This window comes from Leptolyngbya iicbica LK (assembly GCF_004212215.1).
GTDB classification, from domain to species: domain Bacteria; phylum Cyanobacteriota; class Cyanobacteriia; order Phormidesmidales; family Phormidesmidaceae; genus Halomicronema; species Halomicronema iicbica.
Window position 1 is genome coordinate 371,387 of sequence record NZ_QVFV01000002.1, and the last position, 57,671, is coordinate 429,057.

General features: G+C 54.0%; 46 protein-coding genes and 1 tRNA gene (1 of these 47 cut by a window edge). 18 read left to right on the forward strand and 29 right to left on the reverse strand.

The window, feature by feature from the left end:
• Window positions 1–245: 245 nt before the first annotated feature.
• A complete protein-coding gene (locus DYY88_RS08745) occupies window positions 246–977 on the forward strand; it encodes a Uma2 family endonuclease (protein WP_039728434.1) in 732 nt (243 codons plus the stop codon).
• An 80-nt stretch (window positions 978–1,057) separates the two neighbouring features.
• Here DYY88_RS08745 and adhE read toward each other — a convergent pair whose 3' ends face one another.
• The 5 genes from adhE to DYY88_RS08770 form a co-directional block, all read right to left on the reverse strand.
• Entirely contained in the window at window positions 1,058–3,706 is a 2,649-nt protein-coding gene (adhE, locus tag DYY88_RS08750) for a bifunctional acetaldehyde-CoA/alcohol dehydrogenase (RefSeq protein ID WP_039728432.1), read from the reverse strand.
• A 171-nt stretch (window positions 3,707–3,877) separates the two neighbouring features.
• Complete coding sequence (gene pflA / locus DYY88_RS08755; RefSeq protein WP_039728431.1) at window positions 3,878–4,606, reverse strand: pyruvate formate-lyase-activating protein; 729 nt, start codon at window positions 4,604–4,606, stop codon at window positions 3,878–3,880.
• A gap of 119 nt (window positions 4,607–4,725) precedes the next feature.
• On the reverse strand, window positions 4,726–6,954 hold the full coding sequence (gene pflB / locus DYY88_RS08760; RefSeq protein ID WP_039728430.1) for a formate C-acetyltransferase: 2,229 nt from the start codon (window positions 6,952–6,954) through the stop codon (window positions 4,726–4,728).
• Window positions 6,955–7,671: 717 nt separating this feature from the next.
• On the reverse strand, window positions 7,672–8,904 hold the full coding sequence (locus DYY88_RS08765) for a permease (protein ID WP_039728428.1): 1,233 nt from the start codon (window positions 8,902–8,904) through the stop codon (window positions 7,672–7,674).
• 165 nt (window positions 8,905–9,069) lie between these two features.
• Window positions 9,070–9,678 carry a DUF3611 family protein gene (locus tag DYY88_RS08770; RefSeq protein ID WP_039728427.1) on the reverse strand — a complete coding sequence of 203 codons (609 nt, stop codon included), beginning with the start codon at window positions 9,676–9,678 and terminating at the stop codon, window positions 9,070–9,072.
• Window positions 9,679–10,284: 606 nt separating this feature from the next.
• Here DYY88_RS08770 and DYY88_RS08775 point away from each other — a divergent pair.
• The 3 genes from DYY88_RS08775 (at window position 10,285) to DYY88_RS08785 (ending at window position 13,554) form a co-directional block, all read left to right on the forward strand.
• Window positions 10,285–11,727 (forward strand): hypothetical protein, encoded by a 1,443-nt coding sequence (locus DYY88_RS08775; RefSeq protein ID WP_052288566.1) that lies wholly within the window; start codon window positions 10,285–10,287, stop codon window positions 11,725–11,727.
• Complete coding sequence (locus DYY88_RS08780; protein ID WP_044151350.1) at window positions 11,693–11,911, forward strand: hypothetical protein; 219 nt, start codon at window positions 11,693–11,695, stop codon at window positions 11,909–11,911. The genes DYY88_RS08775 and DYY88_RS08780 overlap by 35 nt, the downstream gene beginning before the upstream one ends.
• Before the next feature lie 428 nt (window positions 11,912–12,339).
• Complete coding sequence (locus DYY88_RS08785; RefSeq protein WP_039728426.1) at window positions 12,340–13,554, forward strand: trans-sulfuration enzyme family protein; 1,215 nt, start codon at window positions 12,340–12,342, stop codon at window positions 13,552–13,554.
• 362 nt (window positions 13,555–13,916) lie between these two features.
• Here DYY88_RS08785 and DYY88_RS08790 read toward each other — a convergent pair whose 3' ends face one another.
• Window positions 13,917–14,750 carry a metal ABC transporter permease gene (locus tag DYY88_RS08790; RefSeq protein WP_039728425.1) on the reverse strand — a complete coding sequence of 278 codons (834 nt, stop codon included), beginning with the start codon at window positions 14,748–14,750 and terminating at the stop codon, window positions 13,917–13,919.
• A gap of 84 nt (window positions 14,751–14,834) precedes the next feature.
• On the opposite strand from DYY88_RS08790, the gene DYY88_RS08795 reads away from it, so the two are divergent.
• Entirely contained in the window at window positions 14,835–15,206 is a 372-nt protein-coding gene (locus DYY88_RS08795) for a four helix bundle protein (RefSeq protein ID WP_242517591.1), read from the forward strand.
• Here DYY88_RS08795 and DYY88_RS08800 read toward each other — a convergent pair.
• The 3 genes from DYY88_RS08800 to DYY88_RS08810 form a co-directional block, all read right to left on the reverse strand.
• The gene (locus tag DYY88_RS08800) at window positions 15,200–16,003 is read right to left on the reverse strand and encodes a metal ABC transporter ATP-binding protein (protein WP_044151348.1); all 804 of its coding nucleotides are present in this window, start codon (window positions 16,001–16,003) and stop codon (window positions 15,200–15,202) included. The two genes, DYY88_RS08795 and DYY88_RS08800, sit on opposite strands and share 7 nt — an antisense overlap.
• 101 nt (window positions 16,004–16,104) lie before the next feature.
• Window positions 16,105–17,244: a metal ABC transporter solute-binding protein, Zn/Mn family gene (locus DYY88_RS08805; protein WP_039728424.1), complete on the reverse strand. Its 1,140-nt coding sequence runs from the start codon at window positions 17,242–17,244 to the stop codon at window positions 16,105–16,107.
• Window positions 17,245–17,504: 260 nt separating this feature from the next.
• Complete coding sequence (locus DYY88_RS08810) at window positions 17,505–17,984, reverse strand: hypothetical protein (RefSeq protein ID WP_130199375.1); 480 nt, start codon at window positions 17,982–17,984, stop codon at window positions 17,505–17,507.
• Between the two features lie 118 nt (window positions 17,985–18,102).
• Here DYY88_RS08810 and DYY88_RS08815 point away from each other — a divergent pair, with 118 nt between their 5' ends.
• Window positions 18,103–19,269 carry an acyltransferase family protein gene (locus DYY88_RS08815; protein WP_039728422.1) on the forward strand — a complete coding sequence of 389 codons (1,167 nt, stop codon included), beginning with the start codon at window positions 18,103–18,105 and terminating at the stop codon, window positions 19,267–19,269.
• A 346-nt stretch (window positions 19,270–19,615) separates the two neighbouring features.
• On the opposite strand, the gene DYY88_RS08820 is transcribed toward DYY88_RS08815, so the two are convergent.
• The 3 genes from DYY88_RS08820 to DYY88_RS08830 form a co-directional block, all read right to left on the reverse strand.
• Complete coding sequence (locus DYY88_RS08820) at window positions 19,616–21,253, reverse strand: acetolactate synthase large subunit (protein WP_039728421.1); 1,638 nt, start codon at window positions 21,251–21,253, stop codon at window positions 19,616–19,618.
• Between the two features lie 190 nt (window positions 21,254–21,443).
• Window positions 21,444–22,835, reverse strand: a complete 1,392-nt coding sequence (locus DYY88_RS08825) for an NAD-dependent succinate-semialdehyde dehydrogenase (protein ID WP_039730235.1) — start codon at window positions 22,833–22,835, stop codon at window positions 21,444–21,446.
• 475 nt (window positions 22,836–23,310) lie between these two features.
• Window positions 23,311–23,760, reverse strand: coding sequence for an NUDIX hydrolase (locus tag DYY88_RS08830; RefSeq protein ID WP_039728419.1), 450 nt, complete (start codon window positions 23,758–23,760; stop codon window positions 23,311–23,313).
• Window positions 23,761–24,057: 297 nt separating this feature from the next.
• Here DYY88_RS08830 and DYY88_RS08835 point away from each other — a divergent pair, with 297 nt between their 5' ends.
• On the forward strand, window positions 24,058–24,915 hold the full coding sequence (locus DYY88_RS08835) for a GGDEF domain-containing protein (protein ID WP_039728418.1): 858 nt from the start codon (window positions 24,058–24,060) through the stop codon (window positions 24,913–24,915).
• A 286-nt stretch (window positions 24,916–25,201) separates the two neighbouring features.
• Here the strand turns inward: DYY88_RS08835 and DYY88_RS08840 are convergent, their stop codons facing one another.
• The gene (locus DYY88_RS08840) at window positions 25,202–26,062 is read right to left on the reverse strand and encodes a PEP-CTERM sorting domain-containing protein (protein ID WP_130199376.1); all 861 of its coding nucleotides are present in this window, start codon (window positions 26,060–26,062) and stop codon (window positions 25,202–25,204) included.
• Window positions 26,063–26,619: 557 nt separating this feature from the next.
• Here DYY88_RS08840 and DYY88_RS08845 point away from each other — a divergent pair.
• Window positions 26,620–28,086 carry a phosphoglucomutase/phosphomannomutase family protein gene (locus tag DYY88_RS08845; protein WP_044151347.1) on the forward strand — a complete coding sequence of 489 codons (1,467 nt, stop codon included), beginning with the start codon at window positions 26,620–26,622 and terminating at the stop codon, window positions 28,084–28,086.
• Between the two features lie 254 nt (window positions 28,087–28,340).
• Here DYY88_RS08845 and DYY88_RS08850 read toward each other — a convergent pair whose 3' ends face one another.
• The 3 genes from DYY88_RS08850 to glyA form a co-directional block, all read right to left on the reverse strand.
• Complete coding sequence (locus DYY88_RS08850) at window positions 28,341–29,231, reverse strand: nucleoside monophosphate kinase (protein WP_072041353.1); 891 nt, start codon at window positions 29,229–29,231, stop codon at window positions 28,341–28,343.
• Between the two features lie 155 nt (window positions 29,232–29,386).
• The gene (locus DYY88_RS08855) at window positions 29,387–30,445 is read right to left on the reverse strand and encodes a glycosyltransferase family 4 protein (RefSeq protein WP_039728417.1); all 1,059 of its coding nucleotides are present in this window, start codon (window positions 30,443–30,445) and stop codon (window positions 29,387–29,389) included.
• 332 nt (window positions 30,446–30,777) lie between these two features.
• The gene (gene glyA, locus DYY88_RS08860) at window positions 30,778–32,061 is read right to left on the reverse strand and encodes a serine hydroxymethyltransferase (protein ID WP_039728416.1); all 1,284 of its coding nucleotides are present in this window, start codon (window positions 32,059–32,061) and stop codon (window positions 30,778–30,780) included.
• Window positions 32,062–32,371: 310 nt separating this feature from the next.
• Between glyA and pds the strand changes: the two genes are divergently transcribed.
• The 3 genes from pds to DYY88_RS08875 all read left to right on the forward strand — a co-directional run bounded on the left by pds (window position 32,372) and on the right by DYY88_RS08875 (window position 35,609).
• Window positions 32,372–33,796 carry a 15-cis-phytoene desaturase gene (pds, locus tag DYY88_RS08865; protein WP_039728412.1) on the forward strand — a complete coding sequence of 475 codons (1,425 nt, stop codon included), beginning with the start codon at window positions 32,372–32,374 and terminating at the stop codon, window positions 33,794–33,796.
• A gap of 127 nt (window positions 33,797–33,923) precedes the next feature.
• Window positions 33,924–34,853 (forward strand): 15-cis-phytoene synthase CrtB, encoded by a 930-nt coding sequence (gene crtB, locus DYY88_RS08870; protein WP_039728409.1) that lies wholly within the window; start codon window positions 33,924–33,926, stop codon window positions 34,851–34,853.
• A gap of 42 nt (window positions 34,854–34,895) precedes the next feature.
• Window positions 34,896–35,609: a M15 family metallopeptidase gene (locus DYY88_RS08875; protein WP_039728406.1), complete on the forward strand. Its 714-nt coding sequence runs from the start codon at window positions 34,896–34,898 to the stop codon at window positions 35,607–35,609.
• A gap of 15 nt (window positions 35,610–35,624) precedes the next feature.
• Here the strand turns inward: DYY88_RS08875 and DYY88_RS08880 are convergent, their stop codons facing one another.
• The 3 genes from DYY88_RS08880 to rsmH all read right to left on the reverse strand — a co-directional run bounded on the left by DYY88_RS08880 (window position 35,625) and on the right by rsmH (window position 39,046).
• A complete protein-coding gene (locus tag DYY88_RS08880; RefSeq protein WP_367889279.1) occupies window positions 35,625–36,086 on the reverse strand; it encodes an ATP-binding protein in 462 nt (153 codons plus the stop codon).
• The gene (locus DYY88_RS08885; RefSeq protein ID WP_039728405.1) at window positions 36,083–37,747 is read right to left on the reverse strand and encodes a SpoIIE family protein phosphatase; all 1,665 of its coding nucleotides are present in this window, start codon (window positions 37,745–37,747) and stop codon (window positions 36,083–36,085) included. Before DYY88_RS08885 ends, DYY88_RS08880 begins: the two co-directional genes overlap by 4 nt.
• Before the next feature lie 378 nt (window positions 37,748–38,125).
• A complete protein-coding gene (gene rsmH, locus DYY88_RS08890; protein WP_236146380.1) occupies window positions 38,126–39,046 on the reverse strand; it encodes a 16S rRNA (cytosine(1402)-N(4))-methyltransferase RsmH in 921 nt (306 codons plus the stop codon).
• A gap of 333 nt (window positions 39,047–39,379) precedes the next feature.
• Between rsmH and DYY88_RS08895 the strand changes: the two genes are divergently transcribed.
• Window positions 39,380–40,564, forward strand: a complete 1,185-nt coding sequence (locus DYY88_RS08895) for an NAD(P)H-quinone oxidoreductase subunit H (RefSeq protein ID WP_039730230.1) — start codon at window positions 39,380–39,382, stop codon at window positions 40,562–40,564.
• A gap of 99 nt (window positions 40,565–40,663) precedes the next feature.
• On the forward strand, window positions 40,664–41,137 hold the full coding sequence (locus DYY88_RS08900) for a GNAT family N-acetyltransferase (RefSeq protein ID WP_052288564.1): 474 nt from the start codon (window positions 40,664–40,666) through the stop codon (window positions 41,135–41,137).
• 25 nt (window positions 41,138–41,162) lie between these two features.
• Here the strand turns inward: DYY88_RS08900 and hypD are convergent, their stop codons facing one another.
• The 4 genes from hypD to DYY88_RS08920 all read right to left on the reverse strand — a co-directional run bounded on the left by hypD (window position 41,163) and on the right by DYY88_RS08920 (window position 45,832).
• Window positions 41,163–42,311, reverse strand: coding sequence for a hydrogenase formation protein HypD (gene hypD / locus DYY88_RS08905; protein ID WP_039728403.1), 1,149 nt, complete (start codon window positions 42,309–42,311; stop codon window positions 41,163–41,165).
• 68 nt (window positions 42,312–42,379) lie between these two features.
• On the reverse strand, window positions 42,380–42,673 hold the full coding sequence (locus DYY88_RS08910; RefSeq protein WP_044151346.1) for a HypC/HybG/HupF family hydrogenase formation chaperone: 294 nt from the start codon (window positions 42,671–42,673) through the stop codon (window positions 42,380–42,382).
• Window positions 42,674–42,869: 196 nt separating this feature from the next.
• Window positions 42,870–45,416 carry a carbamoyltransferase HypF gene (locus tag DYY88_RS08915; protein WP_044151345.1) on the reverse strand — a complete coding sequence of 849 codons (2,547 nt, stop codon included), beginning with the start codon at window positions 45,414–45,416 and terminating at the stop codon, window positions 42,870–42,872.
• 278 nt (window positions 45,417–45,694) lie between these two features.
• On the reverse strand, window positions 45,695–45,832 hold the full coding sequence (locus DYY88_RS08920) for a photosystem II reaction center protein K (RefSeq protein WP_039728401.1): 138 nt from the start codon (window positions 45,830–45,832) through the stop codon (window positions 45,695–45,697).
• A 369-nt stretch (window positions 45,833–46,201) separates the two neighbouring features.
• Between DYY88_RS08920 and DYY88_RS08925 the strand changes: the two genes are divergently transcribed.
• Complete coding sequence (locus tag DYY88_RS08925; RefSeq protein WP_039728399.1) at window positions 46,202–47,737, forward strand: class I SAM-dependent methyltransferase; 1,536 nt, start codon at window positions 46,202–46,204, stop codon at window positions 47,735–47,737.
• 127 nt (window positions 47,738–47,864) lie between these two features.
• Here the strand turns inward: DYY88_RS08925 and DYY88_RS08930 are convergent, their stop codons facing one another.
• The 3 genes from DYY88_RS08930 to DYY88_RS08940 all read right to left on the reverse strand — a co-directional run bounded on the left by DYY88_RS08930 (window position 47,865) and on the right by DYY88_RS08940 (window position 50,143).
• Window positions 47,865–48,467, reverse strand: coding sequence for a hypothetical protein (locus tag DYY88_RS08930; RefSeq protein WP_039728398.1), 603 nt, complete (start codon window positions 48,465–48,467; stop codon window positions 47,865–47,867).
• Between the two features lie 234 nt (window positions 48,468–48,701).
• Window positions 48,702–49,589 carry a peptidylprolyl isomerase gene (locus DYY88_RS08935; protein WP_063776197.1) on the reverse strand — a complete coding sequence of 296 codons (888 nt, stop codon included), beginning with the start codon at window positions 49,587–49,589 and terminating at the stop codon, window positions 48,702–48,704.
• Between the two features lie 212 nt (window positions 49,590–49,801).
• A complete protein-coding gene (locus tag DYY88_RS08940; protein ID WP_052288563.1) occupies window positions 49,802–50,143 on the reverse strand; it encodes a hypothetical protein in 342 nt (113 codons plus the stop codon).
• Between the two features lie 89 nt (window positions 50,144–50,232).
• On the opposite strand from DYY88_RS08940, the gene DYY88_RS08945 reads away from it, so the two are divergent.
• The 3 genes from DYY88_RS08945 to DYY88_RS08955 all read left to right on the forward strand — a co-directional run bounded on the left by DYY88_RS08945 (window position 50,233) and on the right by DYY88_RS08955 (window position 54,098).
• A complete protein-coding gene (locus DYY88_RS08945; RefSeq protein WP_039728396.1) occupies window positions 50,233–50,970 on the forward strand; it encodes a succinate dehydrogenase/fumarate reductase iron-sulfur subunit in 738 nt (245 codons plus the stop codon).
• Window positions 50,971–51,322: 352 nt separating this feature from the next.
• The gene (locus tag DYY88_RS08950) at window positions 51,323–53,308 is read left to right on the forward strand and encodes a PAS domain S-box protein (protein WP_063776196.1); all 1,986 of its coding nucleotides are present in this window, start codon (window positions 51,323–51,325) and stop codon (window positions 53,306–53,308) included.
• 31 nt (window positions 53,309–53,339) lie between these two features.
• A complete protein-coding gene (locus DYY88_RS08955) occupies window positions 53,340–54,098 on the forward strand; it encodes a leucyl/phenylalanyl-tRNA--protein transferase (protein ID WP_039728395.1) in 759 nt (252 codons plus the stop codon).
• Between the two features lie 47 nt (window positions 54,099–54,145).
• Here the strand turns inward: DYY88_RS08955 and DYY88_RS08960 are convergent.
• From DYY88_RS08960 to DYY88_RS08970, 3 genes are all read right to left on the reverse strand, one after another.
• Window positions 54,146–54,218: transfer RNA gene (locus tag DYY88_RS08960), tRNA-Val, on the reverse strand.
• A 312-nt stretch (window positions 54,219–54,530) separates the two neighbouring features.
• Window positions 54,531–55,052, reverse strand: coding sequence for a GUN4 domain-containing protein (locus DYY88_RS08965; protein ID WP_084607136.1), 522 nt, complete (start codon window positions 55,050–55,052; stop codon window positions 54,531–54,533).
• Window positions 55,049–56,545, reverse strand: a complete 1,497-nt coding sequence (locus tag DYY88_RS08970; RefSeq protein WP_052288561.1) for a GUN4 domain-containing protein — start codon at window positions 56,543–56,545, stop codon at window positions 55,049–55,051. The genes DYY88_RS08965 and DYY88_RS08970 overlap by 4 nt, the downstream gene beginning before the upstream one ends.
• Window positions 56,546–57,104: 559 nt before the next feature.
• Between DYY88_RS08970 and DYY88_RS08975 the strand changes: the two genes are divergently transcribed.
• Window positions 57,105–57,671: the beginning of a type I secretion system permease/ATPase gene (locus DYY88_RS08975; RefSeq protein ID WP_039728392.1), read on the forward strand. The gene runs 2,406 nt beyond the window's last position; the window shows 567 of its 2,973 coding nt (coding positions 1–567); it begins with the start codon at window positions 57,105–57,107; its stop codon lies off the right edge, out of view.

Sequence of the window (57,671 nt, forward strand, 5' to 3'; positions counted from 1 at the left end):
CGATAGAGTAAGCTTTCATCCCTGTCTCTTAGCAAATTCCAAAACATACTAAGTGTATCTCACGAGACTGGAAAAGGCTGTATGAAGCATAATCTTATCAAACAACGAATATTACAATTATTCGTGGAGTTAGCTAAAGAGAAACGATCGCCCCATTCCTGAGACGATCGCTCCTCCAAACTCAAGCCTGATCTGGAACCGCCCCAGTCGTTAAAATAGAACAACTGGTCCGACTCGCGGCAACTATGGTTTTACAGTTCGACCCCCGGCAATGCTTACCCTCCTCTGCTGAGTTACCCGACTCGGACGATACCCCAGTGGATAATGAGTTACAGAATTTGATTCCCAACTTGCTCGAAGCCATCTTGGCCATGATTTGGTCGGAGCGGGGAGATTGGTTCTTCGGAGTAGATATGGGCATCTACTTCAACCCCAGCATCCCGGCAGTCGTCCCCGATGGATTTTTGAGCCTGGGCGTGGAGCGCTTTGTGGGTGAAGGGGGACGGCTGAGCTACGTGCTGTGGGAAGAAGACAACATCCCCCCGATCTTGGCCCTGGAAGTCGTTTCTAAAACCTATGGTGGCGAGTACGAACGCAAGAAAAAGCTGTATGAGGATCTGGGGATTGAGTATTACGTGGTGTATTTGCCCGATGGCTCCCCGCGTCGCAAGCGTCAACCATTAGAGATTTATCAACTCATTGAGGGTGAGTATCAGCAGCTAGCGGGAAATCCAGTGTGGTTGCCGAAAATTGGGCTGGGTTTGGGGCGAGAGCGAGGCACGTATTTAGGCCGAGAGCGAGAGTGGCTCTACTGGTACGACGAGACCGGGCAACGGTTGACCACCCCCGAAGAGCGCATCGCCCAAGAAGCTGCACGGGCAAACCAAGCAACGGAACGGGCAGAACAAGAAAAATCACGGGCAGAACGTTTGGCAGAGAAGTTGAGAGAGTTGGGGATTGATCCGGAATCGGTTTAGAGCCATTGTGTGGACAAAAGTAAAAGTGATCGCCCCATTTCTGAGACGATCGCTCCTCAAACTTCAGACCCAATTAGCAATTAAGCGTTGACCGCTTCTTGAATGGCCTCTGAGTCATCCTGGTTGTACATCGCCGCATCAATGCGACAACCCCGGTGGGCCAGCAGGTAGAGTTCCTTCAGCTCCTTGATCATCGGATAGCGGGGGTTTGCGCCCGTGCATTGGTCGTCGAAGGCGTTTTCCGCCATTTCTTCCACCTCCGCGTAGAAGCGCTTGTCCACCTCCGGGATCACATCGTGGATGCTGTCGGGGATATTGAGGCGATGCTTCAGATCCTCGATCGCCGCAATCAGCAACTCCACCTTCTCCTCCTCAGTGTCGCCACCCAGCCCCAGGTGATCCGCGATGCGGGCATAGCGGTACTTGGCATTGGGGTACTTGTACTGCGGGAAGATCGCCTGCTTAAAGGGCGCATCCGTCGCGTTGTAGCGGATGACGTGGGAGATCAGCAGCGCATTCGCCAGACCGTGGGGCACATGGAACGTCGAACCCAGCTTGTGGGCCAGGGAGTGACAGACCCCCAGGAAAGCGTTGGCAAAGGCCATGCCCGCCATCGTCGCCGCATAGTGCACCTTCTCCCGCGCCTTGGGATCTTTCGCGCCATTCTCATACGCGCTCGGCAGGTACTTAAAGATCAGGCGAATCGCCTCCAGGGCTTGGCCGTTGGTGAACTCCGACGCCAGCACCGAGACATACGCCTCGATCGCGTGGGTCAGGGCATCCAAGCCACCGTACGCCGTCAGCGCCTTGGGCATGTGCAGCACCAGTTCCGGATCGATGATCGCAATATGAGGCGTCAGGGCATAGTCCGCCAGGGGATACTTCATCCCGGTGCGGTTGTCAGTCACCACGGCGAACGGCGTCACCTCCGAGCCTGTGCCCGATGTCGTGGGGATCGCTACCAGGATAGCCCGATCGCCCAGGGGCGGCAGCTCATACACCCGCTTGCGGATGTCCATAAACCGCATCGCCAGACTCTCGAAGTCCGTCTCCGGATGCTCATACATCAGCCACATGATCTTGGCCGCATCCATCGGCGAACCGCCGCCCACGGGAATGATCACATCCGGCTCAAACTTGTTCATCGCGTCCACGCCGCGCATCACCGTATCCAACGAGGGATCCGGCTCGACATCGTGGAACACCTCATAGCGGAGGCCCATGTCTTCGAGGACCTGGGTAACGCGATCGCACATGCCCAGGTCAAACAGCGGCTTGTCAGTCACGATGAACGCCCGCTGCCGTCCCTGAATATCCTTCAGCGCTGTCGCCAGACAGCCAAACTTGAAGTACACCTTCGGCGGAATGCGGAACCACAGCATGTTCTCCCGCCGCTCCGTCACCGTCTTGATGTTGAGCAGGTGTTGCGGCCCGACGTTGCCGGACACCGAGTTGCCGCCCCAGGAACCACAGCCCAGCGTCAGCGAGGGGTCCAGCTTGAAGTTGTACAGATCCCCGATCGCCCCCTGGGAAGACGGCGTGTTGATCAACACCCGCGCCGTGGTCATCTGCTCCTCAAAGTGCTGAATGTGGTCGTGCTGTGCCGGATTCGTGTACAGCACGGACGTGTGACCCATGCCGCCGAAGCGGATCAGGGCTGCTGCCATCTCCACTGCATGGCCAAAGTCGGGAGCGCGATACATGGCGAGAATCGGCGACAGCTTTTCATAGGCGAACGGTTCTTCGGTGTTGATGTCCGACACTTCGCCGATGAGTACGCGGGTGCCTTCGGGAACGGTGATCCCAGCGAGTTCCGCGAGTTGGGCGGTAGACTGGCCGACGATCGCCGCATTCAGCCGCCCATTCTTGAGAATGATCTGGCGCACCTTGTCCTTCTCGTCATCGTTGAGCAGGTATGCGCCCCGCTCGATGAACTCCGCCCGCACCTCGTCGTAGACTTCGTCCACCACCACCACGGACTGTTCACTGGCGCAGATCATGCCGTTGTCAAAACTCTTGGAGATCAAGACGGAGTTCACCGCCATTTTGATGTGAGCGGTGCTGTCGATGACTGCCGGGGTATTGCCCGCGCCCACGCCCAGAGAGGGATTCCCCGACGAGTACGCCGCCTTCACCATGCCGGGGCCACCCGTCGCCAGGATCAGCTTAATGTCCGGATGGCTCATCAACGCCTGGGACAGCTCCACCGTGGGTTCGTCAATCCAGCCGATGATGTCTGCCGGAGCGCCCGCCGCTACTGCCGCATCCCGCACGATCTTGGCCGCTTCCTTCGTGCAGCCCTTGGCGCGAGGATGAGGCGAAAAGATGATGCCGTTGCGGGTCTTCAGCGCCAGCAACGCTTTGAACACTGCGGTGGAAGTGGGGTTCGTGGTCGGCACAATCCCCGCCAGAATGCCTACCGGTTCGGCAATTTTCTGCAAGCCGTAGCCGGGCTCATTCTCAATCAAGCCGCAGGTTTTCTCATCTTTGTACTTGTTGTAGACCATCTCCGACGCAAAGTGATTCTTGATCACCTTGTCTTCGACGATCCCCATGCCCGTCTCTTGAACAGCCTGCTTGGCGAGGGGAATACGCTTGGTGTTCGCCGCGAGGGCCGCCTGGTGGAAGATGCGATCGACCTGTGCTTGAGTAAACGTCGCGTATTCAGCCTGGGCCGCTTTCACACGGTCCACTAAGGTTTCGAGGGTTTCGAGAGAATTAACAGTCATAAATGTCTCCAAGGGATTAGCGAGGTGAGTTTAAGGTGGGCAAGCGAGCGTTGTGATAGCAATGAACCGCACGAGGCCGGTGGGTCACGCCACTGACGGCTGGGAAAACTCAGGGCGACCGTCGCGATCGCGGCGTTAATGCGGTGAGCCAATGGGGATGGGGCGATCGGGTTAAGTACCAATGGCGGTCAATCCTCGCGCGGTGAATCGCGCTACTGTTGCGTCAACCAACTCGGAACTGGGGGGCAGGGTATCTTTGAGGGCGTAATCGTGGCCCATTTGCGCCCATTTATGAGCGCCCAGCTGATGAAAGGGCAGCACTTCGACCCGCTCGACATTGCCCAGGGTCGCCACAAACTGCGCTAGCCCTTCCACGTTGTCGGTGGGGTCGGTCAGCCCCGGCACCAACACAAACCGCACCCACGTTGGCTTGTGAATCGTCGCCAGGTACTGAGCAAAGCGTAACGTCGGTTCCAGCTTGACCTGGGTAACGTAATGATAAAGATCGGGATCATAGGATTTGATGTCGAGCAACACGAGATCGGTACAGTCAAGGACGGATTGAGCCGCCGCGATCGGCACATATCCCGATGTATCCAGCGCTGTGTGTAAGCCGATCGCCTGGCATTGCTGAAAAATGTCGGCCACAAATTCCGGCTGCATCAGCGGTTCGCCCCCGGTCACCGTGACGCCCCCCTGACGCAGATAGCTGCGATAGCGCTGGATTTCCTGCATCAGCTCATCCACCGAAACTTCGCGCCCCCCATCGGGCGGATGGCAATCGGAGTTGTGGCAGTAAAGACACCGCAGCGGACAGCCCTGGGTGAAAATGACAAACCGCAGCCCCGGCCCGTCTACCGTGCCGCAGGTTTCGATGGAATGGATACGTCCAGTGGTCATAGAGGAGTGGGTGGGTGGATGGGTGGATGGGTAGGGGCGAGGCATTCTGGCAGCAACATTTCGGGGCAAAAGCAACGATATTCACAGAATGCCTCGCCCCGACGGGGGATTGGGGGCGGTTAAATGTGCTCGTGGAAGGTGCGGCTAATCACGTCTTGCTGCTGCTCGCGGCTGAGCTTGATGAAGTTCACCGCGTAGCCAGAAACGCGAATCGTCAGTTGGGGATATTCCTCCGGGTGCTCCATGGCATCCAGCAGGGTTTCGCGGTTCAGCACGTTGATGTTGATGTGGTGGCCGGTGTTGTGGACGTAGCCATCCAGCAGGCTCACCAGGTTTTGGATGCGATCGCTCGGGGTTTTGCCCAGGGCGCGAGGCACGATGGAGAACGTGTAGGAAATGCCGTCCTGGGCGTGCTCGTAGGGTAGTTTCGCGACAGACTCCATCGCCGCGATCGCCCCTTTGGTATCGCGCCCGCTCATGGGATTCGCCCCTGGCGCGAATGGCTCGCCGCCCTTACGACCATCGGGGGTGCTGCCCGTCTTTTTGCCGTACACCACGTTAGAGGTGATGGTGAGAATGGACTGGGTAAGCACCGCCTGACGGTAGGTGGAATGCTGCCGCATTTTGTTCATAAAGGTTTCCACCAGTGCCGCCGCGATCGCATCCACGTCGTCATTGTTGTTGCCAAAGGCGGGATAGTCCGTTTGCCCGTCGTAGTCGACCGCCAGCCCCGCCTCGTTGCGAATCACCCGCACCTGGCCGAACTTGATCGCCGCTAGCGCGTCCGCCACCACGGACAGTCCCGCCACGCCGCAAGCCATCGTGCGATACACATCGCGATCGTGCAGGGCCATCTCCAGCCGCTCGTAGCAATACTTGTCATGCATATAGTGGATGACGTTCAGCGTGTTGACATACACCTGGGCCAGCCAGTCCAGCATCAGGTCATATTTCGCCATCACGTCGTCATAGTTCAGCACGTCTGTGGTCACAGGTACGTAGGCCGGGCCAATTTGTTCGCCCGACTTTTCATCTTTGCCGCCGTTGATGGCGTAAAGCAGTGCCTTCGCCAGGTTTACCCGCGCGCCAAAAAACTGCATCTGTTTGCCAATGCGCATTCCGGAGACGCAGCAGGCGATACCGTAGTCGTCGCCGTAGTAGCCGCACATCAGGTCGTCATTTTCGTACTGAATGGAGCTGGTGTCGATGGAAACCTGGGCGCAAAACTGCTTAAAGCCCATGGGTAACCGTTCCGACCACAGCACCGTCAGGTTGGGTTCTGGCGCTGGCCCCAGGTTATACAGGGTCTGCAAGAAGCGGAAACTGTTCTTCGTGACCAGGGCGCGACCATCGGCCCCCATGCCGCCGATAGATTCCGTTACCCAGGTGGGATCGCCCGAGAACAGCTCGTTGTACTGGGGCGGGCGCAAAAAGCGCACCATCCGCAGCTTCATGATGAAGTGGTCGATGAACTCCTGAATTTCGGCCTCGGTGAAGACGCCGTTCTGCAGGTCGCGATCGCAGTACACATCCAAAAAGGTCGAGACGCGCCCCAGCGACATCGCTGCCCCGTTCTGTTCTTTGACCGCCCCCAGATAGCCAAAGTACAGCCATTGAATCGCTTCCTTCGCATTCGCGGCCGGTCGACTGATGTCAAACCCATACGCCGCCGCCATTTGCTGTAGTTCCAGCAAGGCCCGAATCTGCTCCGAGATTTCCTCCCGCAGGCGAATCACGTCTTCCGTGATGGCGGCCACTTCCAGGGATTTTTGCTGGGCTTTTTTGTCGTCTACCAGGCGATCGAGGCCATACAACGCCACCCGCCGATAATCACCAATGATGCGCCCCCGCCCGTAAGAATCGGGCAATCCCGTCACAATCCCCGAGTGCCGCGCCAGTCGCATTTCCTGGGTGTAAGCGTCAAACACGCCGTCGTTATGGGTCTTGCGATACTGGGTAAAAATCTTCTCCGTTTCCGGGTCGAGCTGATAACCATAGGCTTCCAGCGACTTTTTCACAATGCGAATACCGCCCAAGGGCATAATGGCCCGCTTCAGCGGTTGGTCGGTTTGCAACCCGACAATTTGCTCTAGGGTCTGGTCGATATAACCGGGCGCATGGGCCGTAATGCTGGTGGGTTGAGCCGTATCCACCGCCAAAATGCCGCGATCGCGCTCCTCATTCATCAGCGCCAGCACCTGATGCCACAAGTCCTGAGTGCGCTGCGTCGCCCCCGTGAGAAAGGTCGCATCCCCGTCATAAGGGGTATAGTTGGCCTGGATGAAGTCACGCACATCAATCGTTTTCATCCAAGCCCCAGATTCAAACCCGATCCATTGGTCAAACATTGAGTGAATGCTCCTATGAGTTGCGGTTGAGTGCTGTAAGAGCTAACGACTAGCGGTCAGACGACAGAGAAAAACTCACCATGGTCCACAAGATTGGCGTCAATTAAGTAATCTGCCTGCGGAATGCTAGACGTAAAATCGGCATGAATATTGATAAAAAAAGGCTTTTGTGAGCAAAATCGATGCGCCATCTAGTATTCAGTACCGACCAAAAAGTGTTGCCTTAATAAAGGGTGCGGCGCGGACAAAAGCTCCCATTCAGGAAAGATTGATCAAGACTCTGACTAGACGTTGTGAGGAATTTACAGATCGCTGATGCAGTTCACTAAACTCAGTTTCCAATCGCTGATGTCGTTAAGGAAAATGAACTGCTACGTAACCGAACTAGTGACAATACCGGGAATCGTTGGTGGCATCGCGGCAACAGACTTCATTAAGCTCTGACTGCATTAGGTCAACACTAGCGTGGGTCTTTGATAAAGCGGCTCAGGCTTTAGATAAAGATCAATTTTTCTTCGCCAAAGTTTATCGTGAACCTAATTGATGACTATTGGGTGCTCTAGATTGCGGTTCTACTGACAATACAAGGGGTTAAAGGAAGCGCTCAGTTTGGGGTGGTTTGGGCGCTGTTGGCAAAGGGGAAACCGCCAGGGGAGATCGCTGGATGAGAACTTTGCTCGGTGCGGTATCCAGTTGCAGGCTAGCGATCGACGGCAACTACACCAGAAAATAGCTGGTCGCCAGCCCCCCGACCAACCAAACATAAGAGACCATCGCGAGCCAGAACAAGATTTGTTCAACGCTGCCTTTGTCGCCGTGGTGATGGTGGTGATGCCCTTTCGCGTCGCCGGTAAATTTCAACCACGCCAAACCACCAGTAACCGCCAAAAATAGAAGATTTAGAAAGAACGTATAGTCGATCGCAAATCGATTTTCATTGCTAGCGGTGCCGCCAGTGCTCTCCGGCAAGATGCCCAATAGTGAGAAGCCATAATGCAGCACTAATGAGGTGGCAATCAAAGAGCCAAATAGCAAGCCCAAAATGTACAGTGCCATCTTCCAGCCGTAATATTTGGCATTGATGCGAATCACGGGCAACACAACGAGGTCACTAAAAATGAAGGCCATGACGCCACCGAAGCTAACCCCGTTGTTATAGAGAATGGCCGCCAATGGGATGTTGCCCATGGAGCCAATAAAAGTGAAGAATGCGGCGATCGGGCCAATGATCACGTTCTGTAAAACGGCGAAAAAACTGAGGGTGCTGCTATCTTGCCCCGCCCCAATAAACAGCGTTTCAAAAAAGACGGGGGGGACAAAGGCGGCGATGATTCCGGCAATGGTGAATCCGACCGTCACATCTTTCCAGACCATGCCCCATTCCATGAAGTATTGACGGGCGACCTGTCGCCACCCGTCAAGCGTCTGGATTTTGTGTTGCCAGTCGGTCTGTTGGGCGCTGCCGTCATCCCTGCCTTCGCGATCGTTGAGGCGATGGCGAGCCTTGCGAATCATCTGTTTGGGACGGGTGAACCGATAGCCGAGCCAGGCGAACAGGATCAGCAAAATGCCACCGACATATTCCCCAACCACAAACTGCCAGCCCAAAAAGACGGCGATGATAATGCCCAGTTCGATCACCAGATTGGTGGAAGCGAGTAAAAAGGACATCGCTGGGACAAATCCGGCCCCTTTCTTAAACAGCGATTTGGTGGTGGAGAGGGCGGCAAAGCTGCAAGAGCTGGAAATAAAGCCGAAGAACGCCCCCAACGCCACACTGCCACGTCCCGCTTCACCCATGGCTTGTTGCATGCGATCGCGGGTCACAAATACCTGAATCATGCTGCTGATGCCATAGCCCAAGATGAAGGCCCACAGCGCTTTCCAAAAGTAGCTGAGGGAGGTGAGGACGGCTTCGCTGTAGAGGGTCCAGAAGGATTGATCGGGCATGGTAATTACGGGGGAGAACGGTAGGTGAGTGGGTGGGTAGGTGAGTGGGGGCGTTAAGGGCACCAGAGCATCGATTCAGGATTGAGAGAAACCCGGTTGCTTTGTCGGTGCGCCTACGAGATTTGGCCTTGCTAAGCGTAGAAACCGGGTCTCTGCGCCGACGTTCTAGGACGATTTGACTAACACTTTTTGCTGCAGCCAACCGTAGGCCGCGAGTCCGCAAAAGTGGGTCAACGCGAGGCCACCGTTGATGAGAATGACCATCACGTCTAGCACGCGCAGAGTGCTATCGGGGGAATACAGGGCTGCGCCCTGGGGATGAGTCAGCGTTTTGGCCAGTAGGGATACGGCACTGAGTTCGGTGCCAAAGAGGCCAATACCTAAACCAATAAAGCTGACCTGAAAAGTCAATGCCACACGCTGACTGATATCGTCGGGTCGAGGGGTTGGCTCCATGTAGGGCAGCGCTAGGCGCTTGGCACTGCGAATTAACTGAAACGCCAGCCAAATGGCCAGCAGCACTGTGATGAAGCTGGCGATCGCCGTCACCAGTGACAACCCAACCCACAGGGTGCGATCGCCATCATCAATAGAGCGGCTGATAATCGCTAACCCCAACAGCGCCACCATCACGGCAGCGGCCACTAGATGTCCCCAGAAGCTGGCCCGACCCACTCGACTGATGGCTTTGGCTACACGTTCGGCGGCGGGGGGCAGGTCATGAGCGCGAGTCGGTGGCAAAGAAGGTCCGGGGAGGTGGGGAGGAGAATCCATAATCGTTGGCGATTTCGGCAAGTCTCTGACCAGGAATTGAATGAGGTGGCGTCAGCGATCGTGGTTGGACATCGATTCAGGCCGACAACTCAATGACTGCAACCCTCTGCAAGCCCAGTCACAGAAATTGCCGTATTAGAACACCTCTTAGTAGTCATCAGAAAGCGCTCAACACTTCCTCGTGCCGAATTACTGGTTTGAAAAGACTTGAAGCATTTTTATCAAGATATTTACTGCTGTCGCATCTATCAATTGGTTTATCTAAAAGAGAGAGATTTGACGTCCCCAATCATGTTTAGATTTGGCCGTATACAAATTGGCCGTATACAAGTACAACTTGTCCTGAAGCCTATGAGCAGGGATTCTTTGCGAGTCTCTATCAGATGAGGGATTAAGCATGAAATGCTTTCTTGTATTATTAACTCAGTCAAAAATCTATTTTTGCTACTTCAGTTAAATATCTTTTTGAGTATCTTTTGGTTTAGGTTTTAGAGTGGCTTAGCGCTGGAATTACGAGTCGGAAAGAGCCCATTCCACAAAACCAGTTCAAAGAAACTGGAACATTTGATATTTGTTCCTATAAGAAAGATTTTCAATTATTGAAATATGGAATCAGTTGAAGAAGTCCAGTCACAAGTCATTGAAAGACCAACTGGTTTGCGCTTGGAACGTTGGGGCAGGCGCTGGTCTCAAGCGGCCACAATCGCGATCGCAGTCAATCTATGTCTAGTATTCTTCAACCTGACTTATGTACCCTTGCGGCATGTTTATCAGGTTTACTTGCCGGGTCTAGTTAAGCTCTATGACCCGCTCAAGGGCATTGAGCCGCATCCCGTCACTCAGGACTATTTACAAGATATTTCTACCCTTAGAACGACGCTAGAAAGTGAGGGTTTGAATGATCCTGCAACTCAGACCCTGTTAGCTGATCTTCGTCAGCAGAGTACCACCCTAATCGACGAGAATCCTTACTTAGCTTCGGGTCAGATCACCACATTTGCCCGACTCAAGCGCCGGATTCAGGATTTCACCGACATCAATTCAGCCGATCGCGCCTTTCAACAGTTTTGGCAAGCGGACTACTGGCAAGACATCGGGTGGCCGACCGCAGAGCAATTTATCGACATGCAACTTGTGCCGTTGTTGCAGCGCAATTACTTTCGCCAAACCTTACCCACAGGACAATTTGTGGATGAGTTTTGGCGAATCGATGTTATTTTTGTCATCTTTTTTGCAGTCGAATTACTCATCAGAACACTCATCATTAGCCGCCGCGATCCTGATATTAGCTGGGGGGTTGCCCTGGCGCGTCGTTGGTATGAATTGCCGCTGCTCTTGCCCTTTTGGCGCTGGCTCAGATTACTGCCCCTAGCGGTGCGGTGCCATCGTACACATCTACTCAATGTGGAAAATTTGATTGGCCAGGTGACCCACGAACCAGCGGCTTATTTGGCCGATCGCGTCTCTAAATTTGCCATGGTGCGGTTAATTAACCAAACCCAAACCACGGTGCGATCGGGGGCGCTGCTCAATCCCCGCCAGCCTGATGCTGCATACACCCGCATTGGCGACCCGGCCAAATTAGATCAAATTACGGATCGCCTGGTGCAGGTCATTGTTTTGCGGGTCATGCCCACCGTTAAACCGGATCTGGAACAGCTCTTGCGCCATAGTTTGCGGCAGGCTTTGTTAGGGGGCGACGTTTACACGGGGCTGCGACAATTGCCCGGCTTCGACAGCCTGCCCGGCGATGCTGTTGACGGGGTGGCTGACTACTTAGCTCAAGCTAGTGTGGATGTGCTGGCCCACTCTTACACCGACGATGAAGGGCGCGTGCTGCTCGATCAGCTTAGTCGCGAGTTTCGCCAGGCCCTCGGCCAAGAGCTCCAGACCCACGCCAATTCCGAGGAATTGCAGGCACTACTGTCGGATCTGCTAGAGGAGCTGAAGGTCAACTACATTCAGCGGTCTGAGCAAGATGATCCGCGCACAACTCTGCGAGAAGTGGACGTTCTTGACCAACAAACTCAGTCCCATCAATCGCGATGACGGCCCTGCTCTCGCGCATTTTGGTGACGGCACGTTGTTCTTGTATGACCACCCCTTTGTGCTGTCTGGGTTAGACAAATACCGCGCCAGACCCGATGGCGAACTCACTCATCAAGAAGTGGTCTTGAGTCAACAAAATGTGCTTGACAGCAAAGCCTCCACCCATATACCCGATGTGAAATAGTAGGGCGATCGCATGGCGCTACTCGCATTGACCTATGAAAATGAAGCTGACAGCATTCGCCCCGCTGCCCCGTGGCCTTACTTTTCATAAATAGAATTTGAAGACTTTGTCCTCCCTCGCTAGTGCATCGCTATAAATAAGGAGTATTAGGCAGAAGCATTCCACCTATTTACCTTGATCGGGTGATTGGGCTGACATTTTTCTACCTAATCATCTAAATCGGGTAGATAGGCAGAACTTTTTCCACCTAATCGGCGAATTTGGGGTGTTATGCAGAACGGTTCACTCTAATTAATAGTTATGCGGTACAGATTTTGGTAAGGAGGCAACGATACTTTTCCTATTAGCGTTCAGGACGAGGATGATATAAAGTGCCTATGAGCTGATGATTCAGGGCTAATGTCAAAAAGGATCGAGGGTTTTATTTGATGGCCACAAATAATAGTTATGTCTCTCAAGGAATGCAAACTACGGCGATTCATGCAGGAGCTGAGCCTGATAGCGCAACTCATGCGTCCTCACCTAGTATTGTGATGGCTTCATCTTTCGTTGTGAAAGATGCTACAACTCCTTTTTCTCCCGAAAACGTAGAAGAGCAGGAAGCTTTTTTTTACACACGTGAGGGAAATCCAACAGTTCAACGCCTTGAGAAGAAATTAGCAGCCTTAGAAAATGCTGAGGCATGTGCCGCTTTTGGCAGTGGCATGGCTGCTATATCAGCTCTTATGTTTTATCTGCTTAAGCCTGATGATCACGTAATAATGAGCGACGTTGCATACGTAGGTGCAGCAGAACTAATGAAAGGTCTGGTTCCTAGCCTTGGGATCAAGGTGACAAGGGTAGATACAACAGATCTTACGGCTGTGCAAAATGCAGTGCTTCCAGAAACAAAACTGATTCACATCGAAACACCTTGCAACCCAATTGTCAGACTAACTGACATCAAATCAATAGTGGATATTGCTTGTGCTGCTGGAGCAAAAGTATCTGTTGATTCAACATTTGCTACGCCTGTTGCAACAAGACCAATTGAATTGGGTGTTGATTTTGTTATTCACTCTCTGAGCAAATATTTGTGTGGGCACGGCGATGCTATTGGTGGTGCTGTCATCGGTTCAAGGAATGAAATTTCAAATTTGCGTGATTTAGTGATCCACTTGGGAGGTGTCATCAGCCCGTTTAATGCTTGGCTCATCATGAGAGGCATAACTACTTTGCCTATACGAATGAAAGCTCATGAGGACAATGCACTTAAAGTTGCACGCTTCCTTGAGGAGCATCCCAAAGTTAAGCGTGTGATTTATCCCGGTTTACCATCTCATCCGCAATACGAACTAGCAAAACAGCAAATGCGTAATTTTTCTGGAATGATTGCGTTTCAGACCTCTGAGCCTCTTTCAATAGCACAAGCTTTTGCTAAGCATCTAAAGACTATTCACTATGCTGTTTCTCTAGGTCATCAGTGCAGTCTTATTTACTACGTTCCAACAGATGAGATACTTCAAACATCCTTTGCACTCACTGAAGCTCAAGTCAATAGTTATCGTAGCTATGCTGGCGATGGTATATTCAGATTCTCAGTGGGACTGGAAGACGCTGAGGATATCTGCAAGGATTTAGATCTGTCAATAGCAAAGTCGTAAGTTTTGTCCCAATCCCGCACAGCATAACAAATCGCTGAAGCGGGACGACTATTAGGATGTCTGTAAAGTAGCAAGGTTCATCTGCGTCCGCTTAGCTCAATCGTTAAAAATTAGTTGAGTTGTAGTCATGTTATTTGATAGCTGTAGGTGTGATGCGCATCTTTGACTTGACCATTTACATCACACAGTTCGAAACATAGTCCGAAGGGGTGAAAGCCTTTGATTTGTAGTTGGGCCTTGAGATGCTCAACCGAAATCTTGCCGGTTTGATTGTGTTTGATTTAAGCGGTACTGATTTGGCCTTCCATCAGGGTGAAATTGATGCCAGTGAGCAGCGGGTCCGTAGGGGAACGATCGCGTGATTAAGGCGCGATCGCCCGAGCGGTGGGAATCAACGCGGCGAGTAAAAAAATGCCCAGTTGCACCGTCACAATACTGGGGCCAGAGGGCAGGTCAAACAGGGCTGACATCAGCATGCCGATAACTGCGCTGATGGCTCCTAAACCAGCGGACATCAGAATGTAGTGGGTGAACTGACGGCTCAGGAGGCGCGCCGCACTGGCGGGAATCACCACAAAGGCGCTAATCAATAACACCCCGATCGCTTTGATCGAGATGCCCACCACCAACGCCAGCAAGACGATAAAGGCAGTGCGCTGAGCACGGACGTTGACCCCCCGCGAGATGGCCATGGGTTCGTGCAGGGTGAGGAGAATTTGCGATCGCAGGGTTAAGCCGATGAATCCGGCGCAGACCCCTAGCAAAAGGGCGCTAAAAATCAGGTCGGTCGTGCGAACCGCCAAAATATCCCCAAACAGCAGGCTGTTAATGCCCCCTTGGTACTCGTCTCGAAAGCTGAGCAGGATGATGCCCAGCGCCAGAGAGGACGAACAAATAATGTTCAATAAAGCGTCCGTCCAGAGGCGGGTGCGTTCTAAACAGTAGGCCACCGCCAGAGCAAACACCACGGCAAAGGGCAACAGCACCCAAGAAGGGTCAAGGCCCAGCAACAAGCCAATGCCAATGCCCAGCAGGGCTGACTCGCCCAACGCATCGCTAAAGAAAGAGAGTTGCCGCAGGATGGTAAAACTGCCCAGTAAGCCCCCCATGAGCCCAGTCAACACGCCGCCCATCAGGGCACGCTGCATAAAGGGCAGTTGAAAGAGTTCAATGACGCGGGCGAATTCAGTTTGCATGAGGGCAATGGGGATTAGGGGATAGGGAGTCCAGGATGGGAAAAATCAGGAAAAGACAAGCGGGTTTTGAGGGGAAGTGGGATAGTGGCGGGAAAAATTCAGTCGTATCGTGATTTAGAAGTTTGGCGGCAAGGGATGGCGTTGGCCGAAGGTTGCTATCGCCTCACAAAAACGTTTCCCAAAGAAGAAGTCTATGGCATGGTTGCACAAATTCGGAGAGCTGCGGTTTCAGTTCCGGCTAACATCGCTGAAGGCTACGGACGCGAGTATCGAAATGACTATATTAGATTTCTTCGGATTGCTCAGGGTTCTTTGAAGGAGTTAGAAACCCATCTTCTACTTGCCTTGCGGGTTGAACTGATCACAACAAAGACATCACAACCGATTCTCGCCCAGTGCGAATCTACTGGTAAGTTGCTGCGTGCCCTCCTGCGAGCTCTTCAGAAGAGTCAATAATCCCATTCCCGGCTGCCCGGCTGCCCACTCCCTTGATGGTGGTGATGATAAGGCACAAAATCTGGCCCGTAGGCCAAAGACAATTGTTCGGGGGCGAGGGCATGATCTGGGGGACCTTGGCATAAGAGCCGCCGGTTGATGCAGAGCACGCGATCGCAACTGCGGCGCACCATATCCAGGTCGTGGGAAATCTGCAAAATCGCCCACCCTTGCTCCTGCTTGAGCTGATGCAGCAATTGGTAAAACTCCGACTCTCCCCGCACATCCAGGCCCGCCGGCGCTTCGTCCAAAATCAACAGCGATCGCGGTCGCACCAAGCAGTAGGCCAATAGCACCCGCTTCGTTTCTCCCCCTGACAAACCGCTGACTAATTGATCGCGCAAATGCCAGGCTTCCACCTTAGTCAGAGCCGCACGCACCGCCTGCCGCCGCGCCCGACCGCCGACCCACGGCAGTTGCAAACCGACCTGATCCCACCCCAGGCCCACCAGTTCTGACACGGTGATGGGGATGCGGCGATCGAACAATGAGTTTTGCGGCAGGTAAGCAATCTGCTGGCGCACCGCCGGAGGCAGGTAGCCCCGCTCAGAGAGCACATGACCCATGACCAAGATCTGTCCCGACTGATGCGGCAAAATGCCCAACACCGCTTGAATCAGGGTGCTTTTGCCCGCGCCGTTGGGGCCGACGATCGCGGTATCGGTACCCGCCGATATCGTGAAGGACACCTCCTGCACGGCGGGGTGGGTCTCGCGATATACCGTTAACCCCTGCACCACTAATACCGGCTCGTTCAAACGCCAACTCCTGAGTCAATTAGTCAAGTTCATCTCTGGGACCTACGGCCACAGTCTTGGCAATCAATTAACTGTAGCGAAGGTTGTATTCGGGCGATCGCTCAAAATCGCAACTCAACCCATTGCGGCTCCCTCACCATTGATGCGGCTGTCCACTGGGGCAGCCAGGATTGACTCGACGCCTCGAAGCTCACTACTAGATTGTCAGCATTTTGGCGCATGGTGGTGAGGTAATGATCGGGCTGCGTGGCGGTAGCCTCTCCCGTCGCCACTGGATCAAATACGCTGACGGTAATTCCCAAGTCGCCCGCGATCGCATCGAAGGAAGTCTGGCTCGCCTGGGGTTCGGTCATGATGGTTTTCAGGCCCTGCGCCTGCACCGTCTCCATCACTCGCTTCACATCTTCTGGGGAAGGATTTTCTTCCGGAATGCCCACCAAGAATTGCGATTCCAAGCCGTAACTTTCAGCAAAGTAACTGGCGAAATCATGGAAGACAACAAAGGTTCGCCCTGCGAAGGGGGCTAACTTTTCAGCTATATCAGCATCCAGGGCTTGTAGCTCAGCAATAAACGCCTCCGCATTGGCCGTATACTCAGCTGCCCCCTCGGGGTCAGCGGCAATCAGCCCATCGCGGATATTTTCTACCTGAGCGATCGCCCGCTTGGGGTCAAGCCAAATGTGTGGATCGAATTCACCATGATCGTGACTGTGGGCCGTTTCTTCATCATGGTCATGCCCTTCATCATCGTGGTCGTGTCCCTCTTCGCCATGGTCGTGATCGTCTGCCTTCGCGTGATCGTGACCATGCTCATCCAGACTCGCCAGAGTCGCGACCCCAACACTAGAATCAACGATCGCCAACTCTGCGTTAGCCGCATTCTCGATCATGTCAGCCAAAAAGGATTCCAGCTCTAACCCGTTTTTGACCAGCACATCGGCATTGGCGATCGCTTGGGCATCTCCGGGTTTGGCCTGGTAGTCGTGGGGACCGACATTGGTCGGCAATAACTGCACCACCTCGGCGCGATCGCCTGCCACCGCGTTAGTGAACTGGGTAATCGGCAAAATGGTCGTCACGATTTGCAAGACATCTTCGGGGGCAGCGGTCACTTCCGACTCTGGCAATTCGGCTTCGTTGGTCGTTGTGGGCGCGGCGCAACTGCCCAAACCCAGGGAGATCGCGCCTACAGTAACCCAGACCGTTCGCGATAGGCGGGCTGACCATTTCCATCCAGACATGACTGATTGTCCTTGAGGCAACATCAACAGCAAGTAGAACTTGAACGAATTGAGAATGATTATCGTTCCTGTCTAACTTACATCATATTTTGTGTTTGGTTGCCGTCGATGCTAAAGAAAATTGACAGTTTGCCCGCGCCAGGGGGTGTCCCAGCGCGATCGTCGACAGCTTTGAGAGGGCTGTCAAGCTGCTGAAGTGAGCCAGTATCGACGCAATGGCGTCATATATCCAGATGGTTGAGATGATTTGTTGTCGCGGCCTAGCGGGGTTTGAGCATTTGGGCCACGGCCAAGCCCTTGAGGCTGCCACCGATCAGGCCCGTCAGTGTCGCCATGGCCAACCATGCCCACGAGACGCGGCTATTGCCATAAATTGAGGCGTTGATGATGTCGGGCATAAACCAGAACAGACTGACAGTGAGAATCCCCGCATTGATCAACGGCCACCACGGCCACCCGCGCTGGCGATAGTAACGCAGGACTAATGTGTGAGGCACCGCAGCGATCGCCCCACACACAAACACCATGACAAACACCGGCCAGCGCGATAACAACACCAGTCCGACCAACAGAAAAATGGCGCAGTAGCCGCCAATGATGGTCGCCAAGCCCCACCAGCGATAGTGCGGCCAATACGGACGCATGGCCCACCCCTGGGCGATCGCCAACACGATCGGCCCCCCAAACAAGCCGACGATACCGAGGGGATTGCAAAGGGCGATCGCTGCTGTGGTCGCCACAGTCCAGCGCAAACAAAACCTAAACCGTTGTTGTGCCATACCTTTACTAACACTGAGAGCACTGTTTAAGATACTGTCACCATGATGGCAATGGCCAACCTCGACAGTCTTAACAATAATGACGACCCCTGCTTCTAATATCAGTGCTACTTCGCCGATATTGCCCGACCAAGATTCTGCCAAAACAATAGAACATCACATTCCTGAACTAGATGGTCTAAGGGCGATCGCTATTTTAATTGTTGTCCTCTCCCATACCGGGGTTTGGCCTTTTCCAGGGCACGGAGCTGCCGGTGTGTGGATCTTTTTTGCCCTTAGCGGTTATCTTCTCACGCGACAAGTTCTCATCAGGGGATTTTGGAGTCCACGCCTGATTTTGGCTTTCTATATCAAGCGTTTTTTCAGGATTATCCCCTCTTTCATTTTTGTAATTTTCTTCTCAATGCTCGTCTTCAAAAATGATCTAGATAGCTTCCTGATGACCATTTCCTTTCGCTATGAAGACACGGGAAACTATCTATGGGCAGTTAGGCAAGAATTACTTTTCTATATAATCTTACCCATCCTTCTTGCCCCTCTAAGCTTAAAGAGATCTAATTTGGGTAAAGTATCGGCTATTTTTCTGATCGCTTACCTCTTGGCCTCAAATTTAATTGTTACAGCTACGGCTGGTTTGCCAGTCTCACTACGGATAACGCACTATGTTTCTGTTTTCCTGTTTGGAGTTTTGACAGCTCTGCTTATGACGGAGAATTTCTATACGTTCAGAAGTCATAAAAGCTACAATACCTTGAATTTTATTTCAATCTCATTGCTAGTATTTTTCTGCTGTTTCAACCGAGATGTAGCCACCCTACTGTTAGGGGCAGACTCCCCTCTCGTAACAAACTATTCTTGGAAAAATGTAGATTTCTTTGGGGTGATGTCGTGTCTTATCATTGCTTTCTCTCATCATTTTGTGTTTGAAAACGAAAAGGAACTATTTTTATTGAGTATTTTGAGGAATAAGTTTCTCAGGCTAGTTGGAAAATATAGCTATGGCATTTATCTTATTCATATGCCGTTGATTCCCGTCTTTGTTAAATGGACTCAGAATACTTCTTTGCTCAATATGCCAGTAGAGGATAATGCATTCTTGAATGTGAGTAGATTTTTGACTCCTATGATCATTTTTCTACTCACATCGCTATTTTCAACTGTGCTTGCTGTATTGCTTCATGCCTTTATCGAACAACCCAGTGTGAGATTTGGAAGGTTGATGATTTTGAAGTTGGGTCTGAAATAAGCCTCGACAAGATAGTAGAGGGGGGAAATGAATCCCTCACAGGCTGCATTGAAGCCTTAAGGAGTTAGCCCTGCCATGAAAACTGGTGTCATGGCAGGGCTGCATCATGGCGGTAGAGCAACGACTGCGAACCCCTACGTTATTTCTCTCCTTAGGGAGATATCCAACGAGCCTTTTTTGGGATGTATCTCACTCATCCCAAAAATCACCTACTCAGTTACCCAACGGGAATACCCTCAACGACTCTCTGCAAGGGGAGCAGCAGTTTTGTGCTGTTCACACTGCTCAGTCTTGATGCCGTGTTTCCTGGTCAGTTACTTGAGGGCATGACCAAAATATGGGTGCCTTAAATGGAGCACGTTAAATCGCGGGTTTGCTGGCTGAACAAGAGGTTTTCTCGATAATCGACGGGGCAGTCGATGACGGCGGGGACATCTTGCTCCAGGGCTTCTTTGAGGGTCGGCATCAGGTCTTCGGTCGACTCCACCCGATATCCTTTGAGGCCCATGGACTCCGCGAATTTCACAAAATCGGGATTGGTGAAGTGGACGAAATTGGATTCGCCGTAATGATTGTGCTGTTTCCACTCAATCAGGCCGTAGCCACCATCGTTAAAGATGATCGTGACGAAAGCGGTGCCCAATCGCAGCGCCGTTTCTAGTTCCTGGCAATTCATCATAAAGCCGCCGTCGCCGGTGGCTGCCACCACCTTGCGGGCCGGATGCACAAGCTTTGCAGCGATGCCCCCCGGGATGGCGATGCCCATCGAAGCAAAGCCGTTGGAAATGAGGCAGGTGTTGGGGCGATCGCAGTGGTAGTTGCGGGCAATCCACATTTTGTGCGCTCCCACGTCAGAGATCAGAATGTCTTCTGGCCCGAGCACCTGCCGCAAGTCGTAAATCAGCTTTTGGGGCTTGACCGGGAAGCCGTAGTCATCGGCATAGCGCTGATAGTCGGCCCGAATTTCGTCTCGCAGTTTGACATTGATGGGGTCGGGACGCCCTTCACGGTTCACCCGCTTCAAAATTTCTTCCAGGGAGTCGGCGATATCGCCCACCACCTCTGTGCGGGGAATGTAGCTGCTGTCAATTTCCGCCGGGGTGGAATTGATATGCAAAATCGGCAGGTCGCCCTCCGGGTTCCACTTTTTCGGGGAATATTCCACCAGGTCATAGCCGACAGCAATGATCAAGTCGGCCCGCTCGATGCCGCAGGAAATGAAGTCGCGCTGCTGCAGGCCAAAGGTCCACAGTGCTAAAGGATGGGTGTAGGGCAGCACCCCCTTGCCCATGAACGTATTGACCACAGGGATATTCAGCTCGGTGGCGAACTGGATGAGGGCGTCGCTGGCCTCGGCCCGAATCGCCCCGTTGCCCACCAGAATGAGCGGGTTGGTCGCCTGGGAAATGGCCACCGAGGCCTGCTGAATACTTTGGAATGAGGCGAAGGATTTTTCGCGCCCGTCACGCCGTAGTGGTGCCCCCTCGACGGGCATGTCGGCAATATTTTCCGGCAGGTCAATGTGGACGGCTCCGGGCTTTTCGGTCTGGGCCAGTTTGAAGGCTTTGCGGACGATTTCGGGTGTGATACTGGGGCGCACAATTTGGGCGTTCCACTTGGTCACTGGGGAAAACATCGCCACCAAATCAAGGTACTGGTGCGACTCAATGTGCATGCGATCGGTGCCGACTTGTCCCGTAATTGCCACCAGAGGGGCGCGATCGAGGTTGGCATCGGCGACGCCGGTCATTAAGTTGGTGGCTCCCGGTCCCAGGGTCGATAGACATACGCCGGCTTTGCCCGTTAGCCGCCCGTACACGTCGGCCATAAAGGCGGCCCCTTGTTCATGGCGCGTGGTGATGAACTGAATGGAGGACTTTTTCAAGGCTTGCAGAACGGCGAGATTTTCCTCACCGGGGACGCCGAAAATATATTCGACGCCTTCATTTTCGAGGCATTGCACGAGTAGCTCGGCAGTATTCATTCCCTGTGACTCCTAATGCGGGTTAATCCGTTCGATGTTCTAAGTCGGTAGACCTAGTTAAGCGTCGTTCGATGTTGATGCTGGCTGCGGCCCCAAAATCGCTCTCTCCCTGGGTTTCTGCACACTAGCGAAGCCAGGTTCGCAGGGCTTTACCCAGCCTACGAGAGCGGTATTGTTTGAGCCGACCGACTTATTTGATCCAGACGGTTTTTTGATTGACGAAGGCCAAGATGCCCTCGCGGCCCAGTTCGCGGCCATAGCCCGATCGCTTGATGCCGCCAAAGGGGAGGCGTGGGTCAGACTTCACCAGGCCATTGATAAAGACGGCTCCCGCTTCGAGTTCGTCAACGAGGCGATCGCACTCATCGGCATCTTGCGTCCAGGCGCTAGCGCCCAAGCCCAGCGGCGTACTGTTTGCCAGGGCGATCGCTGCATTGATATCCGGTACCCGAAAGGTCAGCGCTACTGGACCAAAGAATTCCTCTTGATCGGCAGGGGTGCCAGGGGGAATATCGGCCAAAATCGTGGGGGGATAAAAGTAGCCAGCCTGCAATGCTGGCGGCAAGGTGGCGGTCAGGGCGGCAACGTCGCCACCCACCAGGACTTTAGCTCCTTGCTCACGACAGGTATCGACCTGGGCGGCCAATTCGTCTCGAATGCCGGGAGTCGCCAGAGGACCAACATCGGTATCAATCAGGGTCGGATCGCCCACCTTCAGCGCCTGAAATTTGGCGGTCAGTCCCTGCAAAAACTCATCGGCGATCGCCTCATGCAAAATGAATCGCTTGGCTGCAATACAGGATTGGCCGTTATTCAACATGCGCGCCGTCACCGCCGTGGCGATCGCCTCATCCAGATTTGCACTGGGCATCACCACAAAGGGGTCAGTGCCGCCCAGCTCTAATACCGTGGGTTTGATCTGTTTACCCGCCAGCGCGGCCAAGGCGGCCCCCGCCGGTTCACTGCCGGTGAGGGTCGCCGCTTTAACGCGATCGTCGGTCACGACTTCCGCCACGGCATCGGCCCCAATCAACAAGGTTTGGAAGACATCTGCTGGCAGTCCGGCTTTACGAAAAATCTCCTCAATGAGCAAGGCACTCTGAGGCACGTTGGACGCATGTTTCAGTAACGCGACATTACCGGCCATCAGAGTTGGTGCCGCAAACCGAAAGACCTGCCAGAACGGAAAATTCCACGGCATGACGGCGAGCACAATGCCCAGGGGCTGGTACCGCACAAAGCTCTGGCTGGCGTCGGTAATGGCCGGTACATCTTTCAAAAACTCCGCCCCCTGCTCGGCATAAAAGCGACAAACCCAAGCACATTTAGAAACCTCAGCGATCGCACTTTTGATTGGTTTCCCCATTTCCTGGGTCATAATCGCGCCATAGGCTTGCTTATTGTTTTCTAAAATATCGGCGACAAACTGCAACCAAGTCGCCCGCTGTTGAAACGAGGTGTGACGATACTGTGCAAATGCGGTTTGAGCTCGGTCAATGCGGTCGGCGATCGCCGCCGAACTGAGGGAGTCAAACGTTTTCAGGCATTTGCCATTGGTTGGGTTGGTAGTGGCGATCGCCATAATGACCTCCCGATCTGCGGTCAACAAACTGTATATTTCTACTCTGACAAGGGAAACGAGTGTTGATTGTCAAATCGTATTGATTGTTCATTGATAACAGTATTTTTTTTGCAAACTTAAATCTGAATCAATACTCTGCCTGGGCAAACCGAACGGTCAACATCAATTGGTCAATCTGACTACTTTTGAGGCCGCAATATAAACATTTGCAACTCACTCTCTTACGAGTCCTTAAATTGGTCTTAAATAGTCGCAAGTTTTCAATCCTTGCCTCTATCTTTGGAGTCAAGATACCTCCTAACTGCGTCTCCAGCCCTGTCAGATTCTGATGGGGCTGCTTTTTATGGTGCTGATGTGCGGGGATTTGAGCAGGCGTATCGGTATTTTCCCTGTAACGATACCTTTTCTGCCCATCGTTGCCCTTGGGGATGGTTCCCGCAAGTGAACCGGAGCTGTTCCGAGCTTTCTGACAGCACTATTCCCCTCGTAGGGCTTGTGGATGGGTTGCCAAAAACCGCAACAGTAGCATTCGGTGCGGTTGGCCGAGGGGGCGAACCTGATTGGCCACTAGCGAAAACTTTTTCCCTCGCTGAATATCAGCCTCTGTCCACAGGCCCAAATCCCAGCCTTCGTTGAGCTGTAACTGCTCGGGCGGCACTACCAGTGGCCCGTAAAACACATGGCGCACGATATTTTGATGTTCCCATCGGGTAAATCGGTTGAGGTAAGGCGGCACGTAGTCGATTTCTTCTTTGATTTCTCGCCACACGCCGGCTTCTGGGGTCTCGCCGGGTTCAATATGACCGCCAAAAAAGGCCCAGTGACCGGGATACACAATAGTGGGAATATTGTCTCGAAGCTGCAAGAGAAATTGCCCTTCGCGGATTAACAGCGCGATCGCGACTTCAGTCTTATCGGTTGCCATAGTCCTTCTCAATCAGTACGTCCAGACTATAAACGGAAATTTGATTCGCCGTTGCGCAATCAGCCTTACGGTTGAATTGCCCAAATTCTTAAGACTTGGGCCTGTATTTGGAAATATCACCACGTCCAGCCCTTGGCATCACAGTTTAATTAGGCAATTGGGCATGATAAAAATCTCGAAAAGTTGAGGGCGGCGCTGCCAAACCTTACATTGCTCAGGAATCATGAATGCCCACCATGAGCAAAGTTACTCAGTCCTCTTTGGGATGGCCCCAATTACTCCAGAGCTGTCAGCCGTATGAAATTTGTGCAACCTCAGATCAGTCAGTGGCTTTATCAACGTGCAGCCTGGCAACATGTTGTCGGCAATGCGTTGGTGATGTTCACGATTTGGTTAGTTGACTACACCATTCGGATAAATTTGGGCCTCTCGATTTTCTATACGCTGCCGATCGTGATCTTGGCTTGGTATTTCAATATCAAAGCAGGCTACTGGGCTGGGGGGGTAGCCGCCAGCTTATGGGCGATCGCCGAAGCCAGTCGCGCAACGCCCGATACGACGCTCTTGTTCTTAATCTGGAATACGGGAGTGCGCCTCGCCTTTTGGTGGCTAGTGGTGTTTCTGCTGGCGGCCCTCAAAGCCAGCTACCGTCAAGAGCAACAGCTTGCCCGCACCGACTTTTTGACGGGGCTGCTCAATCGGCGAGCGTTTACCGAGGGGCTGACTCAAGAGATTGTGCGTTCTGGCCGCTACGGTTTACCTTTTACGCTGGTGTATTTAGATGTGGATAATTTCAAGGCGGTCAACGATCGCTGTGGCCATGCGGCGGGGGATGAGCTGTTGCAAGCGATCGCCACAGTCCTGGCACAAACCCTGCGCAGTAGCGATTACGCTTCACGATTAGGGGGGGATGAGTTTGCCTGTTTCCTACCGCAAACCAATCAGGCACAGGCCAGTCACCTGCTGTCACGACTGTTTGCGGCGCTGACAAATCTTGCGCATACTCAAACCGTGTCAATCGGTTTCAGCATCGGAGCCATTACCTTTTTGCAGGCACCAGAGTCTGCTGATGCGGCCCTAGCCGCCGCTGACAAACTCATGTACGACGTTAAAAGCCACGGTAAAAACCAACTCGTGCAATCCGTCTATCTTTAGCTCACTCGGCCCAGTGACCGACTCAAGTCCACCGGAATCCCGCCTATCTCTGTCGATATTGAATTGGTGATGTTGAATTGGGGCGTCAACGGATCGTTTATCTGGCCCGGCCCGGTTATTGACCGATCGGATCTAGCCAGGCTCTTTTGAGTCAATAACGACTAATAAAATATCCACCCGGCAATCCCTTCTCAGGAATTTGTCGGGTGGATAAGTGAAAGTTAATGCGTAGAACACGGCTAGCAGCAGCTAACCGCCCCCTTTCTTAACTATTCTGCTCAGCAGGCTAGCTGTAGCGCTTATACGTCACAACTCCGGCCAAAGTCAGCAGCCCCAGCAACATACCTGGTTCCGGCACCGACTCAGTTTCCCAGTCAAAGCCTTTATTCCCTGCGATATAGGAGAAGTTATCAACTTCGAAACCACCACCAGTCGTCTGCTCGATAACAAGGGAGTCAAACAGCCCAGTCGCATCGTCAGCATAAAAGTGCAGATAGGCATTACCTTCGCCCTTACCACCATTTAAGTGACCGTTCTGGTGCTTAGCAAAAATCGGAGCGACTGGATTGATATCCGAATACTCAAAGCGACTCACTTCTTGACCATCTTTCTTAAGGATGAACCGGTTACCATTGCTCAGGGCTCCCCAGTTAATCCCAAAATAATTCATCGTCTGCCCCAGGCTCACCTCAACACTATTGCCTTTAAATACTGCAAGATAGTTAGTTTTATTTTTCTGCAAGTTGGAGTTGGATGGATCATAGTCAAAGGGATTAGCAGGTGCCCAATTATCAGCCTTGATATTGGTGCCCGAACTACCAAATCCGCCCTTTGCAGTTGCGCTAAAGGTCAAACCGTTGGAGTAATATTTACCGCTATCAAATGAAATATTAGCGTCAAAGTTAATTTCAACTAGGTCAACTAAATGGGAGAAATCAGAAAAAGCTCCGCCGGTTGAACCCTCTTTTCCCTCGGCCAAGCCAGTCGTGATTCTGGCAGAGATGCCACCTTTCGTGACCACACTACTATTCGTAAACTCGCTATAGTCGGGGGCTGAGGTGTTAGCGTGAGCACCCGTAGCAACAGTCAGGGTGCCAGCTGTCGCTACCATTGCGGCTAAACCGATTGCAGGAACTCGTAAGACCATGATTTTGTTGCTCCTCGAATTGAATAAGTTGATTTCATTTACTTGAATTCAGTTTCGCAATCTCATTGCCTTAGTCACAGGAGAAAACTTACGGATATCTGTCTGATGCTTTGACCAAGAAACATCACACATTCATGTAAATCCACGGATAATGCGATAAGCATTTCTCAAAAGATAAATGAGAGCCAATTCTTCGTCTCTTTTTGCAAGCGCAACTTCAGGATTTAAGTGATTATGCAGGCTTTACCATGGGCTTTTGAGTAATTATTTGCTTGCTGTCGGTACGTTTGCTGAGCGAGTTCTCTGGGAGCTCCGTGATTTCTGTGACGATCTGTGGAACGACATGTGTAGAAAATCCGCTAAATGCTTCAGTGAAAAGAGAACTGGTGTTGAGATGGAGTAATCGGCACCTTTGAAACAGGCCGAAGATGCTGCTGTGACTAGGACGGGGCTGAAGAAAGCGCAGTGAAGGTCTACCTTGTTCTGCGTGCATTAACGGACAGCTTGGGTAAACTCTTGGTTGGCAAGCAACTAAATTCATACATTGGGAAACTTTTATGGCGATCGCACTCTCTCCAACTACATTTATTGATAAGCCGATTAAATTTGGGACAGACGGCTGGCGGGGCATGATCGCTGCTGACTTCACCATGGGGCGAGTGGTTCATGTCGCTCAAGTTGCGGCCCAAGTTTTGCAGCAATGTTATGGCGCCCAAACCGGCAGTAATACGGTGATTGTGGGTCACGATCGCCGCTTTCTGTCGCCGCAGTTTGCCCAAGCCGCCGCCGAAGCCATTACTCAAGTTGGCTTTGATGTGCTGCTGTCAGAAGATTTTGCCCCCACGCCCGCTTTTAGTTGGGCCGCGAAAGATCAAGGAGCTCTGGGGGCGATCGTCATCACTGCGAGTCACAATCCCGCCGCTTACAACGGGTTGAAAATTAAAAGTGCCTTTGGCGGTTCGGTGCCTCCCGAAGTGACCCAGAAAGTCGAGGCGCAACTCGACACCCCAGTGTCCCCTGCGGCACAACCGGGCAAGCTAGAGCGGTTTGATCCTTGGCCGAGCTACTGCCAGGAGCTCCAGTCCAAGGTGGACTTGGCTGGCATTCAGTCGGCGATCGCCAACGGCAAGCTCACCGTATTTGCCGACGTGATGCATGGTTCTGCCGCGACCGGACTAGAGCGACTTTTGGGCAGCCCGATTCATGAATTGAATAGTGAGCCCGACCCACTCTTTGAAGGGGGCGCACCGGAACCGTTGCCGAAATATTTGCAGCGGATGTTGAAAACTGTGGCCGATTATCAACCGACGGTTGCCGGAGGCTTGATCACAGGACTGGTGTTTGATGGCGATAGCGATCGCATTGGCGCCGTGGACGGTCAAGGCAACTTTCTCAGCTCCCAAATTTTGATCCCGATTTTGATTGATCACTTGACTGAAGTCCACGGTTACGATGGCGAAGTGATCAAAACCATCAGTGGCTCTAACCTGATTCCGAAAGTGGCCAAACTGCATGAACGAGACGTTTATGAGACGCCAGTGGGCTACAAATACATCGCCGATCGCATGTTGGAATCCAACGCGCTGATTGGGGGCGAAGAGTCCGGCGGTGTCGGTTATGGTCATCATATTCCCGAGCGGGATGCACTGCTGTCGGCGCTGTATGTGCTGGAAGCGGTGGTGAAGTCGGGGATGGATTTGAGCGATCGCTACCGCAGCCTGCAAGACCAAACGGGCTACTACTCTGAATACGATCGCATCGACCTGCCCTTGGCCAGCATGGAGGTGCGCGACAAACTCCTCCAGGTCCTCCAGACAGACTGCCCCAAAACCGTGGCGGGCAAAGCCGTGACCCACTGTCTGGATATTGATGGTTACAAGCTGACGCTGGAAGATGAAAGTTGGTTACTGATCCGCTTTAGCGGTACGGAACCCGTTTTGCGTCTTTACAGCGAGGCTAAAGACCTGGAAGAAGTTCATAAGCATCTCAGTTGGGCCAAAGACTGGGCCACTGCCATCGGCTAAGCAACTTCCGCTCCCATCTACTCGCTGAGTCGGCAAGTCTAGGGGCACGTTCTAGCTGGATGGGCTATCCTAGCCAAAACAGACGACTGCACTCCTTGGTCCAGTCATCTGTTTTGGGGTCGACGGGTGAGAGCGGCAGACTGGCAGCCAACGCTCGGTATTCGGGACTTTAACCGAGCGAATCGCAGCGCTATCCTCAATGATGATCAGGGTTACTGAAGAGGAGATAAACCTGATTCCTCCGGCCTGGAAATTTACTGCAACAGTCTCGCGATCGCGTTGTTGTATTCGGCGTAAGATTTCACACCGGTCAGTGTCGTCTGTAGCTGCCCGTTTTTGAAATAGAGGACGGCAGGGATGCCCTGAAGACCGAACCGCTTGGAGATTTGGCGATTCGCGTCGAAGTTGATTTTCATCACGTTCACGCGATCGCGATATTCCTCAGCCAGTTGGTCGATAAAGGGCGACACCTGCTTGCATGACCCACACCACGGCGCCATGCAATCTACTACCAGACGCGACTCGCCATAAATGAGCGTATCGAGTTCTGCCTCGTCTTCAATCAGGGGGGCTGCACTAGACTGAGGCTGGCCAATGGCTGCCAGGTCTCTCGCCACTTCTGCAAATGACAGATTGGCATTGAGTGTGGTCAACTGCGCTTGCTGCTGGTAGTACTCAACCAATGGCGCAACTTCAGCCTGATACTGTTCTAAGCAACGTTTGAGAGCAGGTGTCGTTGCCGTTTGACCTGGCTCAGCGGCGAGACGATTCATCAAGATCCCGGCCATCGCTTTTAAATAAACCACGGTCGGCAATGGCCGTCCCATCGTTGTCCACCAAGTGTTTAAGCCCTGAGCTTGCCCCACGCTACGAGGAAAGCCTTCAATCACCCAGCCGTGCAACACGGTGTCGGGCTGCTCTAGCCGGCGTTTGATCAGTTTGAGGGCAAGTTCATCAGGCAACGGCTCGCCTGCCGCAAGATAGGGGCGCAATTCTGTCGCGATCGCGCTGCCGTCAGCGATCGCCTGCTGCAAGAGCTCTGACATTGATACCTGGGGCACCGCCCATTGCTGGGCTAGGGCCGCTGCATGTTCTGCACCCCGCGCACCTGGGGGCGCTAACAGAATCAACTGCGTGGTTTCCATGAAGCGAATACACCTCGGTCTGCATCGGAATATCCCTGAATACGAGGATACTTCCCACGCTTTTAATCAAGGCATAAGGAAACCTAAAAATCTCTTTCGCTAGCGAAACCAAGCGCGTCAGCATACGTGGGGGGCGCTGGGTTTGGCAAAACGAGCTAACGAGAGAGCTGCTTAACGCGCCAGCCAGTGTAGGTCAAAAGTCCGGTAGCTCCCGCCGCACAGAGAAAACCAGTGGGAATACCCGCAAAGGCGACGGCTAAGCTGCCAGCCCACAAAGTCAACGCATAAATAAACAACACTGCCCAACGGTGAGATAAGCCCGCTTTTAGCAATCTGTGATGCAAGTGACGCTTGTCAGCAACAAAAGGAGAATCGCCGGAGCGAATACGATCCAAAATGACTGCTGACATGTCGAGAATGGGAACGGCCAAGATGATGTAAGGCAGCAATACGGCCACCGTGGTAACGCTCTTAATCAGGCCAATGACGCCAACGCCTGCCAGGGTAAAGCCAATGAAGTAGGAGCCGCCGTCGCCCATGAAAATCTTGGCCGGATTGAAGTTGTAGCGCAAGAAGCTGAGACAGCCGCCCGCCAGGGCTGCGGCAATTAAGGCGGCGGCAGGTTGAGCCATAAATAGGCTCACGATCAGCATGATCAGAGCGGCGATACCGCAGACGCCTGCGGCTAAGCCATCTAAACCGTCAATCCAGTTGATGGCATTGGTCATGCCCACCAGCCAGACAATCGTGATGGGGAGGCTAATCCACACGGGCAAAGAAACCAAACCCACAAAGGGAATGGTCAGGAAGTCAATGCTGACGCCGACATGCCAAGCGATCGCGGCGATCGCTGCCTGCATCAACAACCGACTCGACGCCGACAACCCAAACAAATCGTCCAGCAGCCCGATCAAAAAGAAGGCAAACCCGCCGAGGGTCACGCCCCAAATTTCATACTCATCGGTAGGGCTCAAATGGGTTCCTGAGGCGTCAATAAACCCACCACTCCACCAAACAAAGAGTAGGGAAATCAACGTACCAAGAAAGATCGAAATGCCCCCCAGACGTACCATGGGCTGGGTGTGGACTTTGCGTCCGCCGGGGACATCAACCCGACCACATTGCAAGCCAATACGCCGCACGATCGGGGTCGATACCAAGACGACCGCGCCCGAAATCACAAAGGCCAAGAGGTGGTAAAGCTGAAAAGGCATAAAAATCGCTTCAACAAAGTCGAAGGGTGGCAATCAGCAAAAAAGTAGGAGATTCGCGACCAATACTAAGGCCTTTGGCGAGAGTTGAGCTTTGTTAAGAGCAGATTATTGAGTCTCTTAACATTTTGTAGAATCTTGCCACTACTATAAAGCTCCATGAAGAATATGACAGATCAAAACGATTGTCTACTGTCATACACTCCATAGAGCTGAGTTATTTGAGTCGCCTGATGTCTGAACTCTTCCCTAGGGCTGTGCGCTAACTCAATCTTTCCAGACCAACTAAAGAATAGGGGTTGGGCATTGCCAACCCCCACTTTCAAGCAACTCCCTTAGACGAGTGCTGGCTGAGCTTGCCCCAGGTAGGGATATAGAGGGAAGCGATCGCATAGTGCGGCCACCCGGCGGCGGCAATTTTCGCGCACCACTTCATCATCAGGATTTGACAAGCGATCAGCAATGATGTCGGCAATCTCTTCAAATTCTTCCGTGCCCATCCCGCGAGTCGTCATGGCCGGCGAGCCCAGACGCAAGCCGCTGGTAACGAAGGGGGATTCGGGGTCAAAGGGCACCGTATTTTTGTTGGCAGTGATGTTGACTTCGCTCACCAGTTTGTCGGCTTGCTTGCCCGTCAGCCCAACGGAACGCAGATCGACCAGAATCAAGTGATTATCAGTGCCGCCAGACACCAGCTTTAATCCGCGAGCCTGCAAGCGATCGCCCATGGCCTGAGCATTCGCAATCACCTGCTGAGAGTAAGTCTTAAACTCTGGTTGCAGCGCTTCACCAAAGGCCACCGCTTTCGCTGCAATGACGTGTTCCAGAGGGCCGCCTTGAGTGCCCGGAAAAACCGCTTTGTCAAACTTTTTGCCCAGCTCCGGATCGCGGGTCAAAATCAGGCCGCCCCGAGGACCGCGCAGGGTTTTGTGGGTGGTGGTGGTGACCACATCACAATGAGGCACCGGATTAGGATGCACACCAGCGGCAACCAGTCCGGCAATGTGGGCGATATCAGCCAGCAGGTAAGCGCCGACTTCGTCCGCGATCGCCCGAAACTTCTCAAACGGAATCGTGCGGGGATACGCCGAGTAACCGCAAATAATCATTTTGGGCTTGTGCTCTAGCGCCAGTTGACGAATCTGATCAAAGTCCAGCGTCTCAGTCTCTGGGTTCACGCCGTACTGCACCACGTTGAACCACTTACCCGACACATTCACGGGCGAACCGTGGGTCAAGTGCCCGCCATGGGACAAATCCATCCCCATAATCGTGTCACCGGGCTTTAACAAGGCCAAAAAGACGGCAAAGTTCGCCTGAGCACCAGAGTGGGGTTGCACGTTAGCATGGGCTGCACCAAACAGTTCTTTGATACGCGCGATCGCCAGACTCTCGACTTGATCGACAAATTCACAGCCGCCGTAGTAACGCTTGCCGGGCAGTCCTTCGGCATACTTATTTGTCAACACTGAGCCCTGCGCCGCCATAACTGCTGGCGAGGCGAAATTTTCACTCGCAATGAGTTCCAAATGTTCGCGCTGGCGCTGCAATTCACTCGCCACTATGCCCGCCACTTGCGGATCACTGTCTTGAAGAATGTCCAAAATTGATTGCGTCACAGCTTTCAACCCCAAATAACCGATTCGTTGCGTTGCGTATCCCAACTTTCGCGTAGTCGCCCAGTAGTCTCAGTTGCTAGCGAGGCAATCAGTCGGGCACTCAGCCTTTCCTTGCCAATGAAAACTCTGGATTCATTATTCTAAGAGGTTTATTCCAGAGAAACTACCCTTACCGAACAATCAGATCGCGCAAATTGACGAGATCGCCCATGAGATTCTGAGAGTTTTCTGGGTTTGTTACGAAATGAAACATATAATGATAAAGAGAAGATAAAGTAAGCCAAACGGTTTGCAAGGGGAATAGGCATTCATGCGAGTTGCGATCGCGGGTGGTGGGTTAGCTGGACTCGCCTGTGCAAAATACTTAGTTGATGCGGGACACACGCCAATCGTGTTAGAAAGCCGTGATGTCTTAGGCGGCCTAGTGGCGGCCTGGAAAGATGAAGACGGCGACTGGTATGAGACGGGGCTGCACGTCTTTTTTGGGGCCTATCCCAACATGTTGCAGTTGATGGAAGAGTTGGGTATTGCCGATCGCCTGCAATGGAAAGAGCACACCTTAATTTTCAATCAACCTGAGAAGCCGGGTGTGCTGTCGCGCTTTGATGTGCCCGATATCCCCGCCCCGATTAATGTCATCACGTCGATTTTGCGCAACAACGACATGTTGACCTGGGAGCAAAAAATTCGCTTTGCCATTGGTCTGCTACCGGCGATCGTGCGAGGCCAGCAATACGTTGAAAAGATGGATCAGTACAGCCTGCTGGAATGGCTGCGGCGTCAGGGCGTCGATGATCGCGTCAATTCCGACATCTTTATCGCTGCTTCCAAAGCTTTAACCTTTATCAATCCCGAAGATGTGTCGGCCACTGTGCCCCTGACGGCTTTGAATCGATTTTTGCAAGAGCGCTATGGCTCCAAAGTCGCCTTTCTGGACGGTGCTCCTCCCGAGCGGCTCTGTCAGCCCATGGTGGATTATGTGACTGAACATGGCGGCGAAGTATTGCTCAATAAGCCCTTGCGGCAGATTTTGCTGAACGAAGATAACACCGTTAAGGGGTATCTTGTACGGGGTTTGGAAGGGGCCGAGGATGAAGTGATCACGGCCGACGCCTATGTGTGTGCCACTTCAGTAGATGTCATCAAGGCGCTGATGCCCGAGCCCTGGAAAGAAATTGATGTGTTCCAGAAAATGCAGAATTTGGTCGGCGTCCCCGTTATCAACATTCACCTCTGGTTCGATCGCAAAATGACTGACGTGGACCAGCTGTTGTTTTCGCGCTCGGATTTGCTGAGTGTCTACGCCGACATGAGCAATACCTGCAACGAATACTCCGACCCCGACAAATCGATGTTGGAGTTGGTGCTAGCCCCGGCGAAAGAATGGATCGATCGCTCCGAAGAGGACATTCTCGCTGCGACCATGGCGGAACTCGAAAAGCTCTATCCGCAGCAGCTAACCGGGGAAAATCCCGCCAAGTTGCTGAAGCATCGCATCGTCAAAACGCCGCGATCGGTCTATACGGCAGCTCCCGGCACCCAGGCTTGTCGCCCTGATCAGGCGACGCCAATCGCGAACTTCTTTTTGGCAGGCAGCTACACCATGCAGCGCTACCTCGGCAGCATGGAAGGCGCGGTACTTTCTGGTAAGCTAGCGGCGCAGGCTGTTAGCCAGGGGGCATCCTCAGCGGCGCTGGATGCGGGGCGCGATCGCCAACCCGCTTCCGTGGCTTAGCCAAATCCCACGATTACCAGTCAAATCGGGCTGAATTTCCCGTATTCTGTGAAAGGAAGTCAGTCCGTAATCAGCGGATTTAAGCGCTGTAGTCTGAAAAGTTCCGAGTTTCCAGCTAACAAGATTAATGCTGCAATTGTCTCACTCGCTGCGGTCTAAAGATTTGGTTCCTAAGGAGGATGCCTACGAGGTTTGCCGTCAGATTACAGCGGAATATTCCAAAACCTTTTATCTAGGCACACTATTGATGACTCCCGCCAAACGGCGGGCCATCTGGGCCATTTATGTCTGGTGTCGTCGCACTGACGAATTAGTCGACGGTCCTCAAGCCGCGCTCACGACCAAAGAGACGCTTGATCGCTGGGAAAAACAACTCCACTCGATCTTTCAAGGGCATCCGGTAGAAGATACTGATGTCGCGCTGGTGGATACGCTTAAACATTTCCCCTTGGATATTCAGCCCTTTATCGACATGATTGATGGGCAGCGGATGGATCTCGACAAGGATCGTTATCGCACTTTTGAGGAGTTAGAGCTGTACTGCTATCGCGTGGCGGGCACAGTCGGGCTCATGTCTACGACGGTGATGGGGGTTGACCCGAGTCAGGCGACGGCTCCTTGGCGGCGTTATGCGGCCCAACCTAACCCAACTCAAGAAGCCGTGGCTCTGGGGATTGCCAATCAGCTCACCAATATTTTGCGCGATGTGGGCGAGGATGCTCGCCGCGGCCGCATTTATTTGCCCTTGGATGATCTCGCCCTGTTTGATTACACCGAAGCGGATTTAATGAATGGGGTGATTGATGATCGCTGGCGCGCGCTCATGCAGTTTGAAATTCAACGCGCCCGTAAGTTTTATCAACAAGCAGAAGCGGGAATTAGCCAACTGAGCGCTGATGCTCGCTGGCCGGTGTGGGCAGCTCAAGTGCTCTACAGCAAGATTTTGGACGTAATTGAGCAAAACGATTACGACGTGTTCAACCGTCGCGCTTTTGTGCCGACGCTGAAGAAACTGACTTGCCTGCCGGGCACTCTGGTGCGATCGCGCATCTTGTAAATACACTTAGCCACTGTTCTCCATCGTGTCTGCTGGGATGTGATGAAACCATATCAGCATGTTCTGATTGAAGAATGCGATGAGCCGTTGGTGCCGTTGCCATTAGGCGAATTTGCTGTAGTGACGCCACATCCTTATGTGGCCTTGGGGGCACCCTATGGCGATCTCTCTCCTTACTGGGTGCGTCAGTCCGTCGCGATCGCCCTGCACCAAGCGCAGCAAACCCTGCAAACCCAGCATCCTGGCTGGCAGCTTCAGATTTTTGACGCTTATCGTCCGTTAGCGGTACAGCAGTTTATGGTGGACTACACCGCTCAAGAACTGGCCCAGCAGCAGGGGCTCAACTTAGCACAGATCTCGGATGCGGAACGGCAAGCGCTGATGGCGCAGGTGTATCAATTTTGGGCGCTGCCGAGTCCCAATCCGAAAACGCCGCCGCCCCACAGCACGGGCGCAGCGATCGACCTTAGCCTCGTAGATGAAACGGGACAGCCCATCGATATGGGCTCACCGATTGATGAAGTGTCGGCGCGATCGCACCCCGACCACTTTCAACATCAGATGGATGCTTATAGTCAGCAAGTCCATCGGCATCGCGTTTTACTGCGACAGGCCATGAAGGCGGCGGGCTTTGAGCAACACCCTAACGAATGGTGGCATTTCTCCTTGGGGGACCAAATGTGGGGATGGCTCAAAGCAAAATCGACCGGGCAAGCCGCGATCGCTCGCTACGGCAGCATGGTTCCAGAAGACTGATGGAGGCGTTGGACGCTAAGGCGTACGCGGTAAGGACAGAGACGGTGACCGTTGATCTACCGGCAGATGGGCCTCTAGTCGCAAACAGTTGCCCTGTCCTTGCACCTTGACCTGATACTCCACCTTATCCATCAACCGATTGAGAATCATCCAGCCATAACCGCCCTCCTGACGCAGATCGGGAGTGGGGAGCAAATACGTGCTCAAATCGAAGCCCTGGCCCTGGTCCCACACTTCGATATGGAGTCGCTCAGGAGTGAGTTCTAGTCGCAGACACACGGGGGTTTGAGGTCGATCTTGGTGGGCGTGACGCACCACATTGGAATAGGCTTCTACGATGACCAGGCGCAACCGACTTTCCCACTTCGGCCATTCTCCCCAGTCCCCCAGTTCTAGCCGCAGGGCTCCGAGTAGCCAGTCTTCAATTACCGCTAAGAATTTCAGGTCGCTGGGAATTCGAAGTTCTGTCCGCATCATGCCTTTACCTCCAGCAATAATGCGGTTTGATCGTCTTCCTGTTCTGCACTACCCGCCTGAATGCTACTGAGGAGCTTATCTAAATCGAGCGATCGCGGATGTTGTTGCAGCAGCGCCCATAATCCCGTCTGGCGTAGCATCGCCGCACCGCCGGTTTGGGTGCCATCGGCGATCGTTGCTTCGGTCAAGCCATCGCTGGTGAGCAACAAGGTTTGGCCTGGCAACAGCGCCATCTCACCCGCATCGGCCTTCCACTCTGGCAAGATGCCCAACGGCACGCCACGGGTTTTGAGGTAGATCGGCTCGCCATCTGGCGCATTAATTTGGGTCTCTGACCACACCATCGGGTAAATATGGCCAGCATTGGCGTAGCTGAGTTGGTGAGTCGCCGGGTTATAGCAAATCAGCGCCAGGGTAATAAAACAGTTGCTATTGACCAAATCGTCCCACAGGCTGCGGTTGAGGTTTTGCATGACCTTATCAGGGGCGGGCGATCGGTCTTGCGACAGTTCTCGCCGGAGCACCGAAATCGCACTCGCCATGAATAGCGCGGCAGGCACCCCTTTGCCTGACACATCCCCCACGGCGAGCCAAATGTCTCCTTGGGGATGAGGAAAGATTTCGTAAAAATCGCCGCCCACTTCCCGCGCGGGCAGGCAACGCGCTTGAATGCGCACACTCTCAATCACGGGTACGCTTTGCCGCAGCAGATTGGTCTGAATCTGTCGCGCCACTTCGAGCTCTGAGCGCATCTGCTGGGTCTGCCGTTGGATGCGCTGGTAGAGCTTGGCCTGGGAAATGGCTAACGCGATTTGTTCTGCAACGCTATTCAGCAATTGAGCGGTGTCTTCGGCCCAGGTGGGGTCATCGCCGTGATACAGGGTGACGATCGCGAGGGTGGCTTGCTGATACCGCAGCGGGACTGTCAGCGACACCTGTTTTGACGATAGCTCTAAGGCATCGATTTTGACCTCGCCCGTGTGCAGCACGTGCTCGCTCACTTGGCGGCTATGACTTTCTAGATCAGGCAGAGGCTCAGACGTCGCCTCTGGCGAGTTGAAGCTGAGAACTTGATCCAGTTCCGTCCGTTGCTCGTGAACTTCGACCGCATAGAGCACCGCATGGGCCGCGTTAAACGTTTTGCCCAAGGTGGTCACAATCGTCTGGAGCATACTGTGGTAGTCCAGTGATTCGCGAATGACGCTCATCACGTCGTTGAAAAACGACTCTCGGGCCAGGGCTTGGGTCAGGGCTTGGGTGCGCTGCTTGACCACGCGAAAGGTCTCCGCTGCCTGCATCACTACTGATTTGAGTTCTTGGGGATTCCAGGGCTTGGTGATGTATTTGAACACCTTGCCGGAGTTGATTGCTTCGACTAGATCTTGCACGTCGGTGTAGCCGGTCAGCACGATGCGAATCGTGTCGGGAAACTGCTCAACCGTGCGGCTCAAAAATTCGGTGCCATTCATGCGGGGCATGCGTTGGTCAGAAATAATGACCGCCATCTCGCCTGCGGTGTTTAGCAATTCCAGCGCTTTGAAGCCATCTTCGGCCCGGTACACTTCAAAGTCACGGCGAAAGGCACGGTACAACAAGTCCAGGTTGTCTGGCTCGTCGTCCACCACCATGAGTTTGAGACGGTCATCGTCTTCCCATGTCATCGGGAAAGTCCAAATAAAAGAGCAAGGGGGATGATAGAACGCCCATGGCGCTGAGAGCTAACGCGGCCACAGTTGATAAGGCAGGCGATCGCGAGTCGCTGTGAAGACAATCAAGTCTCGCTTTTCGACTCTCTGTTCATCATGCCTAAGGCCTAAAACTCAGCGATCGCTGTTAGCAGCGTTAGGCCCACTAACGTAATCAAGTTTGCCCATTTTTAGGACAAAGCCATCGCTATGGGTACTTTACAGCCGATGGGGTCGATTGGTCAGGGGTGAGCACGTTAGCCTCGCCATCAAGTACCCCTCTGCGTCAGGGTTGATAAATCCGGAAAGTTCGGTCGCTAAGGATTTAGATGAGGGTCGATGGTTATATCGTTACTAAGCATTGGCAAGGTCTACCTTTTCAGCGACGCGGAGTTTGGCCGATCGCGCGCGAGGATTGGCTTGCAATTCGGCATCGGTGGCGACCAGGGGCTTTTTCGTAATGATTTTGAGGCGATCGTCCTGGCGAAAGGCGTGCTTAACGATGCGGTCTTCCAAACTATGAAAGCTGATGATCACTAAGCGACCGCCGGGCACTAACCAGTCAGGAGCATTGGTGAGAAAGGTTTTGAGCACATCAAGTTCAGCGTTCACGGCGATGCGCAGGGCTTGAAAAGTGCGTGTAGCGGGATGGATACGGCCATAGCGATATTTTTTGGGTACGCATTGAGCGATCGCTTCTGCGAGTTCCGTCGTGGTTTGAAAGGGGCGTTGTTCCAAGATCTTGCGGGCAATCCGCCGCGACAGCCGCTCTTCGCCGTACTCATAAATCAGGTTGGCGAGATCCGTCTCATCCCAGTGGTTCACAATGTCGGCGGCACTGAGTTCCTGCTGCTGATTCATCCGCATGTCGAGGGGGGCCGTTTGGCGAAAGCTAAAGCCCCGCTCGGGCATATCCAACTGTGCCGAGCTAACACCAATATCGGCCAAAATGCCTGCAAATCGTTGTTCACCAGGCTTGAATTCGCCAAAGTTGGTGTGATGAAACGTGACGCGATCGCCAAATTCTGCCAATCGGGCCTGCGCGGCCTGGAGGGCGATCGCATCTTGATCCAGCGCCACCAGTTGACTCTGGGCATCTCGCTGCAAAATCAGCGCACTATGGCCGCCACCGCCCACCGTCGCATCCAAAAACCGTCGCCCCGGTGATGTTTCATCAACCTGCAGCCCGGTCAACACCGCCTCTGGCATCACTGGCACATGCTGAAACCCTTCAGCGCGATCGCTCATCCCGGCATCATTCACCGCTACCCTCATTTCACTCAATTTTGCTTTTTCTGCCTTCTTGATATCCCGTACGGGTGAGGCATGGTCGGAATCATATTGCTGTTTTCACCAACTCAGTTTCTGGCGACCATGCCTTACCCCTACCTAGCTATCCTCACACCCTCACACCCCTTATAGGTAATGCCAATCCCATCTCAAAGCTTATGGTATGGAAATGCGTAGAAAATCTGGGGTCAGACCTTTTATATTAAGTAGAGGCAACATTTTTCCAAACTGAGGCGAATTTGCGGAAGTGGAATGATGGTTGCCATCGTGCCCAACCGGGCGATCGCCCTCATTGTTGATACCCTTCCAGGCGGATTCATGACACGCATTGAAACCAAAACCGAACCCATGGTGATTAACATGGGGCCGCATCATCCCTCTATGCATGGGGTGTTGCGCCTCATTGTGACGCTGGATGGCGAAGATGTCGTCGATTGTGAGCCGGTGATTGGCTACCTGCATCGCGGCATGGAAAAAATTGCGGAGAGTCGCACCAACGTGCAGTTTGTGCCCTATGTGAGCCGCTGGGACTACGCTGCCGGCATGTTCAACGAGGCGATTACCGTTAATGCGCCTGAAAAATTGGCCGACATTGACGTACCGAAGCGGGCCAGCTACATTCGCGTCATCATGCTGGAGCTCAACCGTATTGCGAACCACTTGCTATGGTTGGGACCGTTTTTGGCCGACGTGGGTGCCCAGACCCCCTTCTTCTACATCTTCCGCGAACGGGAATTGATTTATGACCTGTGGGAAGCCGCTACGGGTCAGCGCATGGTCAACAACAACTACTTCCGCATTGGGGGCGTGGCAGCTGATTTGCCCTACGGCTGGATTGATAAGTGTCTCGATTTTTGCGATTACTTTGTCCCCAAGGTTGACGAGTACGAAAAGCTGATCACTAACAACCCCATCTTCCGGCGACGGATTGAGGGAATTGGCGTCATTTCGCGGGAGGATGCGATCTCTTGGGGGCTATCTGGCCCCATGCTACGCGGCTCTGGGGTGAAGTGGGATCTGCGCAAAGTAGATCACTACGAGTGCTACGACGAACTGGATTGGGAAGTGCAGTACGCCACCGAAGGGGACTGCATGGCCCGCTACGTTGTGCGCATGGCGGAAATGCGCGAGTCTGTAAAAATCATTCAACAGGCTTGTAAGCAGTTGCCGGGTGGCCCTTACGAAAACCTGGAAGCCAAGCGCATGTCTGAAGGGCCGAAGTCGGAGTGGAACGACTTTGACTATCAGTTTGCGGGCAAGAAAATCCCCCCCACGTTCAAAATTCCTGAGGGTGAACATTATGTGCGCCTGGAAAGTGGCAAGGGTGAGCTGGGCGTCTTCATCATGGGTGATGACAACGTGTTCCCCTGGCGTTTTAAGATTCGCGCGGCGGACTTCAACAATCTGCAAATCTTGCCGCACTTGCTGCGGGGCATGAAGGTCGCTGACATTATGGCGATTCTCGGCAGTATCGACATCATCATGGGGTCGGTCGATCGCTAATCAGGCCGCCATGACAGGGTAATTTGAGGGGGACGTGAGCGATCGCGTCCCTTTTGTTTTGAATGTCCCCAAGTCACAATAAAGTCAGCAGTGACAACCATGACAGCGGTTTGCCAAATTCGACCCGGTGATTTTGCCAGTGAGGAGGCGCAAGCCCTGGTGAGCGAACTGGATCAGCATCTCGCCGAACTTTATGCTGATTACATCCCCGACCTCTACGGCATGAAGCAGGCCGATGTGGCGCAGCCGCGCAGTGGCTTTTGGCTGGCCTGTGTGGTGGATCAGGTAGCGGGCTGTGTCGCAGTGCGACCTTTTACTCACACGAAAGCGGAGTTGAAGCGGATGTATGTGCGGCCTGCTTTTCGCAATCGGGGTATTGGTAAACAGTTACTGGCGACTGCCGAGACCGCTGCGATCGCTTGGGGCTACACCCACCTCTGCCTCGAAACCGGGGAAGCCCAACCCGCCTCACTACACCTCTACACCCAAGCCGGATTCCAGACGATTTCCTGCTTTGGCCATTACGACGACCCCGAGAGCCGCTGCTACGAAAAGGTACTGACCCGACGATAGGGGATGCTATTTGCCAGCAATTCCCTTAACGCGATTTTGCCAACGCTTCAGACGGCTGAGGAGCTTGAGCTGCACCATATTTGTAATAGGCGGCGCAGGCTCCTTCTGAAGACACCATGCAAGCGCCGATGGGGTGTTCGGGGGTGCAGGCGGTGCCAAAAACCTTGCATTCCCAGGGCTTTTTGACGCCTTGCAGGATTTCGCCACAGGCACAGGCTTTATGGTCGGCAACGCGCTGGTGGGGCAGCGTGAACTTGGCCTCGGCGTCGAACTGCGAATAGTTGGGGTGCATCTTGAAACCGGAGGCGGGAATGTCGCCCAATCCGCGCCACTCAAACTGTTCTCGCACGGTGAAGACTTTGGCTAATGCATCTAGCGCCACCGCATTGCCGTCGTGGTTCACCAGGCGGGTGTATTGGTTCTCCACTTCGCAGCGGCCCTCGGCTAGTTGGCGCAGCACCATCCACAGCGATTGCAGAATATCCAGCGGCTCGAAGCCCGCGATCGCGACGGGCTTGCCATAGCGTTCGGCAATCACCTGATAGGGCCGTGCCCCGATGACCATGCTGACGTGCCCCGGCCCGATGAAGCCGTCAAGCTGTAAATCCGGATTGCTGAGCAGCGCTTCTAACGCCGGGACGACAAGGACGTGGTTGCAGAACAGGCTGAAGTTGGTGATGCCTTCGCGCTGGGCTTGCAGCACCGTGAGGGCGGTGCTGGGGGCGGTGGTTTCAAAGCCGATCGCAAAAAATGCCACTTCCCGATCCGGGTTTTCCCGCGCCAATTTCAGCGCATCCAGTGGGGAGTAGACCATGCGAATGTCGGCTCCCTCGGCTTTGGCTTGCAGCAAACTTTGCTGGGAGCCGGGCACCCGCATCACGTCGCCAAAGGTGGTGAGGATGACGTGGGGCTGCTGAGCGATCGCGATCGCGTCATCCAATCGGCCCTTGGGCATGATGCACACCGGACAGCCGGGGCCATGCACTAACTCAATGCTGGAGGGCAGCAGCGATTCCAGCCCGTATTTAAAGATGGAGTGGGTGTGGCCGCCACAGACTTCCATGATTTTGATGGGGCCGGGGTGGTCTTGAGTGAGTTGTTCACCCAACCCTTTAATTTCATGAAGCAGCCCTTGAGCTTTTTGAGGATCGCGAAATTCTTGAACGTATTTCATGGCGATTGGGTCGTGGGGATTTCAGTGTGGGGGATGGGCGTTGAGGCCAGGCGGAATGGTCGATCTGGTCAGGGGCGGGCGGTTGCGGCCAAGTTGGCGTCTGTGCTTGCGATCGTGGCGTGGACTGCGGCCATTTCTTCGAGCAGGTCGAGAGTCTGTTGGGCTTCATCGGGGTCAATGCGGTTCATGGCAAAGCCGACGTGGACGAGTACCCACTCGCCGATGCAGTCTTGGAGGGGATGGTCGTCATCGACGATGCAGGCAATATTGACGGGCCGCCGCACGCCGCCGATATCGACGATCGCCAACTGTTGCTCGCGATCGCTGATGTCAAGAATTTGTCCGGGGATGCCTAAACACATGATGTCATTTGTCCGTTTGCGAAAGGGGTTGGAGATTGTAGAGGGGGGAAAGAAACCTCACCGCCTGCGGCACCTCTCCTTCGTAAGGAGAGGTTGAGGGAAATTTCGGTTCGGCAGTCCGGTTCCTCTCCTTAGCAAGGAGAGGCTAGGTGAGGTCGGACACATTGGGGCTTTGGTCAGAAGCATTTGATCAAAATCACTTTGACGAAAAAGATAGGTGGCGGGCGATCACGATCGCGCCCTGCCCCAGGGCAAGGCCGCCGTCGTTGGCGGGTACCTCATGGGGGATGAGGACGGTCAGACCCTGCTGCTGCAGCTGTTCTTGTACTGCAATCAGCAACACCTGGTTTTGAAAGACGCCGCCGGAGAGAACGACTTGGGTCAAGTGTTGATGGTGGGCAAGTTCGGTGGCGAGTTGGGCGATCGCGGCGGCGAGGCCCAAATGGAATCGCGCTGCAATGGTGGCAACAGGCACTCCTACTTGCAGATCTCGCAACAGCTCTGACCACATCGGCACTGCTGAGAGGATGGGGCGATCGCCCTCGCGCTTGATCGCAAAGGGATAAGGCGCGGCCTGCAAATCATCAGGGGTAATGAGCGCTTCGAGTTCGATCGCGCCCTGACCTTCATAACTGGTAGAGTCGCGGCAAATGCCCACCGCAGCAGCAACGGCGTCGAATAAACGTCCGGCTGAGGAGGCGAGGGGCGATCGCGTGCCGGTAGTCAACATGTGGTCGAGAATGCCGCGCGGCTGATTGGCCAAAAACTGCACCAGTTCCAGGTCACCGAACTGCTGCGTCAGCGCTTCCCAGCCGAGGGCATTCATCAACTGGGCGTAGGTGTTGCGCCAGGGTTGTCGGGTGGCCTGAGCCCCGCCGAGCATGGCAATGGGTTCAAAGTGAGCGACGCGCTGACAAGTCTGATAATCCGCAATCAGGAATTCGCCGCCCCACAGAGTATCGTCGTCGCCGTAACCCAGGCCATCTAAGGCAAGGCCGAGGACGGGAGCCGTGTCGATGGGCAAGCCGTGCTCGACCATTGCTGCGGCGATGTGGGCGTGGTGATGCTGAATGCCGTAAAGGGGCAAGTTGCGGTCAGTTGCGAGGGTGTGGCCCAGTTTGGTGGAAAGGTAATCGGGGTGGAGGTCGGCAGCGATCACAGCGGGTTGGTGCTCAAATAAATCCTGATATAACCGGAGCGTGTCTTGATACGCCTCGAACGCGATCGCATTTTCCAAATCGCCCAAATGCTGCGACAAAATTGCCTCCCCCTCTCGCATCAGGCAAAAAGTGCTTTTGAGTTCGCCGCCCATGGCGAGAATGGGGGGCGCTTGCTCAAAACCGGGGGGCAGCGGCAGCGGCGCGGGGGCGTATCCTCGTGCCCGGCGCAGCGTTTGGCGTTGGCCCCGCACCACCCGCACCACAGAGTCATCGACCCGATTCACAATGTCGCGATCGTGCAGGAGGAAATAGGTGGCGATGTCGCCTAGCTTTTCCCGCGCGTTGTCGTTGTCAATGCACTGAGGTTCATCGGAGCGATTGCCGCTGGTGAGCACGATGGGCCGATCCAGCCGCTGGAGGATCAGGTGATGCAGCGGGGTGTAGGGCAGCATTACGCCGAGGGTGGGCAGGTGCGGGGCGAGAGACGTCGCAAGGGGGCGAACAGTGCTGGGGAGAGTGTGAGGGTGGTTGGGTGGCTGGGTGGTTGGGTGAGTCGATGAGTGGGGGAGTGGGGCAGGGAGGGTAGTTGAGGAAACACTGCCGTCTAAGGTACGCACGCGGTCACCCTCATACCCTGCTACCCTGCTACCGAATAAATCGGCTTTCTGTTTCAGCAGGACAATGGGCGCTGCCGGACTCTCCAACAGGCTCCGCTCGGCGTCGCTAATCTCGCAGTAGGGTTTGATGACGTTGAGGTCGCGCACCATGAGGGCAAAGGGTTTGTGATCGCGGTGTTTGCGATCGCGCAATCGCTGCACGACGGCTTCGTTCGTGGCGTCGCAAGCGAGGTGAATGCCCCCGAGCCCTTTGATGGCGACAATTTCGCCCCGGTGGAGCAGAGCGGTCACAGCGTCTACCACCTGCAGCGAGGCCAACTCAAAGGTGAGGGGTTGGCCGTCAGCGCGTTCGAGCCAGGCTTGGGGGCCGCAGCGATCGCAGGCCACGGGCTGCGCATGAAAGCGACGGTTTAGCGGGTCGGTATACTCGGCCTGACAGACTGGACACAGGGCAAAGGTCGCCATGCTGGTGTGGGCGCGATCGTAGGGAATGCGGCGAATGATGCTGAGGCGGGGGCCGCAGTGGGTACAGTTCGTGAAGGGATAACGGTAAAAGCGACTGGCGGGATCGAGGGTTTCGGACAAGCAGTGGGGACAAGTGGCTGCATCGGGCGAAATTTGGGTGCGACGATGGCCGCTACGGCTGGGGGTGATTTCAAAACTGGTTTGGACAATGGTGGCGCAGTCAATGTCGCGCCGCTGAATGGTCGTAATGCGTGACAGGGGCGGGGCCTCCGCGAGCAGGCGAGCGACTAACCGATCAATCTGGGGGAGGGGGCCAGCTACGCGAATCATGACTCCGGCAGCATCGTTATACACTTCGCCTCGCAACTGACAGACTCGCGCTAAGCGATACACCGTAGGGCGAAAGCCGACGCCTTGTACGGTGCCTTTGACGCGAATTTCGGCGGCGGTTTCTACCCTCACCGCAGAAGCTTGAGTCGGTCTTACAAGATTTGCAACCATGGGCGCGAACGATGAGTCCTCCAATTGCCACAATTAGGATGCGGTGTTGCTAGTGCCCGCGATCGCCCTCATGCTGCCACAGGTTTTCTGTCCCCCGCGCCAACCAAATGTTCCTATAAGAATTCGGTTTCAGTTTGTTGCAGTCGGTGGTGGCCAGCAGTTCTCGCTGGTTGATACGCCGCCCACACACTCATTAAAAAACAGCGCCCCAAAAATGCGGGACGCTGTTGTGCATAGTGAATGAAATGGGGTCTTTCTCTGAAGAGAATTGCTAGACCTTAGCGAAAACCCACGGCTGCCTGCCAGACAAACGCCAGCAATAAAAAGAACACAGGGATTACGGGCAACACATCTACCAAAGGATCGAACAAAGAATAAGCTTCAGGCAGTTTGGCTAACAGCAGAGCAGCTTCCATTGGCGCAATAACCTCTTCAACACAGTTCTCATAATTGCTACAGATTTTAACATGCAACCTCCCCCTTCACGCAGAAATATCTGGATGTCTGTATTGCCTGTGGGGTAACCGTTACAGCTCTTTTTGGTGAATCTGGACGGCAGGATTCAGCGGTCGTTTGGCGGCGCGGCGATGGTGCCGAATGAAAATTTTTAGGGATGAAGCGCGATCGCCCTATCCCCCCTGCTCCCCTTGCCCCCTCGTCCCCCAGGCAAAGTGCGCCCTGACTTCCGCCACTTGCGCCAACTTTGAACCTGTGTTGCAAGGGGTTGCAGCTTTTAAATTCGTGCCTATAACTATGAGTGACCTAAATCATGGAATCGAGCATTAATGTCTACTTGGTCTTCTGGCTACAACACCGATCTTGGCTACACCTTTGGTTACTATCGCGAAATCAGTCCAGAATGGCTCGACTTTGTGGCATTGAGCAAGTTAGTGACGCCCCCCGCTGGGGACTGGCGCTACCTGGAATTGGGCTGTGGTCAAGGCTATGGGCTGCTCTTATTGGCGGCGCTCAATCCGGAGCATGACTTTTTCGGGATTGATTTCAACCCGGTACACATTAGCCACGCGCGGAATTTAGCGACGGCGGCGGGGCTGACCAACGTGCGGTTTGAAGAGGCTGATTTCACTGCTTTGGCAACGGACTGGCCCGCCGACTGGGGACAGTTTGACTACATTACCGCTCACGGCATTTATTCCTGGCTGCAGCCAGAGGTGTGCGCCGCGATCGTGCAATTGATGAACCATGCATCGCGGGCCGGAGCGCTGGTGTATCTCAGCTATAACGCTCTGCCCGCCTGGTTTTCGTCGCATCCGATTCAGCATTTGATGCGGCTTTGGCAAACGACTGAAAGCTTGGAGTCGGTGAAGGCGATCGAAACGGGCATTCGGCGCTTAGAAAAACTCACCGAGGCCCAAACGGGGATGACGCGGATGTTGCCCGGCATGAAAGCCATGCTGGACAAGGTGGCTAAACACGATCGCGCCTATCTGGTGCAGGAATATTTGCACGACAACTGGCATCCCCGCTGGTTTGACCAGGTGGTGGAAGAAGTGAAGCCCGCTAAACTCACCTACGTGGGCACGGCCAGCATGGGCGATCTCTTTTTGCGCAGCTTTATGCCGCAAAAGTTCAAAGACATTGTGCAGGACTACACCGACCCCATCGTGCAAGAGGTGATGATCGATACCCTGGTTAACCAAAGCTTTCGGCGCGATGTCTTTAGTCGCGGGGCGACGCCGATGTGGACGGCCCAGCGGCAGCAGGCGATGTTGCAGCAGTCCTTTGTGTTGCTTAATCGCCCCCCTGCCGATGACGAACTCAAATTCAAAACTTCTATTGGCGAGCTGAAGGGCAAAGCCGAAATTTACAATTTGTTCTACGACCAACTCGCGACTGGCCCCAAAACGGCTCAGGAGCTGATGCAGGTGCCCGCCAGTCAGCCCTTGGGATTGGGGGATATGATGCAGGCGTTGTCGTTCATGCTGAATGAAGGACACATTGGTTTCTACCGGCCGCCCAGCGATCGCGGTCCCGCTCTGGCGCTGAATCGAGCGATCGCGATCGCCACCGCTAATGGAGCGCCCTATCGGTTTGCGATCGCCAGCAAACTCGGTCATGTCGTCACCGTCAGCGATGTCGATTTAATGCTGCTCACCGCCACCTTTGACCAGCCACAAGGTTCTGCAACGGAACTGGGAACCGCTCTGGTTGAACGGCTACTGGCTTTGGGCAAAGGACTCAGCCAACAGGGCAAACCCCTCACCAAGCGCGAAGATCTCTTGCCCTACGCCACCCAGCTGGCCGAAACCTTTTTGCAAAAAACGTTGCCTCAATGGCGTGAATACGGCGTTTGTGAATAATGCTTTAGAAGGCAAAGACAGCGGCGCACGGTTTCCCGACAGCGATCGGCCCTGCGGTTCCAGGTCATCGACTCGTAGCGCATTGGAGCAGAGCTAGAGCCTCATGACCGGCATCAATGCGGCTGGATTAGTTGACCGATGGCTTAACCGTAGAATCCACAGCGGTGGTTGTCGCCCGCGAGCGGCGAAACTGCTCACCCGATTGGTCAAAAAAGTGGACGAAATGCCGAACAATGAGCGGATCGGACCATTTCAGCCGGGCCCGCTGTTCGAGAATAACGCGGGCCTCACGTTCGGTCATGGGGTGTCGCCAACCGCGTTCTTGTTGACAAGCCACCCAGGTATTTAAGACTTGAAAAATCCGCGCCAGTTGGTCTTGGGGCACCTTGCGCTGGTGATACTGCTCCAAAATAGTGGCGACTTCATCTAAATCGGCTTCTCGGGCAATCCGCACACTTTCCACAAACCACGGGCTGAGCGCCTCCATCATGTGACGATGATCGCGAAACTCGTGCTCTAACAAATAGTCATTGATGTAAAGAGCCCCCAGGTTTTTGCAATAGGCAGCCATCAATAACACCTTACGGTTTTCGTGGCTTAGGGCGAGCTGTTTGCCGTAAAGCTGACAGAGTCGCGCGAGGTCTTGCGATTCTTCTTGCAGCCACACGCCTTTATGCCTTAACAGGCTGCTGATCAGTTTGAGATAACTGCTAAAGCTGGGCTGACTCATAGCGTGGGTGCCCTATTGGCGGATGCGATTAAATACAGAAAGGCTCATTGAGTCGAAACGGATGGGTCAATCATACGCAATCCCACCTGGTTCTGGGGTGAACGTGTGCTTTATGCAAGACAATGGATGGCAACTGGCTACAGCGTCCTGAGGCGCCGTTAAAGTCGTCCTCTCACGGTAGGTTGTAGGGTTGAGGCTTGGGCCGCAATCGCGTCTGGAGAGTCAGCGCGGCAACTATTGCCAGGGGTCATCCGGCGAATTGGCCGCAGCAGATGCGTCTGGAGCTACTGAGATGTCTGCCTTTGGGGACGTTGCTGGGGTGATTTCGTCCCGATTAAGGGGAATCGACGCCGCCAATTCTGGGGGCACGTCCTGAGCTGGCACGGTCAGCGTATCGGCAGTCGGAATGGTCACGGGAGACTGCTGCAGTTGCTCTCGCATCCAGTTTTGAAAGAGTTCTTCCAGTAAGCGCTGTTCAGTTTGTTCATCCAGTTGGGCGGGGAAGAACTTTTCCAGACGAATCACCACGTACCATTCGCCAATGCGTTTGGGTGGCCAGATTTGCCCTGGCTTGCTTACGGAGAGCAGCCCCGCCAGGGCGGGGTTCGGCACGCTCAGTTCGACCGGGCCGATTAACCCGCCCGTTTTCGATTCCTGGCCTTCGGAATATTCTTTGGCCAGGTCGGCAAAGGGCTGACCATCGTCATGAATGCGGTAGTAAAGCTCTTGGGCGAGGCCCAGTTGACTGGTGCGAATCAGGGAATACAGGACGCGATCGAGGCGACTTTTGCGCTGGAGAAAGTAAGATTCCAGATCTTTGCCAAATTGCTGCTGTTTGAATTTGGCCAACTGCCGATCGCGAATCGCCGTGGTGCGAATCAGGTCAGACGTGCCGTACTGCTGCTTGGCCCAGGCATTGGCCTCTTCGGGATTGCTGATCTGGTTGCGCTGACAAAACTCGGCCTCGGCCGCCTGGATTTCGTCTTCGGTGAGTTCGACATCCGCGATCGCATCATCAATAATCACTTCTTGAATGACCCGCGACAGCAGATTGGTTTTGCTGAGTAGCGGCACCAGTTCCTCTGACTGCAACACGCGATCGCCAACCTTAAGCAAATCCATATAGAGTCACCCGACCAAAATACACTCCAAGCTTGCCCACAACCCTAACTCAACTTGCTGCTCTGGTCGCGCGATCGCTGTCCTGGTTGCCAAAATTTACGATTTAGGGGGATCAGTCGCAACTTGACGCTAAACACATACTTCACAAGCGACTGAGAGCAGTGCGGTCTGCAAAGCGCTGACCTGGCTGATCGCGTCTGCTCACATCTGACTTAACGGTTGACGAGGGTGCAAAGTTGATCGCCGATATCTGCTGAGGTGAACTTTTGGGGTTGACCTTTGTGCGCCCCTTTGAGCGGGGTGCGGGTGCGATCGCGGCAATCGTAGCGGGTGAGGGGTTGCGGCTGCCCGTCAACCGTCGCTTGCACCCGGTAGCGCCAATGGTATTTAGCGCTCCGCTGCACCCGCTCTAGACAAATGGTGTGAGCCTCCCGGTCGTAGCAGTTACGGGCCTGAACTGGCAAAGCAAAACTGGTCACGGCAAAGGCGATCGCGCCGACAATCGCTAAGCCATAGCGCAGCCATCGATATCGACGGGGATGGGAATCACTCATGCCAAACACAACGTTTTGCCCCCAAGGCTGGGTAAATTGCTGACTCCTTTCTACACTAAAAGGAAAGCAGCGTTCCGTTGGCCGATTCCATGAAACTCACCCTCAAAGTTTGGCGTCAGTCGAGCCCTGAAGACACGGGCCGTTTTGCTCAATACGCCGTTGACGACGCTCATCCCGACATGTCTTTTTTAGAACTGCTGGATGTGCTGAACGAGCAACTCATCGCCCAGGGCGAGTCTCCGGTTGAGTTTGATCATGACTGTCGCGAGGGCATCTGTGGTTCCTGCGGCATGATGATCAACGGTCAGGCCCACGGCTCACAAGCCCAAACGGCAACTTGTCAGCTATATTTGCGCCACTTTCAAGACGGTGACACGATCACGATTGAACCCTGGCGCGCCCGAGCGTTTCCTGTGATCAAAGATTTAGTCGTCGATCGCTCTGCCTTAGACCGCATCATCACGGCAGGCGGCTATGTTTCCGTCAAAACGGGATCGGCGCCTGAGGCTAACAGCCTCCCCATTGCCAAAGCCAACGCCGATTTAGCCTTTGACTATGCCACTTGCATTGGCTGTGGGGCTTGCGTGGCAGCCTGCCCCAATGCGTCGGCTTCATTGTTCACAGCGGCTAAAATTGCGCACCTCTCCCTCTTACCCCAGGGCCAAGTCGAGCGCCAGCAGCGGGTACAGGCGATGACTCAACAGATGGCCGCCGAAGACTTTGGCGATTGCTCGAACCATGGGGAATGCGAAGCCGTCTGTCCCAAAGGCATTTCAATTGATGCGATCGCGCGAATGCGGCGAGAATACGTCCAGTCGTGGTTCTAATCAAGCGCTTGATGTACCCGTTGTCAGGCTGATCGCAGGCATTTCACCAACCGCTTTAAATATGTGCCATTTTTCTGAAGGAATGACACAATCTATAGAAAGAAGGGTGCATTATCAGCTCAGTTTGTTGCGTATTTTCACAGCTTACTGTGACTTGTCGGTCTAAACCGATACGCTCAATGAGGAGCACTTGACTATTTTGATCGGCTTCTTTACGGAATATCCCTGATCTTTCATCGTTAGTTGTGAAAAGTTCCAATAGGCAGTCAGGGTTGCCCATCCGTAAATCTGCTGGTTGACGCCATTGGGGACACCGCACTGCTGATCTGCACATTGGAACACAACCTACACCATGACCAGCGCTAAAACGCCCAGGGTTTCCTCTGACCAGAAAGCTAAAACTTTGAATTCTGAGTCAGATAGTCTTTTTCGCACCTATGTAGAAGCTGCTTCCGACATTGTTTACACCCTCGATCTGACGGGCAAATTTACTTTCGTCAACTCTTACGGGCTCAAGCTTATCGGCGCGCAGGATTATGACGAAGTCGTTGGTCATTCTTATCTGGAAATTGTGGCCCCAGAGTATCGGGGCAAGACATTTGAAGTCTTCGCGCAACTGCTGAAATCAGGCGAACTGCGCGACTATGAGTTTGCCGTGCTCACCAAAAGCGGCGATCGCGTTTTTATCGAAGTGAATGGTCGGTTGCTGTATCGCTCGGGGCGACTGGTGGGCGCTTTGGGCATTGGTCGCGATATTACCGAGCGCAAGCGCTTTGAAGCTCAACTCAAGATGTTTTCCAAAGCGCTGGATTCGGCTCACGACAGCGCCATCATTTCAGACTTAAAGGGCAACATTCAATACGCGAACCTGGCCACTCAGCGGCTATTTAACTGGCCCGTTTCGCGCCTCACGGGGACGAATATCGCCAATTTTTTCCCAAAATCTGATCAAGTTGACTGGATCTTGGATCAAGCTAACGGCCCCGGCTGGAGTGGGCAGATTGTCTGTCAGCGCTACGATGGGACTCCCTTCAGTGCGTTTATCTCCATTAGTCCGGTGTACGGCGAGGATAACCAAACGCTCACATCGGTCAGCATTATTTTGCGCGACATTACTCAGCAAGAGCGGATTGAAGCCGAGCTGGCGGCAAAAAATCTGGAGCTGGCTCGGGCTAATCGGTTGAAATCTGAATTTTTAGCCAACATGTCCCACGAGTTGCGGACGCCGATGACCTCGATTTTGGGCTTTTCGAAGCTGCTGAGTCAATTGGTGTATGGCGATCTCAATGAACGTCAGCAGCTTTATGTGGATCAGATTCATCAAAGTGGTGAGCATTTGCTGAGTTTGATCAACGAAGTGCTCGATCTCTCCAAGGTCGAAGCGGGACAGATGGATCTCAATATTTCTGAGATTCACCTGGGCAGCCTGTGCCATGACGTGGTCAAAATGGTCGAAACTCAGGCCGGTATGAAGGCGCTCAAGATTGAGTGTGAGGTGCCCGCTGATCTGCCCATGCTGGTGGCAGACGAGATTCGAGTGCGGCAAATGCTGCTGAATTTGCTCTCGAATGCCATCAAATTTACCCCTAAGGGCCGGGCGATCGGCATTCGGGTGAGCCAAGCAGCAGAGCAAATGCACCTCACCGTGTGGGATGAAGGTATCGGCATTTCTGAAGAGCAGTTATCGTCTCTCTTTCAGCCTTTCCAACAGCTCGAAAATCCGTTGTCGAAGCACTATGAGGGTACCGGACTGGGCCTTGCGCTCACCCAAAAACTGACGCGCCTGCATGGCGGTGATGTGACGGTTAAGTCGCGCCCTAATCAGGGCAGTGAGTTTACGCTAAACCTGCCGATTAACTGCCGCAACGCGACCTTGCGGGATGGACACCACGCTGTGCAAGAGGCAACTTTATCAGAGCAGGAGTTGTTGCAGCCGCCCATGCCGTCGACAGCACAACCGATTCTTGTAGTGGAAGATAATCCTAATAATGCGCTGCTGTTGCAGCACATGCTGACCCATTGGGGCTACCAGGTTTATCACTGTGCCAATGGTCAGGAGGCCCTCACCTGGCTCGAGGGGCATGACCCGGCTTTGGTCCTGATGGATGTGCAACTGCCGGGGCTCAGCGGCCTAGACCTGACGCAACAAATTCGTCAACAGCCCCAGTGGCAGGGGATTCCGATTGTGGCGACGACGGCGTTAGCGCAGCCCCAAGACCGCGATCGCTGTCTGGCAGCAGGGATGCAAGACTATCTGAGTAAGCCAATCAACCACGCTGAGTTGGTTTCGGTGTTGGCTAAATACACCTGCGGGCACGGAGAACAAAGGCTAAGGTAGTTGGGCCGGGGGCATCGCAGCGTTATTTTCTATGCACGACAATCGCAAGCGCGCCATTTTGCAATGGCTGATGGCTCACTATCCATTCATTGGCGATCGCTCTCAACTCGCTCAAGTGCCGCAGTTGCTGACCTCCGAAGGGGAATTTTGTCTGGCGACTGATTTTACGCCCACTTTTATCGCCGCCGCTTGCTATCACGGCTATTTGCCCATGGGCGAAGCGGTCGCTGAGTTACCCGTGCTCCTCATCAAGTCTCACCAAGAGCGCTGCGTACTCGACTTTGCGAATCTCCATCTTTCGCGCAAGCTCAAGCGGTATGCTCGGGAGCTGACGTTCAGCATCAACCAAAATTTCACGACTTGTTTGGCCGCGATCGCTCACCATCACACCCCAACCTGGTTGATTGAGCCTTTGTGTGCGGCGTTCATTCAGCTGCACCAGCATCCGGAACACAACGTGGCCCTACATTCCATCGAAGTTTACAACGGTGAGAAGTTGGTCGCTGGCGAGGTCGGTTACAGCACGGGGGCCATCTATACCAGTCTGGCCGGGTTCCATCGCCAAAACGGTACGGGCTCAGTGCAGCTGGCACTGCTCGGACAGCTGTTAGCCCAGAGTGGATTTGCCTTTTGGGATCTGGGCATGGACCTGCCCTATAAGCGCCATCTCGGGGCTGAGCTCATCACCCGTCAGCCTTTTTTAGCGCGCTGGCAACAAGAGCGCGATCGCCAAACGCCAGCTTGGTCTGCTAGCCGACTAGAAACTCCGGCAATATTGCAGTATTTATGAACCTGCCTAGTCAACAACAGATCGAGCGTTAACTGACAATAAGGGAATGGGCGATACTGGACTCGAACCAGTGACATCCTGCTTGTAAGGCAGGCGCTCTACCAACTGAGCTAATCGCCCCTCTGCACGGTTAATAAATATAGCAGACGATGGGGGCAAGACGGCTGAACTTTTGGCCAATTAGGGGAATGATTTTTTGTTTGGGATAATGGTTTGACGAGACCCAGGCGAAGCATCAATTAGCGCTCTTGAGTTGGCCAGGGAATCAGGAGTTACCATCCAAGTCTTGGCAGGCAGGCAGTTGACCTGCTCTTGAACAGCCGAGACGGCTGTCCACACTTACACTAAATTCCATTCCTGGGCAATTATTTTGGAGCTTTTGACGAACTTGCAGAGGCTGGCTGACCCAGACAGTGAAGCAGGTTCATCAGCCTAAATGGATTGGCATCGTTCTAACCGCAGCATGAGCGCGTCGAATAAGCTCGGATCGCCAAAGCCACCGCCGCGCCCGGTGCCAAAGCCCCCAATCAGCCAAGAGCGATACCAGGGCATTTCCCAAAACCAGAGGGCTGGTAAATGGCCCTGCGGGGCGTCTAGGGAAAAATTTAACCAGTGGTAAAAGTTGAAAAAGCCGATGGGTTGCCACAGATTCATCACCCACCCGGCCTGACGGCTAAATTCAAAGCTGGAGCGCTCAGCGGCTTCGCGATAAATGTGGAGTTGAGTGCTGAAACCAAAGCGACCGCTGCTGTAAAACAGCCAACGCTGGTCGAGTTGATGCAGAGTGGCGCAGGGAAAGTTGGCGATCGCGCTTTGATCGAGCCAGCCTGCATCGCGGCGATCGCTCACCGCCAGCATGATTTGGAAGGTTACCTCATCGGCGAGTTGCCAGTCAGCGTGGCTCAACAAGCTATCCAGCTCTTGCAAACCGTCTTGGATGTCGGTGGTCATCATGATGGCTCGTCACCTTCTTCCGCTGGGGGGGAGCTACTGCCAGATTTTTTGAGGTGGGGCAGGCAGTGTTCGATCACGTCATTGAAGATTTGGGGAATGATGTCTTCGCTGACAACGTAGTCACCTTCAAGACTGTTGGCGGCCCAGCGCCAGGTGGGCAAATGTCCCGGAGGGGCCTGGAGGTGAAACTGCAGATGGCGATAGGCTTTGCGGCGGACGAGGAGACTGACATTGCCGATACCGACACTTTCGATCCATTCGACGGCGGTCAAAAATTCGCCAGGTTGGCGATCGTGATCGGCATAGATGCGATGCTGCGCGGCAAAGCCAAACTTGTTTTGACTGTAGCGCGCCCATAGCTGATCAATTGTGTTCACATCGACGCAGTATTGACTCAAGCTCAGTAAGGTCTCAGCCGAGAGGGGACGCATGTCATGGCTCAGGGCTGACAACAGCAGGCGTTCGGTTTCTTGATCCGCTGCTTCCCAATGGTTGAGCCACAGGAGTTGCCGCAGCCGGGTGTAATCCAGGCCCAGGGCAGAATCGATGGGGCCATAGCGTTCATCGGTGGCCTCACGTTCGATCGCCCGCACCCGTTCACGATCGAGCTGCCAATTGCGGCGGGCTTGCTCTAAGCGGCCTCGGTCAAACTCGCTGGGGTAAGGGGAGCGGGCGATCGCCCCGGCAAATTCTCGTCGATACTCTTCTTCCCGCTGTTGTTGGAGGGCGAGCAGCTGTTGCGGCGACGGAGTTTCTGGCTGCTTAGGAGCGGTCTCTGGCGACTCCGCCGATTCATCGGCGGGGGGAGTAGGGTCTTCAGCCGGTTGGCGCTTCGCGATTTCTTCGATGCTGATGGTGGCAATTTCATCGTCGTTGGCAGACAGGCCCATCGCTTCACAAAAGCGGGCCAGTTCAGTTTGCGTATGGGCGCTCAAAGGCATCTGGCGATCGAGCTCGTAGCAGAGAAGTTCGCGATAGCGATCGAGCTTGGTTTGTCGATCGCGGTAGGGGCCGAGGGCATCGAGTTTGATCTGTTCGGCAGTTGCGGGATCGAGCTGCAATTGCTGCCGCAGCAGTTCCAGATTTTCCTCTTCAATCGGGGAGAATTCGCCGTCATGCCGGGCATAAAGAGCGGCTCGGGCCTGGAACAGTTGCCGATCTGGCAACAGCATATTGACGGCGGGCAAGAGACTCAAGACGACTTCACTAGAGGCGGTTTCAACTTGAGTGGTGACGTGCTCGATGGTGCAAGTCAGGCGAATGGTGACGTGGTCGACCGGCAGCAAGTCACTCACGCCTAAGTCTTCTAGACAAGTGCTGATGCATTCCAGCCAGGTGGCGACGCGCTCGGGCTCAGGCAGACGAATGTCGAGACCGTACAGGGTGTCCCCGTCTTGGGAAATTCGCAAGGCTTTAATGCGCTCGCCGGGGCTCATGTCATATTGCGGCAAGGCACGCCAAAATTCCTGCACGGCCCGATCGCGCTCCACCATATTCAGCGAGCTGTCAATGACTCGTAAAAGTATGCGAGCTGGTCGGACGCTCTCCACCTGGGGGTCACTCCTCTCTGTGTGATCACGCTTGGACTGCACTAAGGATAATGCTTGCGATCGCATCTAGACCGCGAATTCTCAAAGTCACATGGGCGATCGGGGTAATCGCGCCCAGAGAAGTCCGATGGAGAAGGCCAGAATCGCCAACTACCAACGGTTTGGGCGGTCAGACCTGCTCGTTTAGTGACCCTGGCCGTGGTGGTGGCTCGGATGCCGGAGTAAAAGTTTACGTTTGCAAAAAATCCCTAGCACAAGCGAAGAAATTAAAAAGCTTGCACTAGACTGAGACAAATTTTGCATAAACTGAGCGGCATGAGGCGATCTGGGGCTCAGGGTTAGGGCTCGGCGGGTCAGCCCTCGGCGGGTGAGTGAAATGCCCGGTGACCTCTCGAAAGCGCATTATGTATTTTCTTGAGGGTCGGGATGAATTGACTGTGGTCTGGGTAATCTGGACTGCGACGGCTTTTTATTCGACAGCAAACTTATTGATAGCAAGGGTATGACGGTAACTTCTCAGTCCCTGCAACGAATTCTCTCGGGGGTGGCGCCCTTTGACCAATTGCCGGGGGCAGCGATCGCGAACTTGGCCCAGAGCGGCCAACTCTTGCGGTATCGCATTGGCCAACCGATTGTGCGACCCGAGGCGTTGCCGCAGCTAGTGCTGATCACCGATGGGCAAGCACGACTCCTGGGCGAAGATCCCCGCACTGACAAGCCCGCGACATTGCAGCTCCTGGGGCGGGGCTCCCTGTTGGGCATTGTGGGACTGTTACGGGGCCAGCCCTGTGAGACGGCGATCGCCTCTTCAGAGGTAGTGGGCTGTCAGTTTTCTATGGCGGTCTTTCAGCAAACGCTGGATCAATATCCCGAGTTTGCCACGGCCATTCGCGAGCAGCTGTATTTAGCTGAAGTCTTTGACCTCTTGGCGCGCCAGATCAACGATCAAGCTGAGGACGTGGGCGACTTGGCCCAGTTGTCCAAGCAGGCTCAGCAGGCGGGCGTGGTGCACTATTTGCCCTATGGCAAGCGACCGCTAAACCTGCCTCAACAGGAAAATTACACCTGG

Bases quoted from the DNA above. Each gene is read 5' to 3' on its own strand.
- DYY88_RS08840 (WP_130199376.1), bottom strand. From the start codon at position 26,062: ATGGTCTTACGAGTTCCTGCAATCGGTTTAGCCGCAATGGTAGCGACA.
- DYY88_RS08830 (WP_039728419.1), bottom strand. From the start codon at position 23,760: ATGGCAACCGATAAGACTGAAGTCGCGATCGCGCTGTTAATCCGCGAA.
- DYY88_RS08875 (WP_039728406.1), top strand. From the start codon at position 34,896: ATGAAACCATATCAGCATGTTCTGATTGAAGAATGCGATGAGCCGTTG.
- pds (WP_039728412.1), top strand. From the start codon at position 32,372: ATGCGAGTTGCGATCGCGGGTGGTGGGTTAGCTGGACTCGCCTGTGCA.
- DYY88_RS08745 (WP_039728434.1), top strand. From the start codon at position 246: ATGGTTTTACAGTTCGACCCCCGGCAATGCTTACCCTCCTCTGCTGAG.
- DYY88_RS08955 (WP_039728395.1), top strand. From the start codon at position 53,340: ATGCACGACAATCGCAAGCGCGCCATTTTGCAATGGCTGATGGCTCAC.
- DYY88_RS08925 (WP_039728399.1), top strand. From the start codon at position 46,202: ATGTCTACTTGGTCTTCTGGCTACAACACCGATCTTGGCTACACCTTT.
- DYY88_RS08935 (WP_063776197.1), bottom strand. From the start codon at position 49,589: ATGGATTTGCTTAAGGTTGGCGATCGCGTGTTGCAGTCAGAGGAACTG.
- DYY88_RS08920 (WP_039728401.1), bottom strand. From the start codon at position 45,832: ATGGAAGCTGCTCTGCTGTTAGCCAAACTGCCTGAAGCTTATTCTTTG.
- DYY88_RS08835 (WP_039728418.1), top strand. From the start codon at position 24,058: ATGAAATTTGTGCAACCTCAGATCAGTCAGTGGCTTTATCAACGTGCA.
- pflA (WP_039728431.1), bottom strand. From the start codon at position 4,606: ATGACCACTGGACGTATCCATTCCATCGAAACCTGCGGCACGGTAGAC.
- DYY88_RS08855 (WP_039728417.1), bottom strand. From the start codon at position 30,445: ATGCCTTTTCAGCTTTACCACCTCTTGGCCTTTGTGATTTCGGGCGCG.
- DYY88_RS08885 (WP_039728405.1), bottom strand. From the start codon at position 37,747: ATGACATGGGAAGACGATGACCGTCTCAAACTCATGGTGGTGGACGAC.
- DYY88_RS08820 (WP_039728421.1), bottom strand. From the start codon at position 21,253: ATGAATACTGCCGAGCTACTCGTGCAATGCCTCGAAAATGAAGGCGTC.
- DYY88_RS08805 (WP_039728424.1), bottom strand. From the start codon at position 17,244: ATGTCTGGATGGAAATGGTCAGCCCGCCTATCGCGAACGGTCTGGGTT.
- DYY88_RS08790 (WP_039728425.1), bottom strand. From the start codon at position 14,750: ATGCAAACTGAATTCGCCCGCGTCATTGAACTCTTTCAACTGCCCTTT.
- DYY88_RS08825 (WP_039730235.1), bottom strand. From the start codon at position 22,835: ATGGCGATCGCCACTACCAACCCAACCAATGGCAAATGCCTGAAAACG.
- DYY88_RS08765 (WP_039728428.1), bottom strand. From the start codon at position 8,904: ATGCCCGATCAATCCTTCTGGACCCTCTACAGCGAAGCCGTCCTCACC.
- DYY88_RS08910 (WP_044151346.1), bottom strand. From the start codon at position 42,673: ATGTGTTTAGGCATCCCCGGACAAATTCTTGACATCAGCGATCGCGAG.
- DYY88_RS08940 (WP_052288563.1), bottom strand. From the start codon at position 50,143: ATGAGTGATTCCCATCCCCGTCGATATCGATGGCTGCGCTATGGCTTA.
- DYY88_RS08895 (WP_039730230.1), top strand. From the start codon at position 39,380: ATGACACGCATTGAAACCAAAACCGAACCCATGGTGATTAACATGGGG.
- crtB (WP_039728409.1), top strand. From the start codon at position 33,924: ATGCTGCAATTGTCTCACTCGCTGCGGTCTAAAGATTTGGTTCCTAAG.
- hypD (WP_039728403.1), bottom strand. From the start codon at position 42,311: ATGAAATACGTTCAAGAATTTCGCGATCCTCAAAAAGCTCAAGGGCTG.
- DYY88_RS08915 (WP_044151345.1), bottom strand. From the start codon at position 45,416: ATGGTTGCAAATCTTGTAAGACCGACTCAAGCTTCTGCGGTGAGGGTA.
- rsmH (WP_236146380.1), bottom strand. From the start codon at position 39,046: ATGAGGGTAGCGGTGAATGATGCCGGGATGAGCGATCGCGCTGAAGGG.
- DYY88_RS08850 (WP_072041353.1), bottom strand. From the start codon at position 29,231: ATGGAAACCACGCAGTTGATTCTGTTAGCGCCCCCAGGTGCGCGGGGT.
- DYY88_RS08775 (WP_052288566.1), top strand. From the start codon at position 10,285: ATGGAATCAGTTGAAGAAGTCCAGTCACAAGTCATTGAAAGACCAACT.
- DYY88_RS08770 (WP_039728427.1), bottom strand. From the start codon at position 9,678: ATGGATTCTCCTCCCCACCTCCCCGGACCTTCTTTGCCACCGACTCGC.
- DYY88_RS08845 (WP_044151347.1), top strand. From the start codon at position 26,620: ATGGCGATCGCACTCTCTCCAACTACATTTATTGATAAGCCGATTAAA.
- DYY88_RS08945 (WP_039728396.1), top strand. From the start codon at position 50,233: ATGAAACTCACCCTCAAAGTTTGGCGTCAGTCGAGCCCTGAAGACACG.
- DYY88_RS08950 (WP_063776196.1), top strand. From the start codon at position 51,323: ATGACCAGCGCTAAAACGCCCAGGGTTTCCTCTGACCAGAAAGCTAAA.
- adhE (WP_039728432.1), bottom strand. From the start codon at position 3,706: ATGACTGTTAATTCTCTCGAAACCCTCGAAACCTTAGTGGACCGTGTG.
- DYY88_RS08900 (WP_052288564.1), top strand. From the start codon at position 40,664: ATGACAGCGGTTTGCCAAATTCGACCCGGTGATTTTGCCAGTGAGGAG.
- DYY88_RS08785 (WP_039728426.1), top strand. From the start codon at position 12,340: ATGGCCACAAATAATAGTTATGTCTCTCAAGGAATGCAAACTACGGCG.
- pflB (WP_039728430.1), bottom strand. From the start codon at position 6,954: ATGTTTGACCAATGGATCGGGTTTGAATCTGGGGCTTGGATGAAAACG.
- DYY88_RS08880 (WP_367889279.1), bottom strand. From the start codon at position 36,086: ATGATGCGGACAGAACTTCGAATTCCCAGCGACCTGAAATTCTTAGCG.
- DYY88_RS08965 (WP_084607136.1), bottom strand. From the start codon at position 55,052: ATGATGACCACCGACATCCAAGACGGTTTGCAAGAGCTGGATAGCTTG.
- DYY88_RS08970 (WP_052288561.1), bottom strand. From the start codon at position 56,545: ATGGTGGAGCGCGATCGGGCCGTGCAGGAATTTTGGCGTGCCTTGCCG.
- DYY88_RS08815 (WP_039728422.1), top strand. From the start codon at position 18,103: ATGACGACCCCTGCTTCTAATATCAGTGCTACTTCGCCGATATTGCCC.
- DYY88_RS08930 (WP_039728398.1), bottom strand. From the start codon at position 48,467: ATGAGTCAGCCCAGCTTTAGCAGTTATCTCAAACTGATCAGCAGCCTG.